The organism is Rhizobium sp. BK650, assembly GCF_014195325.1.
In the GTDB taxonomy this organism is placed as follows: Bacteria; Pseudomonadota; Alphaproteobacteria; order Rhizobiales; family Rhizobiaceae; genus Rhizobium.
The window spans coordinates 168,224-213,688 of record NZ_JACIBK010000011.1 but is presented as its reverse complement, the minus strand read 5'-3'; the positions used below and the strand labels follow the sequence as shown (position 1 = coordinate 213,688).

Annotated in this window: 48 protein-coding genes and 1 pseudogene (1 of these 49 running past the window's edge); 22 read left to right on the top strand and 27 right to left on the bottom strand. The window is 60.9% G+C overall.

What is annotated here, in order from left to right; all coding sequences use genetic code 11:
* Positions 1 to 92 precede the first annotated feature (92 nt).
* Complete coding sequence (locus tag FHX15_RS24130) at positions 93 to 875, bottom strand: polysaccharide deacetylase family protein (protein WP_184400890.1); 783 nt, start codon at positions 873 to 875, stop codon at positions 93 to 95.
* Between the two features lie 176 nt (positions 876 to 1,051).
* Positions 1,052 to 1,444, bottom strand: coding sequence for a DUF930 domain-containing protein (locus tag FHX15_RS24125; protein ID WP_184400903.1), 393 nt, complete (start codon positions 1,442 to 1,444; stop codon positions 1,052 to 1,054).
* A gap of 227 nt (positions 1,445 to 1,671) precedes the next feature.
* On the opposite strand from FHX15_RS24125, the gene FHX15_RS24120 reads away from it, so the two are divergent.
* Positions 1,672 to 3,780 carry a S9 family peptidase gene (locus FHX15_RS24120; RefSeq protein ID WP_184400889.1) on the top strand — a complete coding sequence of 703 codons (2,109 nt, stop codon included), beginning with the start codon at positions 1,672 to 1,674 and terminating at the stop codon, positions 3,778 to 3,780.
* Positions 3,781 to 3,832: 52 nt separating this feature from the next.
* Positions 3,833 to 4,354: a DUF1697 domain-containing protein gene (locus tag FHX15_RS24115; RefSeq protein WP_184400888.1), complete on the top strand. Its 522-nt coding sequence runs from the start codon at positions 3,833 to 3,835 to the stop codon at positions 4,352 to 4,354.
* A 97-nt stretch (positions 4,355 to 4,451) separates the two neighbouring features.
* Here FHX15_RS24115 and FHX15_RS24110 read toward each other — a convergent pair whose 3' ends face one another.
* Positions 4,452 to 5,357, bottom strand: a complete 906-nt coding sequence (locus FHX15_RS24110) for an SDR family oxidoreductase (protein WP_184400887.1) — start codon at positions 5,355 to 5,357, stop codon at positions 4,452 to 4,454.
* Between the two features lie 84 nt (positions 5,358 to 5,441).
* Positions 5,442 to 6,896, bottom strand: a complete 1,455-nt coding sequence (locus FHX15_RS24105) for an MDR family MFS transporter (RefSeq protein WP_184400886.1) — start codon at positions 6,894 to 6,896, stop codon at positions 5,442 to 5,444.
* A 257-nt stretch (positions 6,897 to 7,153) separates the two neighbouring features.
* On the opposite strand from FHX15_RS24105, the gene FHX15_RS24100 reads away from it, so the two are divergent.
* From FHX15_RS24100 to FHX15_RS24085, 4 genes are all read left to right on the top strand, one after another.
* The gene (locus tag FHX15_RS24100) at positions 7,154 to 8,656 is read left to right on the top strand and encodes a protein adenylyltransferase SelO (protein ID WP_184400885.1); all 1,503 of its coding nucleotides are present in this window, start codon (positions 7,154 to 7,156) and stop codon (positions 8,654 to 8,656) included.
* Positions 8,657 to 8,703: 47 nt separating this feature from the next.
* Positions 8,704 to 9,249 carry a glutathione peroxidase gene (locus tag FHX15_RS24095; protein WP_184400884.1) on the top strand — a complete coding sequence of 182 codons (546 nt, stop codon included), beginning with the start codon at positions 8,704 to 8,706 and terminating at the stop codon, positions 9,247 to 9,249.
* A 121-nt stretch (positions 9,250 to 9,370) separates the two neighbouring features.
* Positions 9,371 to 11,710 (top strand): glucose/quinate/shikimate family membrane-bound PQQ-dependent dehydrogenase, encoded by a 2,340-nt coding sequence (locus tag FHX15_RS24090; RefSeq protein ID WP_184400883.1) that lies wholly within the window; start codon positions 9,371 to 9,373, stop codon positions 11,708 to 11,710.
* A gap of 77 nt (positions 11,711 to 11,787) precedes the next feature.
* The gene (locus FHX15_RS24085) at positions 11,788 to 12,288 is read left to right on the top strand and encodes a hypothetical protein (RefSeq protein WP_246779050.1); all 501 of its coding nucleotides are present in this window, start codon (positions 11,788 to 11,790) and stop codon (positions 12,286 to 12,288) included.
* Positions 12,289 to 12,406: 118 nt separating this feature from the next.
* Here FHX15_RS24085 and bla read toward each other — a convergent pair whose 3' ends face one another.
* The 3 genes from bla to dmeR all read right to left on the bottom strand — a co-directional run bounded on the left by bla (position 12,407) and on the right by dmeR (position 14,630).
* A complete protein-coding gene (bla, locus tag FHX15_RS24080; RefSeq protein ID WP_184400882.1) occupies positions 12,407 to 13,291 on the bottom strand; it encodes a class A beta-lactamase in 885 nt (294 codons plus the stop codon).
* Positions 13,292 to 13,362: 71 nt separating this feature from the next.
* Positions 13,363 to 14,328: a CDF family Co(II)/Ni(II) efflux transporter DmeF gene (gene dmeF / locus FHX15_RS24075; RefSeq protein WP_184400881.1), complete on the bottom strand. Its 966-nt coding sequence runs from the start codon at positions 14,326 to 14,328 to the stop codon at positions 13,363 to 13,365.
* A 29-nt stretch (positions 14,329 to 14,357) separates the two neighbouring features.
* Positions 14,358 to 14,630: a Ni(II)/Co(II)-sensing transcriptional repressor DmeR gene (gene dmeR / locus FHX15_RS24070; protein ID WP_184400880.1), complete on the bottom strand. Its 273-nt coding sequence runs from the start codon at positions 14,628 to 14,630 to the stop codon at positions 14,358 to 14,360.
* Between the two features lie 314 nt (positions 14,631 to 14,944).
* Here dmeR and FHX15_RS24065 point away from each other — a divergent pair, with 314 nt between their 5' ends.
* Positions 14,945 to 15,439 (top strand): GNAT family N-acetyltransferase, encoded by a 495-nt coding sequence (locus FHX15_RS24065; RefSeq protein ID WP_184400879.1) that lies wholly within the window; start codon positions 14,945 to 14,947, stop codon positions 15,437 to 15,439.
* A 40-nt stretch (positions 15,440 to 15,479) separates the two neighbouring features.
* Positions 15,480 to 16,058 (top strand): type 1 glutamine amidotransferase family protein, encoded by a 579-nt coding sequence (locus tag FHX15_RS24060; protein ID WP_184400878.1) that lies wholly within the window; start codon positions 15,480 to 15,482, stop codon positions 16,056 to 16,058.
* Here FHX15_RS24060 and FHX15_RS24055 read toward each other — a convergent pair.
* From FHX15_RS24055 to FHX15_RS24035, 5 genes are all read right to left on the bottom strand, one after another.
* Positions 16,040 to 16,726, bottom strand: a complete 687-nt coding sequence (locus FHX15_RS24055; protein ID WP_184400877.1) for an isochorismatase family cysteine hydrolase — start codon at positions 16,724 to 16,726, stop codon at positions 16,040 to 16,042. The genes FHX15_RS24060 and FHX15_RS24055 overlap by 19 nt on opposite strands.
* Before the next feature lie 33 nt (positions 16,727 to 16,759).
* Positions 16,760 to 17,059, bottom strand: a complete 300-nt coding sequence (locus tag FHX15_RS24050; RefSeq protein WP_246779049.1) for a hypothetical protein — start codon at positions 17,057 to 17,059, stop codon at positions 16,760 to 16,762.
* A 34-nt stretch (positions 17,060 to 17,093) separates the two neighbouring features.
* The gene (locus FHX15_RS24045) at positions 17,094 to 18,008 is read right to left on the bottom strand and encodes a cytochrome c (protein WP_184400876.1); all 915 of its coding nucleotides are present in this window, start codon (positions 18,006 to 18,008) and stop codon (positions 17,094 to 17,096) included.
* Between the two features lie 130 nt (positions 18,009 to 18,138).
* The gene (locus FHX15_RS24040; protein ID WP_184400875.1) at positions 18,139 to 18,585 is read right to left on the bottom strand and encodes a cytochrome c; all 447 of its coding nucleotides are present in this window, start codon (positions 18,583 to 18,585) and stop codon (positions 18,139 to 18,141) included.
* Positions 18,586 to 18,720: 135 nt separating this feature from the next.
* Positions 18,721 to 19,356, bottom strand: coding sequence for a LysE family translocator (locus FHX15_RS24035; protein ID WP_184400874.1), 636 nt, complete (start codon positions 19,354 to 19,356; stop codon positions 18,721 to 18,723).
* A 127-nt stretch (positions 19,357 to 19,483) separates the two neighbouring features.
* Here FHX15_RS24035 and FHX15_RS24030 point away from each other — a divergent pair, with 127 nt between their 5' ends.
* Positions 19,484 to 20,185 (top strand): helix-turn-helix transcriptional regulator, encoded by a 702-nt coding sequence (locus tag FHX15_RS24030; protein WP_184400873.1) that lies wholly within the window; start codon positions 19,484 to 19,486, stop codon positions 20,183 to 20,185.
* 9 nt (positions 20,186 to 20,194) lie between these two features.
* On the opposite strand, the gene FHX15_RS24025 is transcribed toward FHX15_RS24030, so the two are convergent.
* Both FHX15_RS24025 and FHX15_RS24020 read right to left on the bottom strand, forming a co-directional pair.
* Positions 20,195 to 21,232 (bottom strand): alpha/beta hydrolase family protein, encoded by a 1,038-nt coding sequence (locus FHX15_RS24025; protein ID WP_184400872.1) that lies wholly within the window; start codon positions 21,230 to 21,232, stop codon positions 20,195 to 20,197.
* Between the two features lie 118 nt (positions 21,233 to 21,350).
* Complete coding sequence (locus tag FHX15_RS24020) at positions 21,351 to 22,121, bottom strand: SDR family NAD(P)-dependent oxidoreductase (RefSeq protein WP_184400871.1); 771 nt, start codon at positions 22,119 to 22,121, stop codon at positions 21,351 to 21,353.
* A 169-nt stretch (positions 22,122 to 22,290) separates the two neighbouring features.
* On the opposite strand from FHX15_RS24020, the gene FHX15_RS24015 reads away from it, so the two are divergent.
* Positions 22,291 to 23,205, top strand: coding sequence for an AraC family transcriptional regulator (locus tag FHX15_RS24015; protein WP_184400870.1), 915 nt, complete (start codon positions 22,291 to 22,293; stop codon positions 23,203 to 23,205).
* Positions 23,206 to 23,286: 81 nt separating this feature from the next.
* Here the strand turns inward: FHX15_RS24015 and FHX15_RS24010 are convergent, their stop codons facing one another.
* From FHX15_RS24010 to FHX15_RS23990, 5 genes are all read right to left on the bottom strand, one after another.
* Positions 23,287 to 24,132, bottom strand: coding sequence for a metallophosphoesterase (locus FHX15_RS24010; protein ID WP_184400869.1), 846 nt, complete (start codon positions 24,130 to 24,132; stop codon positions 23,287 to 23,289).
* Between the two features lie 76 nt (positions 24,133 to 24,208).
* Positions 24,209 to 24,430: a hypothetical protein gene (locus FHX15_RS24005; protein WP_184400868.1), complete on the bottom strand. Its 222-nt coding sequence runs from the start codon at positions 24,428 to 24,430 to the stop codon at positions 24,209 to 24,211.
* Between the two features lie 36 nt (positions 24,431 to 24,466).
* Positions 24,467 to 24,877 (bottom strand): SRPBCC domain-containing protein, encoded by a 411-nt coding sequence (locus tag FHX15_RS24000; RefSeq protein ID WP_184400867.1) that lies wholly within the window; start codon positions 24,875 to 24,877, stop codon positions 24,467 to 24,469.
* Positions 24,874 to 25,197, bottom strand: coding sequence for a helix-turn-helix transcriptional regulator (locus FHX15_RS23995; RefSeq protein ID WP_184400866.1), 324 nt, complete (start codon positions 25,195 to 25,197; stop codon positions 24,874 to 24,876). The genes FHX15_RS24000 and FHX15_RS23995 overlap by 4 nt, the downstream gene beginning before the upstream one ends.
* Before the next feature lie 151 nt (positions 25,198 to 25,348).
* The gene (locus tag FHX15_RS23990; RefSeq protein WP_184400865.1) at positions 25,349 to 25,951 is read right to left on the bottom strand and encodes a superoxide dismutase; all 603 of its coding nucleotides are present in this window, start codon (positions 25,949 to 25,951) and stop codon (positions 25,349 to 25,351) included.
* Positions 25,952 to 26,244: 293 nt separating this feature from the next.
* Here FHX15_RS23990 and FHX15_RS23985 point away from each other — a divergent pair, with 293 nt between their 5' ends.
* On the top strand, positions 26,245 to 26,895 hold the full coding sequence (locus FHX15_RS23985; protein ID WP_184400864.1) for a class I SAM-dependent methyltransferase: 651 nt from the start codon (positions 26,245 to 26,247) through the stop codon (positions 26,893 to 26,895).
* A gap of 162 nt (positions 26,896 to 27,057) precedes the next feature.
* On the top strand, positions 27,058 to 27,789 hold the full coding sequence (locus tag FHX15_RS23980; RefSeq protein ID WP_184400863.1) for a sulfite exporter TauE/SafE family protein: 732 nt from the start codon (positions 27,058 to 27,060) through the stop codon (positions 27,787 to 27,789).
* On the opposite strand, the gene FHX15_RS23975 is transcribed toward FHX15_RS23980, so the two are convergent.
* On the bottom strand, positions 27,786 to 28,133 hold the full coding sequence (locus FHX15_RS23975) for a nuclear transport factor 2 family protein (RefSeq protein ID WP_184400862.1): 348 nt from the start codon (positions 28,131 to 28,133) through the stop codon (positions 27,786 to 27,788). The genes FHX15_RS23980 and FHX15_RS23975 overlap by 4 nt on opposite strands.
* Positions 28,134 to 28,319: 186 nt before the next feature.
* On the opposite strand from FHX15_RS23975, the gene FHX15_RS23970 reads away from it, so the two are divergent.
* Entirely contained in the window at positions 28,320 to 29,549 is a 1,230-nt protein-coding gene (locus FHX15_RS23970) for a multidrug efflux MFS transporter (RefSeq protein WP_184400861.1), read from the top strand.
* Positions 29,550 to 29,553: 4 nt separating this feature from the next.
* Here FHX15_RS23970 and FHX15_RS23965 read toward each other — a convergent pair whose 3' ends face one another.
* A complete protein-coding gene (locus tag FHX15_RS23965) occupies positions 29,554 to 30,162 on the bottom strand; it encodes a TetR/AcrR family transcriptional regulator (protein WP_184400860.1) in 609 nt (202 codons plus the stop codon).
* A gap of 109 nt (positions 30,163 to 30,271) precedes the next feature.
* On the opposite strand from FHX15_RS23965, the gene gstA reads away from it, so the two are divergent.
* The gene (gene gstA, locus FHX15_RS23960) at positions 30,272 to 30,955 is read left to right on the top strand and encodes a glutathione transferase GstA (protein WP_184400859.1); all 684 of its coding nucleotides are present in this window, start codon (positions 30,272 to 30,274) and stop codon (positions 30,953 to 30,955) included.
* Between the two features lie 144 nt (positions 30,956 to 31,099).
* Here gstA and FHX15_RS23955 read toward each other — a convergent pair whose 3' ends face one another.
* Positions 31,100 to 31,987: a branched-chain amino acid aminotransferase gene (locus tag FHX15_RS23955; RefSeq protein WP_184400858.1), complete on the bottom strand. Its 888-nt coding sequence runs from the start codon at positions 31,985 to 31,987 to the stop codon at positions 31,100 to 31,102.
* Positions 31,988 to 32,239: 252 nt separating this feature from the next.
* Here FHX15_RS23955 and FHX15_RS23950 point away from each other — a divergent pair, with 252 nt between their 5' ends.
* Positions 32,240 to 33,280: a zinc-dependent alcohol dehydrogenase family protein gene (locus FHX15_RS23950; protein ID WP_184400857.1), complete on the top strand. Its 1,041-nt coding sequence runs from the start codon at positions 32,240 to 32,242 to the stop codon at positions 33,278 to 33,280.
* Positions 33,281 to 33,386: 106 nt separating this feature from the next.
* Positions 33,387 to 34,313, top strand: a complete 927-nt coding sequence (locus FHX15_RS23945) for an adenylate/guanylate cyclase domain-containing protein (RefSeq protein ID WP_184400856.1) — start codon at positions 33,387 to 33,389, stop codon at positions 34,311 to 34,313.
* Positions 34,314 to 34,316: 3 nt separating this feature from the next.
* On the opposite strand, the gene tetR is transcribed toward FHX15_RS23945, so the two are convergent.
* Positions 34,317 to 34,928, bottom strand: coding sequence for a tetracycline resistance transcriptional repressor TetR (gene tetR, locus FHX15_RS23940; RefSeq protein WP_184400855.1), 612 nt, complete (start codon positions 34,926 to 34,928; stop codon positions 34,317 to 34,319).
* Between the two features lie 77 nt (positions 34,929 to 35,005).
* On the opposite strand from tetR, the gene tet reads away from it, so the two are divergent.
* The gene (tet, locus tag FHX15_RS23935; protein ID WP_184400854.1) at positions 35,006 to 36,184 is read left to right on the top strand and encodes a Tet(A)/Tet(B)/Tet(C) family tetracycline efflux MFS transporter; all 1,179 of its coding nucleotides are present in this window, start codon (positions 35,006 to 35,008) and stop codon (positions 36,182 to 36,184) included.
* A gap of 39 nt (positions 36,185 to 36,223) precedes the next feature.
* Here tet and FHX15_RS23930 read toward each other — a convergent pair.
* Positions 36,224 to 37,041 (bottom strand): annotated as a pseudogene (locus tag FHX15_RS23930) (sugar phosphate isomerase/epimerase family protein).
* A gap of 272 nt (positions 37,042 to 37,313) precedes the next feature.
* On the opposite strand from FHX15_RS23930, the gene FHX15_RS23925 reads away from it, so the two are divergent.
* The 4 genes from FHX15_RS23925 to FHX15_RS23910 all read left to right on the top strand — a co-directional run bounded on the left by FHX15_RS23925 (position 37,314) and on the right by FHX15_RS23910 (position 42,567).
* A complete protein-coding gene (locus FHX15_RS23925) occupies positions 37,314 to 37,778 on the top strand; it encodes a cupin domain-containing protein (protein ID WP_184400853.1) in 465 nt (154 codons plus the stop codon).
* Positions 37,779 to 38,390: 612 nt separating this feature from the next.
* Positions 38,391 to 40,739 (top strand): PBP1A family penicillin-binding protein, encoded by a 2,349-nt coding sequence (locus tag FHX15_RS23920; protein ID WP_184400852.1) that lies wholly within the window; start codon positions 38,391 to 38,393, stop codon positions 40,737 to 40,739.
* A 110-nt stretch (positions 40,740 to 40,849) separates the two neighbouring features.
* Positions 40,850 to 41,620 carry a trans-aconitate 2-methyltransferase gene (gene tam / locus FHX15_RS23915; protein ID WP_184400851.1) on the top strand — a complete coding sequence of 257 codons (771 nt, stop codon included), beginning with the start codon at positions 40,850 to 40,852 and terminating at the stop codon, positions 41,618 to 41,620.
* A gap of 218 nt (positions 41,621 to 41,838) precedes the next feature.
* A complete protein-coding gene (locus tag FHX15_RS23910; RefSeq protein WP_184400850.1) occupies positions 41,839 to 42,567 on the top strand; it encodes a hypothetical protein in 729 nt (242 codons plus the stop codon).
* Positions 42,568 to 42,623: 56 nt separating this feature from the next.
* Here FHX15_RS23910 and FHX15_RS23905 read toward each other — a convergent pair whose 3' ends face one another.
* A complete protein-coding gene (locus tag FHX15_RS23905; RefSeq protein ID WP_184400849.1) occupies positions 42,624 to 43,241 on the bottom strand; it encodes a LysE family translocator in 618 nt (205 codons plus the stop codon).
* Positions 43,242 to 43,390: 149 nt separating this feature from the next.
* Here FHX15_RS23905 and zwf point away from each other — a divergent pair, with 149 nt between their 5' ends.
* Positions 43,391 to 44,899, top strand: a complete 1,509-nt coding sequence (gene zwf / locus FHX15_RS23900) for a glucose-6-phosphate dehydrogenase (RefSeq protein ID WP_184400848.1) — start codon at positions 43,391 to 43,393, stop codon at positions 44,897 to 44,899.
* A 25-nt stretch (positions 44,900 to 44,924) separates the two neighbouring features.
* Here zwf and FHX15_RS23895 read toward each other — a convergent pair whose 3' ends face one another.
* A complete protein-coding gene (locus FHX15_RS23895; RefSeq protein ID WP_184400847.1) occupies positions 44,925 to 45,215 on the bottom strand; it encodes a hypothetical protein in 291 nt (96 codons plus the stop codon).
* A gap of 240 nt (positions 45,216 to 45,455) precedes the next feature.
* Positions 45,456 to 45,465: the 3' portion of a metallophosphoesterase gene (locus tag FHX15_RS23890; RefSeq protein ID WP_184400846.1), read on the bottom strand. Its footprint extends 1,349 nt past the window's final position; only the last 10 of its 1,359 coding nucleotides appear in the window; its start codon lies beyond the right edge, outside the window; the stop codon is at positions 45,456 to 45,458.

The window sequence follows — 45,465 nt, the reverse complement described above, 5'->3', positions numbered from 1 at the left end:
CGCAACACGATATGACAAGCTCATGCTCAACTTCGCCGCAACTTGCTACATCGCCGCCATCGTCATTTGGTGGACTTGATTGAGTCTGGAGCCTAGTCCGTTGTCTTGTCGTCGCCTGTATCGGCGACATCCTGCAGCCGAACAAACTCCGTGCCCTTGGCCTTGAGGTCAACGAGCGCCCTGGCGACGCCCTCGCCGGCCGCATGGGTCGGCTGGTTGATGTGAGAGATCACGACATCGCCGTCCTTGGCCGAGGAAATGCGTTTTTCCGTTACAGCGGCGCCGAGCAGCGAGCCGCCGTCGCCATTCACGGAATAGCCGGCGATGCGATAGCCCATGGCGCGGATCTGGCCGATGGCGGAGAGATCGTATTTGGCGGTCGAGCCGCGAAACCAATGGGGCGCAGGAATGCCAGACGCGACCATGGCCGCAGCCCCACCCTCGACCTCCTCCCGGACGGCATCAGGGGAACCGGCGGATGCGATGCCGTAAACCAGCACGGGCTTGTCGATGGCCGGAATGTGCTTTTCGCCGTGGTTTTCAAGCTCGAAAAGGTCGGGATTCTGCAGGAAGACGGCAAGGGCCTTCGGATTGCGCTTCAGCCAGCGGGCGGTGACGAAGATCGTTGCGGGAATGCGCTCGTTGACCAGGGTCGAGACGATGCGCTCATCGGCCTCGCCCATGCAGGCATCGAAGGTAATCGCGACGCGGGCATGGCCTGCGACGTTCGAGCGAGCGATATGCAAATGCGGCTCGACCAGTTTGGGACCTGCTGTGACGGCCGGTCGAGCAGGCGCAGCAGTGGGAACTTCCGCAGCGAATGCAGACGAGACAGCGGCAAGCAGCAGCGCGGAGCCAAGAAGAAGACGGTTCATGAACAATCAGATTCGGTTGATGCTTCAGCTGATGTTAAAGCAAAGAAATAAAGCGAGCGATGTGGCCTGATGCCGCCGGGCGAATGGCAGCCCGCGTCTCAATCTGCCCGCATTCCTCTGCCTGCATTGCTGTGATTGCCAGAAAAATGCGAAGTATCTGAGGCTCAGCCGAAAGCTCAATCGTAGAGATAATATTTGGTCCACTTATCTTTCGGCACCTTGTCACCGATCTTGTATTTCAGATCGCGCACATTGATGTGCTGCGGACCGGTGATGCAGGTGTAGGAGAGATGGTACCAATCGCCCTTGCTGCGGAAGACGGCGCCCGGCGCTTCCAAGCGATCGTCGCTGGGGATCGGGTCCTTGAACGTATAGGCGATCACCTTGTCCGGCTTGAAGCCGGTGCCGTCCTTGTTGATACGGCTCATGGCCTCCGTATCGCAGCTCTGTTCGAGGCGGGTGGCGGGATCGAGCTTTTCGAGCTGCGTTTTGATGGCAGGATCCACCGCATAGGAGGACGTGGCGGCAAAGCCGATGAGCGACATCAACAGGACCAGACGTTTCGGCACTGCGGAGAAACCTTTACTGTTATGCTTCTTCATATTGCCGCCAGCAGCGTGCCGGGGCTCGATGCGGGGTAATTCGCGCAACGCCAGCGGACATTCTGAAACAATGTGGTGACATCAAGGCAACGCGACGGCCATTTTGTTCCAAAACGGTTCACCCGCTGGTGCTTGATCACGGCCCGCCGTGCCTCTATCTCTTGCCCACCGATACCGCCTTTACGGAGCTTTCCTTGACCGTCTTCAAGAACCTGCCCACCCCGCCCGCCGCTGAAAAAAGGCCTGTGTCTGACACGCGCCACGGCATCACGCGCACGGACGACTACGCCTGGCTGCGGGCTGACAACTGGCAGGCCATGTTCAAGGATCCTTCCATCCTCGACCCCGCGATCCGCGCCCATCTCGAAGCCGAAAACGGTTATATGAACGCAGCGATGGAAGACACCAAGCCGCTGCAGAGGACACTGTTTGCCGAGATGCGCGGTCGCACCAAGGAAGACGACAGTTCCGTTCCGACGAAGGACGGCGCTTATGCCTATGGCACGTCTTACGTGACCGGCGGCGAGCAGCCGCGCTATTTCCGCATCCCGCGCGATGGCGACATGAAGGATGAAGCGATCCGCACCATCCTGCTCGACGGCGACAAGGAAGCCACGGGCAAGGCCTATTTCCGCCTTGCCGGCCTCGACCATTGCACCGACCACAGCCGCGGCATCTGGGGCTATGACGACAAGGGCTCGGAATTCTTCACGCTGCGGGTTCGCGATCTTTCGACGGGTGCGGATCTGCCCGATCTCATCGAGAATACGGGCGGCGGCGGGGTCTGGGCGCCCGATGGCAAGAGCTTCTTCTATTCAGCCCTCGACGAGAACCATCGTCCGTCGAAGGTTTTCCACCACATTCTCGGTACGCCGCAGAGCGAAGACCGGTTGGTTTACGAGGAAGAGGATGCTGGCTTCTTCATGGGCGTTGGGGGCTCGCTGCTCGACGACTTCATCTATATCGACATCCATGACCACGAGACCAGCGAATATAGGCTGCTTTCCACCAAGGACCTGACGGCCGAGCCGAAGCTGGTCGCCGTGCGCGAGGAAGGCATCGAATATTCGCTGACGGAAGGCGGCGATGTCTTCTATATCCTCACCAACGACGGCGGCGCCAAGGATTTCAAGATCATGGAAACGCCAGTTGACAGACCGGGCAAGGAGAACTGGCGCGAAGTGGTGCCGCATAAACCGGGCACGCTCATCATCAGCCACATGGCCTATGCCCGCCACCTGCTGTGGCTGGAGCGCAAGGACGGCCTGCCGCAGATCATGATCCGTGATCGCCGCACCGGCGAAGAACATGCGATCGCCTTCGACGAGGAAGCCTATTCGCTTGGCCTGTCGGGTGCCGCCGAATACGACACCGACGTCATCCGCTTCTCCTATTCGTCGATGACGACGCCCTCGCAGCTCTACGACTACAACATGGTCACGCGCGAGCGCACGCTCCTGAAGACGCAGGAAGTCCCGTCGGGCCACAATCCCGACGACTATATCACCCGCCGCGTCTTCGCTCCCGCCTGGGACGGCGAAAAGGTGCCGGTCACCCTGCTCTATCGCAAGGACACGCCGCTCGACGGGTCCGCACCCTGCCTGCTCTACGGCTACGGCGCCTATGGCATCACCATTCCGGCCGGCTTCAACACCAACTGCCTGTCGCTCGCCGACCGCGGCTTCGTCTATGCCATCGCCCATATCCGCGGCGGCAAGGACAAGGGCTTTGCCTGGTACGAAGACGGCAAGATGGACAAGAAGACCAATACCTTCAAGGACTTCATCGCCGCCGCTGACTATCTGAATCAGGAGAAGTTCACGTCTTACGCAAATATCATCGCAGAGGGCGGATCGGCCGGCGGCATGCTGATGGGTGCGGTTGCCAATATGGCGCCGGAGAAATTCGCCGGGATCATCGCCGCCGTTCCCTTCGTCGATGTGCTGAATACCATGCTCGACGACACGCTGCCGCTCACCCCGCCCGAATGGCCGGAATGGGGCAACCCGATTGAGAGCCGCGAAGAATACGAGCAGATCGCCGCCTATTCACCCTATGACAATGTCAGCCCCAAGGCCTATCCGCCGATCCTGGCGCTCGGCGGCCTGACCGATCCGCGCGTCACCTATTGGGAGCCGGCCAAGTGGGTCGCAAAGCTCCGCGACAAGACGACGGGCGTTGCACCCATCCTGCTGAAGACAAACATGGATGCCGGCCATGGCGGCGCCTCCGGGCGCTTCCAGAGATTGGAAGAGATCGCGTTCGAATATGCGTTCGCGATCAAGGTGGCAGACAAAATGTAAGATTCGACCGGATGTGCCGTCTGCGGACGGCACTCCGTTCAGAGGAGGAGGAATGTCCGTCTATATCGCCCTGCTCCGCGCCGTGAATGTCGGCGGCACAGGCTCCTTGCCAATGGCCGAGCTGAAGACGATGTGTGAAGGTCTCGGCTTTGCGGACGTGAAGACCTACATCCAGAGCGGCAATGTTCTGTTCCGCTCGGACGAGGCCGAAAAAGCCGTCGAGGAAAAACTCGATGCGGCTCTCGGACAGAAGATGGGCAAGCGGCCGGGCGTGATGGTGCGCAGCCGTAAAGAGCTCGACGACATTATAGCCAGTGTACCCTTTGCTGAGGCCAAACCGAACTTTTTGCTCATCTACTTTCTGCCGCAAGCGGCACCCAAAGATGCGCTGGACCAAATGGTGGGGCCTGATGGGGAGGAAGCGAAGCTCGCCGGCCGCGAGATCTACGTCCACTATCCCATCGGCTCCGGCCGCTCGAAGTTGAAGCTGCCGGCGCTAAAAGCCGGCACCTCCCGCAATCTCAATACCGTGCGCAAGTTGGCCGAGATGGCAGCTGAGATGGAAAACAAATAGAGCATTTTCGTTTTCCTTCGAGTCACGCAAATGCTCTATCTCTTTGTTTTCACGCAATTCCGGACGCAAAACCGCGGCGCACTTTGCTGGAACTGCTTTAAGGCTGTCCACTGCCGCCTGCTGCGCCATAGATCTGGCCGTTTGCATAGCTTGCGTCAGCAGCGGCAAGTTGCACATAGATCGACGCAAGTTCGGCCGGTTGGCCGGGTCGTCCAAGCGGCGTGTTGCCGCCGAATTTGACCAGCTTTTCCTGCGTCTGGCCGCCACTGACCTGCAGCGGCGTCCAGATCGGCCCGGGTGCGACGCCATTCACGCGAATGCCCTTCGGCCCCAGTTGCTTGGCCATCGATTTGGTGAAATTCATCATCGCTGCCTTGGTCATGGCGTAATCGACCAGATTGGGCGAGGGATCGTAGGCCTGTTCCGACGTCGTCTGGATGATCGCCGATCCCTCACGCAAGTGAGGCAACGCCGCCTTTGTCAGCCAGAACATCGCATAGATATTGGTCTTCATCGTCGCATCGAAATCCTCGTTGGACATATCGGCGAGCGACTGACGCTGCTGCTGGCGCCCGGCATTGTTGACGAGAATATCGAGTCCGCCGAGCTGGCGCACAGTTTCGGCGACGATCTTCCGGCAATAGTCTTCATCCCTGAGATCGCCGGGAAGTGCGAGGCCGATACGCCCTTCCTTTTTAATCAGCTCGATCACCTCCCGTGCATCGGGCTCCTCGTCCGGAAGATAGCTGATTGCCACGTCGGCCCCTTCGCGGGCATAGGCAATGGCCGCAGCGCGACCCATGCCGGAATCGCCACCGGTGATCAGCGCCTTGCGGCCCTTGAGACGGCCGCTGCCCTGATAACTCGTCTCGCCGTGGTCAGGCTTCGGCTCCATGTCGCGGGCAAGCCCCGGAAATGGCTGGGTCTGCGACGGAAAAGGCGGCTTCGGAAATTTGCCACGCGGATCATGGAGGGTTTTGTCGTTGCTGATGGGGCTGTCCATTGCGTGCTCTCCCTTCGGTTTGCGCTGCGGGGCATAACAGCGCAGGCACCTATCGGTTCCCTGCCAGGAGAGACATGCGGCGCTTTAGCTTCTGGCTGCGGCGCCTTTTGCCTGCTTGCCTTTGTACCCGCTGATCTCCTCGCCGGCAGTCGGCGAGAAGCGCAGATTCCAGAAGGTGGCGCAGATCGAGATCAGCGCGACGACCATGAAGGCGGCCGAGAAATCGCCAAGTTCGGGCGTTTCGACGCCGTTGAGGGCCATGGAACCGTGCAGCGCCAGCGCGCCAATGCAGATGCCGAGCGAAAGCATGAGTTGCTGGAACGTCGTGTAGAAGCTTGTTGCCGAGCTCATGCGCTCCTGACCGATCTCGTCATAGGCGATCGTGTTATAGGCCGTGAACTGGAACGACATGAAGAAGGCGCTCAGCACCAGAGCGATGAAGATCAGCGGCATCGGCCAGTCCGGCCGGAAGGCGGCACAGAGCCCGTAGCCGACCGTGCCGAGGATACCGTTTATGATCAGGCTTTTGCGGAAACCGACGCGGCGGAAGAAGGCTCTAGCCAACGGCTTCATGAACAGCGCGCCGAGCGCCGTGGAAATGACGATCTGGCCCGCTGCGGCAGCCGAAAGCCCGAAGCCGATCTGGAAGAGCAGCGGCAGCAGGAAGGGCTGCGCGCCCTGCGTGATCCGGGTCAGCGAACCGGCAACGACCGATGTGCCGAAGCTCGGCACCTTCATCAGCGAAAAATCCATGATCGGCGCCGGATGCCTGCGGGCATGGCGCAGATAGGCAATGCCGAAAAGCAGGCCTGTCGCGATGAGGAAGATCGACAACGATCCCAGCCCCTCATGGCTCGACAGCTCGAAACCGAAGAGCAGCGAGCCGAGCGAAATGCCCGAGAGGATGAAGCCGATCGTGTCGAAGGGGCCGGTGGCCTTGCCCTTTATCTCGTCGATATAGATCGAGACGAATATCATGCCGATGATACCGATCGGCACGTTGATGTAGAAGATCCAGCGCCAATCAAGATAGGTGACGATGAAACCGCCGAGCGGCGGTCCGACGATCGGGCCGATCAGCGCCGGCACCAGAAGCCAGGACATGGCGCTGACCATATCCTTGCGGTCGACGCTGCGCATCAAAACAAGGCGGCCGACGGGCATCATCATGGCGCCGCCAATACCCTGCAAGAGGCGGGCGAGCACCAGAAACGGCAAGGTCGGCGCGAGGGCGCAAAGGATCGAGCCGACCACGAAGACGGCGATAGCCGAGCGGAAGACCGTGCGGGAACCGAAGCTGTCGGCCATGCGACCGCTGGCCGGAATGAAGATCGCCAGACTGAGCAGGTAAGAGGTCAATGCGATCGACATCGCCGGGGCGCCGACGCCGAAATCGCGCGCCATCGTCGGCAGTGCTGTCGCCAGCACGGTTGCGTCGACGTTTTCCATCAGCATAGCACTCGCGACAATCATCGCGATCACCCGGAAATTGGGTGCCGCGCGCCGAACCATCGGCGCATGATAAATCTGATCCGACATCGTCAGGGATCACTCGCAGTGGCGCGGCTAAGCGCACGGGCGACAGGGCCGCAGGGGATGACATGGCAATGATGCCAAGGGGGGATGACTGGCTATACGCCTGCAATCATGGCAGCGCTATGTCTTTTATGGCAAATCTGCTTTGACGAGAGGTAAAAACAGATCACCATTCCTTGCATTGTCTTGCTCTTCGTGAAGAGACGATTTGGGACCGAAATCGACTTGCGTCGCCTCGCCTGCAGCCCTACCTATTAGCCATGACCTCCGCCCTGCAGAAAAACCGGCCGGACGCGGCCTTTTCATTCGACAACAGCTACGTGCACCTGCCGCAGAATTTCTTTTCCCTGCAGGCGCCGACGCAGGTCGCGGAGCCATGGCTCATCAAGCTCAACGAGCCGCTGGCCGAAGAATTGGGGCTTGATCTCGACATTTTGAAACGTGACGGCGCGGCGATCTTTTCGGGCAATCTCATCCCCGATGGCGCCGAACCGCTGGCGATGGCCTATTCCGGCCACCAGTTCGGTCAGTTCGTGCCGCTGCTCGGCGACGGACGCGCGATCCTCCTCGGGGAGGTGATCGACCGGAACGGAGAGCGTCGCGACATCCAGCTCAAAGGTGCGGGACAGACGCCCTTCTCCCGCCGCGGCGACGGGCGGGCAGCCCTCGGCCCGGTCCTGCGCGAGTATATCGTCAGCGAAGCGATGTTTGCGCTCGGCATTCCGGCGACACGGGCGCTGGCAGCCGTGTTGACCGGCGAAAGTGTCAGGCGTGAGGATATTTTGCCGGGCGCAGTCTTCACGCGCGTGGCGGCAAGCCATATCCGCGTCGGCACCTTCCAGTATCTGGCCGCGACCGGTGACGAGAATGGTATCAAGGCGCTGGCCGACCATGTGATCGAACGGCACTATCCCGCGCTGAAGGCCGCGGAAAATCCCTATCTCGCCCTCTATGAGGCAGTCTGCGACCGACAGGCGGCGCTGATTGCCCGCTGGCTGCAGGTCGGCTTTATCCATGGGGTGATGAATACCGACAATATGACGATATCAGGCGAGACGATCGATTTCGGCCCCTGCGCCTTCATGGACAGCTACGATCCGATGACGGTCTTCTCCTCGATCGACCAGCACGGGCGTTATGCCTATGCCAACCAACCGGGTATCGGGCAATGGAACCTGGCGCGCCTCGGCGAGGCGCTGCTGCCACTGATCGATACCGACAAAGACAAGGCGATCGAGCACGCCAACGCCATCATCAAGGCCTATGGCGAGCGTTTTCACTCCTATTGGCTGCAAGGCATGCGCGGCAAGATCGGTCTTGTTTCTGCCGAAGACGGCGATCTGGAACTCATCCAGGCGCTGCTGGCGCTGATGCAGGCACAGGGTGCGGATTTTACGCTGACGTTCCGGCGCCTGTCGGCTGTTGCAGGCGACGAGGCGGCTGAGGCCGTATTCGCATCGACCTTCCGCGAGCCTGCTGCCACCACCGAATGGCTGACGCGCTGGCGTGACCGGCTTTCGCGCAATCCGCAGACCCCCAGTGATCGGGCTGCCACGATGAAGCAGGCCAACCCGGCCTTCATTCCGCGCAACCACCGCGTCGAGCAGGCAATCGAGGCCGCCGTAGAGGATGGCGATTTCTCGCTGTTCGAGGCGCTGCTATCGGTGCTTTCGAAGCCATTTGAGGAGCAGCCGCCATTCGCGGCCTATATGGATCCGCCGAAGCCCGAGGAGCGGGTGCTCCAGACCTTCTGCGGAACCTGATTTCAGCCAATCCCCTATCAACTGGCCCATACTCATTGGAGATAGTGATGACCGACCTTCTCGACATACCGGTCAAGACCGTTCAGGGTCGCGAGACGACGCTCAACGAATATCGCGGTCAGGTGCTGCTCATCGTCAACGTCGCCTCCAAATGCGGGCTGACGGTTCAGTATGAAGGCCTGGAAAAGCTCTATGCCGACAAGCGCGAGAGAGGCTTCGTCATCGCCGGCTTCCCGGCCAACGACTTCAAGGGTCAGGAGCCGGGCACGGATGCGGAAATCATGGATTTCTGCACCAGCACCTTCGGCGTCGATTTTCCGATGTTCTCCAAGATTTCGGTCAAAGGGCCGGACAAGCACCCGCTCTACAAGAACCTGACGAGCTCCGGCGTGGAAACGACCGGCGAAGGGCCGATGCGCGAGCGGCTGAAGGGCGCCGGCCTTGCCGGCGACGACAACGAAATCCTCTGGAACTTTGAAAAATTCCTCGTCGGCCGCAATGGCAAGGTCGTCGCCCGCTTCGCTCCTGACGTGACGGCGGACGATAGTCGTCTCGTCTCCGCGATCGACCGCGAGCTTGCGAAAACGCACTAGCATGCCAGTTTCAACTGCCGCCAATTGCCACGGTTGAAAGGCACACCTCCCGCTCTATCTGCCTGATCGGCGTATATTTTTCGCCGTCCTCCGATCCGGCTAACCAGCGGGAGATTGCTTTATGGCGATTGTCATTACCTCCATTCTCTTCATCATTTTCGGACTGGCGCTTGGCACCGGCGGGCTTTGGCTCGTCACGCTCGGCGGCAGCGTTTTCTATCTCTTTGCGGGGCTGATGTTCCTGCTGACGGCGGGCCTGCTGCTCCTGCGCAAGGCGGTGGCGCTCTGGGTCTATGCGGCGCTCGTGGTCGCAGCGCTCGTCTGGGCGATCTGGGAGGTGGGGTTCGACTGGTGGCAGCTCGGCCCGCGCGGCGGAGTAATCATCCTCTTTGGGCTCTGGCTGCTGACGCCCTGGATCCGCCGGCCGCTCGGTTTCCGCAGCCCGACCGGCACTTATTACGGCGCCAATCCCTGGCCGCTTGCCATTCCGGTCATCGCCGCCATCATCGTCGCCGTCTATTCGATGACCACGGATCCGCATGACCTCGCCGGCGACCTGCCGACACAGGCATCCGCCGCGACGCCTGCCTTCGGCGGCAATGTGCCTGATGGCGAATGGCACCAATATGGCCGCACGCCTTACGGCCAGCGTTATTCGCCGCTCGATCAGATCAACGTGCAGAATGTTTCGACCCTGAAAGAGGTCTGGCGCTATCAGACCGGTGATGTGAAGCGGCCCGATGACGTCAGCGAGACCACCTATCAGGTAACGCCGCTGAAAGTGGGCAATACGCTTTATCTCTGCACGCCGCACAATTGGGCCATCGCGCTCGATGCCAAGACCGGGCAGCAGAAGTGGAAATATGACGCCAATTCCGGCATGAACCCGAACCGGCAGCACCAGACCTGCCGCGGCGTGACCTATTACAGCGATGCCGCAACACCGGCCGGACAGCCCTGCAAGGAGCGAGTCTACCTGCCGACTTCGGATGCACGGCTGATTGCGCTCGATGCCGCCAACGGACAGGTCTGCACAAGCTTTGCGGAACAGGGGGTGCTGCAGCTGCAGACCGGCATGCAGTATAATCCGGCCGGTTATTATTACTCCACCTCGCCGCCTGTCGCTGTCGCCGGCAAGCTCATCATCGGCGGGGCCGTCAACGACAACTACTCGACACAGGAACAGTCGGGCGTCATCCGCGCCTATGATATCAACAGCGGCGCATTGCTGTGGAACTGGGATTCCGGCAATCCGGACCAGACGACGCCGCTGCCCGAAGGGCAACATTACACGACCAATTCGCCGAACAGCTGGTCGGTCTTCAGCGCCGATGAACAGCTCGGTATGGTCTATATCCCGCTTGGCAACCAGGTGCCGGACCAGCTCGGCATGAACCGCAGCGAGAATGTCGAAAAATTCTCCTCCTCGGTGGTAGCGCTCGATATCAATACGGGCCAGCTGCGCTGGGTGCAGCAATTCGTCCATCACGATCTCTGGGACATGGACGTGCCGGCACAGCCGGTGCTGCTCGACCTGACCAAGCCGGACGGTACGGCGGTTCCGGCGCTGGTAGCACCCACCAAGCAGGGTGATATTTACGTGCTCGACCGGCGCACGGGCCAGCCGATCATTCCCTTCAAGGAGATTCCGGCGCCAGGTGGAGCGATCCCTGAAGATCATACCGCGCCGATGCAGCCGATCTCTGATCTCACCTTCTCGCCGGAGCCCTTGCAAGAAAAGGACATGTGGGGTGTCTCGCTGTTCGACCAGCTTGTCTGCCGCATCGATTTCCACCGCTATAAATATGAAGGCCGCTACACGCCGCCCTCATTGCAGGGGACAATCGTCTATCCCGGCAATTTCGGTACCTTCAACTGGGGATCGATTGCGGTCGACCCTGAACGGCAGGTGATGTTCGGTATGCCAACCTACCTCGCCTTCACCTCGCGCCTGGTGCCGGCGGCCGATATTCCGCCGCGCGGGCAGGACGAGAAGGGCAGCGAACAGGGCCTCAACCGGAATGACGGGGCGCCCTATGGCGTGTTCATGGGCCCCTTCCTCGGACCTCTGAAGATCCCCTGCCAGGCGCCGCCTTGGGGCTATGTCGCCGGCGTGGACCTCCGCACCGGCCGTATCGCCTATATGCACAAGAACGGTACGGTGCATGACATGACGCCGCTGCCCCTGCCCTTCAAGGTCGGCGTGCCAGGCATCGGCGGGCCCATGATGACCAAGGGCGGCGTCGCCTTCCTGGGTGCGGCTGTCGACAACTACCTGCGCGCCTATGACGTGACGAACGGACGGCAGCTCTGGGAAGCCCGGCTTCCGGCCGGCGGTCAGGCGACACCGATGACCTATAAGACCGACGACAACAAACAATATGTCGTCATGGTCGCCGGCGGGCATGGTTCAGTCGGCACCAAGCCCGGCGATTATGTGATCGCCTACACGCTGCCGTAGTGCTGCCTGAGGCGAACACAAGTTCCAGGCAGGTTTGACCGCTCATGTTGCTACCGATTTTTCAGGGGGATTTTTTCATGGAAATCGGTAGCAGCCTTTCAATTTATTCCGGCCTCGGCTCACTTTTCGAGCAGGGGAAATCCAAGAACAAACAAATCGACGAATTCAGCGGCAGCACGCGCAGTCAATCCGGCGCCGGCTTGCAGCCGAGCACGACACCGCCGTCGATCGCCAACACGATGTGGGCGGTGCAGGCCGGCAACGAGGCCTATATCAATCCGCCGTCCAATAAGGAGGCGACGATCAAGGAGGCAAATAAACGCGTGGCTGCTGAATTCAGCAAATGGAGCAGCATGACGCCGGAAGAATTCATCCGCGCGCGTTATCTGGCGGCACACAATCTCACAGAGGACGACCTCAAGGCCATGTCCCCGGACGATCGCGCTGCAGTCGAGAAAGAGATTGCCGAACAGATCAAGCGCGAACTTGCGGGTGTCGAAGATAGCGGAGACGGCAACAAGGGATCTGCCGCTGCGCAATCGGCGGGCACGCAGGCCGCCGGCGAAACAGCCAGCTGATTCCAACGCAAGTTCAAAAGCCGCGGGCAGCTATGCTGCGCCGCGGCTTTTTATCGAACGATATCCAGCTTACTCGATCCGACGGCAGCGAGAGATCCTGGAAAATCAGGCTAGCTCCCTACACCATCTCCGCGATCATCTCACCGATTTCGGCGAAGACCGGGTTGAACTCATCCATCCTCGCAGTCGTTTCCGCCAGATAGACGGCTGCGACGATCGGGCCGCGGTTGGGCGGCCAGATGATGGCAATATCGCCGGCCGCACCGTTATCGCCCGTTCCGGTCTTGTCGCCGATCTTCCAGTCGGACGGCAAGCCTGCTCGCAGGCGCGCGCCGCCTGTCGTATTGCCCACCATCCAGTCGACCAGCTGATTTGCGGAGGTTTCCGAAAGAACCGAGCCGAGAGCGATATTGCCGAGCGTATCGAGCATGGCATCCGGCGTCGTGGTGTCGCGCGCATCCCCTTTTGCCGCCTCGTTCAGCGCAGTTTCCATGCGGTCAAGCCTGGTCGTGCCGTCGCCGATGGACCGGAGCCAATCCGTGAGCGCGGCCGGGCCGCCAAAGCTTTCGAGCATCAGGTTGCCGGCCGTGTTGTCGCTGAGCGTAATGCCGGCCTTGCAGATCTCGGCCATCGTCATACCTTCGCCGCCGGCGTGCTTTTCGGTCTCCGGGGAATAGGTGACGAGCTTTTCCTTGCCGTAAGTGACGCGCCGGTCGAGTTTTTCGTCGCCCTTGTCGACGCGGGCGAGCACCAGGCCGGCGGCGAGGACCTTGAAGGTGCTGCACATGGCGAAGGGCTCGCTGCTGCGATAGCCGAAGGAGATGTTCGTGTCGCTGTCGAGGACGGAGACCCCGAGACGCCCGCCGATGCGCGCTTCCAGCGCCGCAAGCCGCTTGTCGATATCGTCATTCTGCTGCTCAGCGCGCACGCGGCGGGCAAGGCTCAGCGCAGGCAGCAGCAAGGCGGAACCGATAAAGCTGCGGCGGGTGAGGCTGTGATTCATGAAGACCTCCGGGGAATCGGGATCATAGGCGTAAGACCCGATTGCGGCGGCATCTCGGCTTTTGGGCGGGATCAGGCGGCGCGCGTGACTTCCACCGTCACATGCGACAACTCATCCAGGCTCGCGAGCCTCTCCTTGTAGAAGGCCGTGTCGCGCGGCTGCGGCGTCAGTACCGCGACGATCGCCGCGTGATGGCCGGGGCCGACCTGCCAGACATGCAGATCGGTGATGCGATCGCCATCGCCTTCGATCGCGCCGCGGATCTCATCCGGCAGCCTTTCCCCTTCGGAGAGCACGTCGAGCAGCACGGCGCCTGACGATTTCATCAGCCCCCAGGACCATTGCGCAATGATGAGAGCGCCGACGATGCCCATCAGCGGATCGAGCCAGAGCCAGCCATAAAGGCTGCCGAAGGTGAGTGCGGCGATGGCGAGCACCGAGGTCAATGCGTCGGCGATGACATGCATATAGGCGGAGCGGATATTGTTATCCGCGTGGCCATGCTCGTGGCTGTGGTGATGATGGTGATGGTGGTCATGCCCGTGTGCGTGAGTATGTCCATGGCCGTGATGACCGTGGCCGCCGCCGCCGCTCAACAGCCAGGCGCTGACAAGGTTGACGGCAAGACCGATGACGGCCACGGCAATCGCCTGGCTAAAACTGATCGGCACGGGCGACGTGATGCGCAGGAAACTTTCCCAGCCCATCAGCAGCGCGATCATCGCCAGAATGATGGCACTCGCAAAGCCGGCGAGATCGCCGAGCTTGCCGGTGCCGAAGGTGAAACGGGGGTTGCGGGCCTGTTTGCGGGCGAAGAGATAGGCGAGCGCGGAAATGAGCAACGCGCTGGCATGGGTGGACATGTGCCAGCCGTCGGCCACCAGGGCCATCGATCCATAAATCGTACCGGCGGCGATTTCGACCACCATCATGACGGCCGTCAGCGCGATCACCAGCCAGATGCGGCGTTCGTTCCGGGCATGATCCTGCCCAAGGAAGACATGCTCATGTCCGTGTGCATTAGTTCCGGCACCCATTGCCAGCTCCTTATCGAGATCGATCCGGCTCAGCGGATATAGGTTCGCAAGACTTCCGATATTTCCTCGACCGCTTCCGCCCTCGCCTTCTCGTCAGCGGCCTGCAGCACATGTTCGTGCAGATGATCGTCCAGCACCTCGCCTGTCAGCCCTGTCAGCGCGCCGCGCACGGAGGCGAGGAGCTGCAATATCTCGCCGCAAGGACGCTCGGCTTCCAGCGCGCGCTCGACGGCCACGAGCTGGCCGCGGAGGCGGCTGACACGGGCGATGAGCTTCTTCTTCTGGTGGGTCGTGTGGGACATGATCGTCTCTATTTAGGATAGGGGGGTATACTATATTGCTTTGCCGAAAGGCGAAAGTGACAAGGCGACGCATCTCACAGATTTCGAACACTGTCCCGTCCGAACTCATGCCGCCTGATCTGCCATTGACAAACGAACGGTTTCGGAGAATGTATGGCGCATGATCGACAACGCGCACCATAACCGCTCGTATTTTTGGCTGTACCTGTAAAGGGCGGCCAAGACAGATCATAATGTCAACAAGCCGCCGTCAGGCGGCTTTGTTGTATCGGCAGCGTCCTGACGGCATAGACCTCGAAAAGGACGCGAAGACCATGCTTGAAATAGAAGACAGCGAAATATCGCTCATGCGCCCGCCGGTCGTGACGATCCGCGCCGCCAAACCTCGGGACATCGCCGAACTTCACGAGATGATCGGCCTGCTTGCCGCCCATCACGGCGATATTTCCGCCTCGACGCCGGAACAGCTCGAACGCGATCTCTTCGGCCCGACGCCCTGGATTTCGGCTCTTGTCGCCGAAGGCAACGAGGGACTGATCGGCTACGCCATCCTCGTTCCGCTCTACCGGGCGCAGGAAGGCAAGCGCGGCATGGATCTTCATCACCTTTTCGTGCGCGACGGCCATCGCGGCCATGGCACGGGCCAGCTTCTCGTCGACCGCGCCCGCGAAACGGCCCGCATTGCAGGCTGCGATTACCTCTCCGTCAGTGCCGCGACCGGCAATCTCAAGGCGCACCGCTTCTACGAGCAGATGGACTTCACCCCTCGCCCAGTCACCGGCATGCGCTATATGCAGGCTTTGTCGTGAGCGGCGCCAGCCGCTCGGCCATCTTGCAAGGGAGGAAGGCATGACCCGACTGGCGGTGGTTCTGACCGACGGCTTCGCAGACTGGGAAGTGGGGCAGCTTGCTGCCTCCGCCCGCACCCATTTTGGTTTCGACGTGGTGACGGCAAGTCCCGGCGGCGAAGAAGTGCGTTCCATGGGCGGCATGCGGGTGGCCCCCGATACGGTGGCCGAAAACCTTCATGGCGATGCTTTCGATGCGCTCGTCATCTGCGGCGGCACGATCTGGGAAACTGAAAAGGCGCCCGACCTTTCGCCCGTCATCAACGATTTCATCACGCGCGGCAAACTCACCGCAGCGATCTGCGGCGGGACGCTGGCGCTGGCGCGCGCCGGGGTTTTGAACGACATCGCGCATACCAGCAACGCGCCCGATTTCATCGCCAGCGCCAAGGGCTATCGCGGCCAGGCGCACTACCGCGACGGGCCGCACGCCGTGCGCTCGGACATGATCGTGACCGCGCCCGGCTCGGCCCCCATCACCTTTACCGCGGAAATCTTTCGTGCTCTCGGCTTCGGCAGCGAAGAGCTCGATACGTATGTGCAAATTTTCGGCGCGGAGCATCAGCCGAAGGCCGCTTGATCCTCACCGAGCAAACCGATCACCTCGGCCGTCGTGCGCACATCGCCGAAACTGCGATAGACCGAGTAGAGCGCCATATTGTGATCGATATCTCGCCGCGCGGCATTCGCATCGGCCAGCATCACGACCCGAAAGCCGCTGGAGCAGGCATCGCGCGCTGAGGATTCACAACAGATATTGGTCAGTGTGCCCGTTATGAGTGCCGTATCGACGCCGCGCGATTTCAGCATGGCCGCGAGCGGTGCGCTTTCTGGATGAAAGGCGCTGTAGGAGCTTTTCTCGATCAGGAGATCCTGCGGTTCGGGGACGAAGTCCGGTGCGAGCCGGCCGTCGATCGGCCCGTCGCCGCCCGAAGTGCGGTAAAGTTCGGCAATCGTGTCACCAAAGAATTCACGCGCCAGCTCCGGATGGTTGTGCCGCGGTGCCGGCACCACCCAGACAACCACCCCGCCGCACTTGCGCACCGCAGCAACAAGTGCCTGGATGTTCGCGACTATGCCTTCGGCATAGCTGCCCGGCGTGACGAAAAAAGGGATCATGTCGATCACGACGAGCGCGGTCCTTGCGGGCACCAGATGCGTAAACGCAAAACGCCGGCCGCGGCGCTCTTCCTGACGGGCATATTCACGCGCTTCGATCTGCCAGTCGTGCCGTTTCAAGACCGCCATCCGTTCCAAAGAATAGAGATTAGAGATTGAAGTCTAACGTATACCGATTCTGCGTGAAGGCGGCGCCTCTTTCGCTGGACCATCCTTGGCGGCCTCCTCATGCGCCGGTCGGGTCGCCCATTGGTGAAGTGCGGCCTTGACGAAGAGGAAGGCCGCGGCCCGCGCTTGCGCGCGATCGTTGGGATCTTCGAGACGGCTTGCAATCTTTGCCTCCATGATGGCGAGCGTATCGGTAAACCAGCGCGCGAGTACCACGTTGCGCGTGCCGAGGCGCTCCCGCATGCGGGCGATGGCAGTGTCTGTTTCCTCGATCGATGGATGCTTCATGGCCATCAATCTAGCCTTCGGCGCTTGCTTCAGGCAGGCGCTATTTGCTCGGCACCGCTTTCAGATAAGCGGAGATCCCTTCGATGTCAGACTGTGGCAGACGGGCGATATTCTGCTGCACGTCGACCATCTGGCCGCCGGCGGAGTCGAAATCGGGGGTGAAGCCGGTCTGCAGGTAGTTGGTGATATCGGCCTCGCTCCAGGAGCCGACACTCTTCGAGCCGGGCGTGATATCGGGTATGCGGCCTTTGCCTTCCGGGTTCGGGGCGCCGGCAAGCCACTGGTCGCGGACGAAGCCGCCGAGGGAATCGCGTGGGGTATGGCATTCGCCACAATGGCCGAGGCCTTCGGCCAGATACTGGCCGCGCTTCACCTTATCATCGGCGTTGGCGAGCACGACGCGCGGCTGGTCGTTGAAATAGAGAAGCTTCCAGCCGCCGAGCGCCAGCCGAATGTTGAAGGGGAACGGCAATTCGTGCGGCGGGGCGACATTGCTGCTCTTCGGCAGCGTCTTCAGATAGGCAAAGAGATCGTTGACATCCTTGTCAGTCATGCGCGCATAGGAGCCGTAAGGGAAGGATGGATAAAGATGCTGGCCATCGGGACCGACGCCGCGCTTCATCGCGTTGCCGAACTGAGCCAGCGTCCAGCGGCCGATGCCCGCCTGTTCATCCGGGGAAATATTCGGGACATGGAAAGTGCCGAAGGGGCTCTTCAGGGCGAGGCCGCCCGCAAGGGTTAGTTTCGCATCGCCTTGCGCGCCCGGAGCTGCGTGACAGCTGACGCAGCCGCCAGCCCAGAAAACCTTCTCGCCGTTTGCGACATCAGGAACTCCGAGATTGGCCCAGCGGCTTTCTGGCAGCGGATCGGGCGCGGTCACGAAATAGAGGACTGCGCCGCCGACCACGATGACGCCGATGAGACAGAGCACAAAGCGGATGAACCTGCGGACCATGCGCGGCCTCTCCTTGCTGTGAATGTTCAGGGCATTGCCAGGCCCCGCTGCCGGGGGGAGAATAAGGCAATCCGCACTGGCGGCAAGGCCGGTGCGGATCGTGGAATCGACGGGAAGCGCGCTCTATCGCCTAGTCCTTCTTGATGCGATAGAGCTGGTGACAGCCGCCGCAATTGCCGCCGAGGGTGTTGAGGGCAGCGCCGACACCGGCGGCATCTGCCGGAAGCTGGGCGAGAACGGTTTCGGCGTCGGTGGATAGTTTCGCAGCGCGTGCCTTGAAGTCATCCATGTTTTCCCAGATCTTCGGGCTTGCCTCGCTGTCGCCGGTCTCGGTACCCGGCTTGAACTGGTCCGGGAAAGCCTTTGCCGTTTGAGCGATCGTCGTCAGCGCCGCCTTCACGGCCTCGGCATCATAGGGCTTGGTGCCCTTGGCGATGGCGGACAGCGCGCCCGCTGCACCACCGACCTGCTTCATCATTCCAACGCGTGCGTCATGCGTGCCGTTGTCGGCGGCCATGGCCGAACCGATGGCAATGCCGGCGAACGCCGCAGCCACCGCTACCGTTTTCCAGTTCATTCTTCTCTCTCCATTGTTCCGCCGGCAAAGCCGGCCGGGGCAATCTGCACGGCGATCATGACAAAATCCACCTCGCCGCATAGTCACGTTTGGCCGGATCCTCATAAAAACAATGTGATAAGGATCGATGGAATATTATGCGGTCTTCCATCCTTGCCAGAGGCTGATCGCGGAGATGACGACCAGCAGCAAGCCGGCGAGACGGCCGATGACGGCAGTCGTCTTCGGGTTGGAAACCAAGAGATCACGGCTGCGACCGGCGGTCATGGCAAGCGTACCGTAGATGGCGAGCTGCGTGAGCACGGTCATGGCGCCCATGATCAGACCCTGCAGCCAGATTGGCCCATATTCCGGTTTGATGAATTGCGGATAGACTGCCAGCACGAAGATATAGGCCTTGGGATTGACGAGGCAGGTGACCGCGCCCTGCCGGAACGCCTTCCAGGTCGAGCGCGCCGTCCCGGGACCAACCGCTTCTACCTTGATCGAGCTCTTAATCAGCGAGATGCCGATCCAGATCATGTAGGCAACGCCGGCAAAGAGCAGCAGGTTGAAGACGCCAGGCAGCATGGCGACGAGGATGCCCACCCCCGCCGCACCGTAGGCGGAATGCACCGCCCCGCCCAGCATGATGCCGCTGGTGGCGGCGAGCCCCCTTTTGGTGCCGCCGGTCAGCGCGTTGGCGAGCACGAAGAGCATATCCATGCCCGGCACAATGATTATACCGAAGAGAAGGGTAAAATAGAGCCAGAGGCTTTCGTGATAATTCATGTCAGTTGTCCGTCCCGTATTTCCGCGTGCTTTTTCAGGAAGCGTTTTAATTTCAATCTGATAGGTAGATCTATACGGCAGGCCAACTGACAGTGTATTGTCAGGAGCGTGAGATGAAGGACGAGAGATGCGCAAGGCGTCCAGGCTTTTCGAGATCATCCAGATATTGCGGCTGGCGAAGAAGCCGATGACAGCCGCGGTCATGGCCGAGAGGCTGGAAGTGACCGTGCGCTCGATCTACCGCGATATCGCCGCGCTGCAGGCGATGCGGGTGCCGATCGAGGGCGGGCGCGGCATCGGCTACATCATGCGACCGGGCTTCGATCTGCCGCCGCTGATGTTTTCGATTGAGGAAACCGAAGCTATCGTGCTGTCGCTGGCACTGCTGGACCGGACCGGCGACGAGGAGCTGAAGCTCGCTGCCCGACGCGTCAACCAGAAACTTGCCGGCGCCGTGCCGACGCCCCTCCGCCAGGCCATGGAGAACAAGGCGCTGTTTGCCTGGGGCACGATCGCTCCGCCTCCTGCGGGGATGGACCTTGCCGTCGTGCGCCGGGCAATCCGCGACGAACGCAAGCTCACCCTCGACTATCGCGACGAAATGGGCCGTGGGACCGAACGGACGATCCGCCCGATCGCGCTGATCTATTATTCCCAGACCGCCAATATCGTTGCCTGGTGTGAGCTCAGGCAGGCGATCCGCAACTTCCGCAGCGACCGGGTCGAGGCGTGTGCAGAGGCGGACGCCTTTTTTAAGGGTGAAGGCGATCGACTGCGGATACTTTGGACGCAGAGTTGGACGGAAGGGCCGGTTGCGGCGAATGCCTGAATCGCTGCGTTACTCCCTGCGCGCAAAATCGGCGAGGAAGGCGGCCTCGATCATCGCTGCCATCTGCACGTGGATCTCCGCCCGCGTTCTGGGTTTTCCCGGCGCATCCTCGCAGATCGGGTCGGTTTCGCCGATGCTTTTCAAAAAATCGGGCGCTTCAGGACGGCATTCGGCAAGAAAGCTCAAATGTACCGCGCCATCGACGGTCTGATATTCGGCACCTGGTATTTCGGCCGCGATATCGTCAGACCTGACCGCCACGGGAATGGTTTCCGGCCGGCCGATATTGATGATGTGCACAGGGATATCGATGGAGCGGAGGCTCTCGGCCGTGAATGCACGCACGACGGAAGGGTCGATCGCGATTACAGAACGGATGCGCGGATCGCGGTTCGACTGCTCGAACAAGTGCTTGTCCGCGCTGCGCAGGTTGACCGTGCCGCTCGAAAACCAGACGCAATCAGCCATGGTCCTTTCTTCATCGCAATAGCGGGCGTAGGCTTCGCGATCGACACGCACGCCCGCGACTGCCATCACCGTGTGGCCGCCAAGCGAAAAGCCAAGCGCGCCGACATGTTTTCCGTCGATATGGGGCGCCCAGGCGGGATCGGCGGACAGTGCCGTCAGCACGTCGGACAGATCGGCTGCCCGCTGCCATAGCTTCGTTGTGTCGAGCGGTGTGGAATCTCCACGCGTCGTGCCGGGGTGATTGGGACCGGCAACGATGAAGCCGGTCGCAGCAAGCCGCGTCGCGAGCCAGTCCAGATTGGCGATGCTGCCGCCGGACCCGTGCGAAATCAGGATAAGCGGAAAAGAGCCTTCAGCGATCGCGGCACCCTTCAGCGCGGGCGTTTCCTTGAACACCTTGTCCTTGCCGGACGGCACTAGTGTCCCGACGCTCGCGGTCGGATACCAGACCATCACCTGAAGTGTCGCACGGCGCGCAGGCGCGGGAAGTTCGATCGTGCGCGTGCCGACCGGATCTGCGGCAAAAGCGGAACTTGCCGCCAGAAGGCCGGCGGCAACAAGGAAGGAAAGCAATCGCATTTCGGGCCTCACTCTGTGGCTGCACCATCATCGGTGCAACCCCATCTCGCCCCGGAAACGAGGCGAGAGAGACATGAAACGCGATCGGGGCGTTCTCGATCGCGTTCCGGGAAACGACTCAAAGCGCCATGCCGCCGGAGACCTCTATGCGTTGCGCGTTGATCCAGCGGTTGGCCTCCGTCAGCAGCGCGGCGATCATTGGGCCAATATCGTCGGGCACGCCGGCGCGGCCGAGCGCCGTCATGGCGGCGACGCGGCGGTTGATCTCCGGATTATCGCGAACCATGCCGCCGCTGAAATCCGTCTCGATGGCCCCCGGTGCGACCGTATTGACGGCGATGCCGCGAGAACCGAGCTCGGTGGCCATGTAACGGGTCAGCACCTCGACCGCCCCTTTGAGCGAGCCATAGGCCGACGAACCAGGCAGGGCGATGCGCGCAAGGCCGCTCGAGAGATTGACGATGCGGCCGCCGTCGGCAATCAGAGGCAACAGCTTCTGCGTCAGGAAGAAGACGCCTTTGAAATGGACGTTGTAGAGCTTGTCCATTTCCTCCTCGGTCGTTTCCAGGATCGAGGCGTGGTAGCTGGTGCCGGCATTGTTGACGAGGAAGTTGAAGCGCTCGCGGCCCCAGCCCTTCAGTATCGAGCGGACATTTTCGACGAAGGCGTCGAAGGCGGCGACATTGCCGGTATCGAGTTGCAGCGCAGCGGCCTTGCGGCCGAGCGTTTCGACTTCGGCGACGGCCTTGTCGGCTTCGGCGCTGTTGGAGTGATAGGTGAAGATCACGTCGACGCCATCACGGGCGAGGCTGACGATGGTGTTGCGGCCAAGGCCGCGGCTGCCGCCGGTGACGATTGCGATTTTGGAATTTGCGTTCTGATCGGCCATCTCGATTGCTCCTTGTTCGAATTACCGGAATCTAGGTCCTGACACGCTTTTTCCTGAATGCCGAAAGCCTCGAACTTCTTGCCTATTCCTCCAGACAGGTTGTCGTCTTGTGCTCGCGGAGTATGATGGTGGGCAAAGGCGCGGCAGTGTCCGCCACCGGAGAAGAACGATGTCCGACGAGATCAAGAATGCTCTCATCCAATACATGGACAGCCATGGCGGCGGCGACGGGCTCTATGAGACCGCCCTGCCCGGCTTTTACCTGATGCGTTCCTCCACGCTCACCATGCCGAAACCGGCGATCTACCGGCCGGCGCTCTGCATCATCGTCGATGGCGCCAAGCAGATCATGTTCGGGGAGCGTCTCTTCACCTATACGGCCATGCAGGCGCTGGTGGTCAGCGTCGAAATGCCGGCCTTCGGCCAGGTCATCCAGGCAAGCCGCGAGCGACCGATGATCGCGCTCACGCTGGAGCTCGACATCCCCATCCTGCGCGCGGTTCTGGAGGAAATGGAAAGCCCGCCGAAGCCATCGGGCGAAGGCGGTCCCGGTGTTTTCGTGCAGCATTTCGGAGCGGAGCTGCAGGACTGCATCCTGCGGCTGATGCGCATGCTCAACACACCGAAATCTATCCCGATCCTGCGACAGTCGATCCTGCGCGAGATCAGCTTCTGGCTCCTATCCGGTGAGAATGGCAGCGAGGTGTGCAAGCTGGCGCTGCCCGGTAGCCAGACGCGGCGGGTGGCCGATGCCATCTACCTTTTGCGTGACAATTTCACCGCGCCCGTGCGGGTGGAGCAGCTGGCCGCCGTGGCAAAGATGAGCCCCTCCTCCTTCCATCAGCATTTCAAGATGCTGACCTCGATGAGCCCACTGCAATATCAGAAGCAGCTCAGGCTTCTCGAGGCGCGGCGGTTGATGGTGGCCGATGGCATCAATGCTGCCAACGCCGCCTATCAGGTGGGCTATGAAAGCGCCTCGCAGTTCAGCCGCGAATATACGCGCATGTTCGGCGCGCCACCGAAGAAGGACGCGTTGGAGCATAGGGCACAGCCGGCGGCGATCGCGACGGAGCCGGCTTAGAGCCTTTCCTGGTTAGATTGAAGCATTCTGTTGGCTCAAACGGAGTCGGATGGTCGACCGGCCGGCGCGCGTCGTAGCCCCCTAATAGGATAGCGTACGGCTCTCCTCGCGGCCGAAGCCGCGGATCTCCAGCCGGTCGGAATAGACATCGACGATGGCGAAGGTGTTTTCGCTCTCTGTGTCGACCACGCCCTTGAAATTGACGAAGTGGCAGCCGGCGACCTTGCCGTAATTGCCGACATGGTTGTGGCCATTGAGATAGGCGACGACATTGTCCTGCGAAGACAGCAGGGCGACGATGCGCTCACGGTCCCACATGTCATGTTCGCAGGGCGGGTGGACTGGGAAGTGGTTCATTACAATGACCTTCTCGTGCGCGGCCTTCGCCTGTTCGATTTCATCTGCAAGCCAGGCGAGCTGCTCGTCGCTCAGCGATGCATTCCACGCATGCGCGTTCTCGGCGCCGGCGGCCATCAGGGCGGCCAGTCTTTCGCGGCCGAGGGTGCGAAAGGGATGGTTTTCCGGCGGCGCGAAGGTGCTGACCTCGTTGCCGTCGAGCACGATGAAGTGGAAGCCGTGGCGCCGGAAGCGGTAATAGCGTGCCGGCATGCCGACGCGTTCGGCGACCTTTTCCAGATCTTCGGGAGCGACGGCGAAATCGTGGTTCCCAAGCAGGAAGAACGCTTCGTGACGCAGCTTTTCATAGACTGGTAGGATATCATCGAAGCTCTTGAAATCGCGGTCGATAATATCGCCGAGCGTCATGACGAAGCTCAGTTCCTCGCCATTGAAGGTCTCGATTGCGGAAGCGACCTTGGCAAGGCTGTTGGCGTAGTAGCGCCCCATCTCGACCTGCGATTCGATGGCGGCATATTGCGGGTCGGCGATGATGCCGAAGCGGAAAAGGGGAAGATCGGCTGATGACATGCGGCGTGATCTAGAGTCCGCGGATGACAGCGATATGACGGGCTGCCAGCCGCGACTCTTGGCGGAAATCGCTTCCCTACCCTGCCGCCGAGGCCTGCTCGCGGCGGCCGGTGAAATAGGGCAATGCGAACATGTAGAGGCCACTGAACAGCAGCAGGAAAAGCGGCGGCAGCGGCGAATAGACCACCCAGGCCGGCGGCGTGCCGAAGGCCATGGTGGCGAAATTGGCAATGACCGTCAGCGTGAAGATGATCGACAGCCAGCGGTGAAGCTGACGAATAGACTTGTTCCAATTCACTGATATTTCCTCCACAAACAGACCGATGCCTTTGTCTCAGCCTTCGCGTCCCAGAACCTCTTGCAGATTGTCGAAGAAGCGCTGCCAGCCGAACTTCGCACCCTGGTAGGCCTGTTCCTGATCCGGGCGGAAACCTGCCTGTTCCATGTGCAGATGCGTGCCGGAACCGGCAGGCGTCAGGGTCCAGGTGACGGTGCTTTCGAGGCCGTAGGCATCCCATGTGTAGGAAAGCGTCCTGTTCGGCTCGATCTCCAGTACCTTGCAATCGACGGAGCCCCATTCGGCGGTGAACTTGAAGCTGTGATCGCGCACAGGCTTGAAGTCGCTCTTCATCAGCCACTCCTCAATCAGATGCGGTTGCGTCAGCGCACGCCAGATTTTCTCCGGCGGAAAAGCGATCTCCCGCTCGATAATGACGGAGCGGACTTCAGTTGCGGTTTCGTTCATTGATCCATCCTTTTGAGCAAATCTTCCAGAGCGTCGAACCGGCCTTCCCAGAAGCCGGCCATCTCCGTCGTCCAGTCCGCCAGCGGAGCAAGCGCCTTGATCTCGGCGCTGTAATGCGTCTGTCGGCCTTCATGACGGTCGCGCACGAGGCCGGCAGTTTTGAGTACCGCCAGGTGCTTCGAAACGACCGGCTGGGAAACACCGGCGCCGACCGTCAGAACGCCGACCGTCTTCTCGCCTTCACGGCATAAGCGCTCGAAAATGGCGCGCCGGGTCGGATCGGCAAGCGCCTTGAAAAGTGCGTCCTGAACATTCGACATCAGAATTCATACCTGATTGGCTATGGATTTGACTTATAGCCGTACGGGTATGAATGAGTCAAGCGGCTTCGAAGGCATTTGCTTCAGCAGAAATGAAAACACCCGGCGCTTGGCGGCGCCGGGTGCTGAGAAACCAAAGCTTTGGACGTGTTTACTTCGTTGCCGCTTCGTAGCGTTCCAGGACATAGTCCCAGTTGATCAGGCTGTCGATGAAGGCTTCGAGATACTTCGGACGAGCGTTGCGGTAGTCGATGTAATAGGAGTGTTCCCAGACATCGACGCCGAGGATCGGGGTCGCGCCGTGCACGAGCGGGTTTTCGCCGTTCGGCGTCTTGGAAATTTCGAGCTTGCCGTTCTTGACGGAAACCCAGGCCCAGCCGGAGCCGAACTGCGTTGCGCCGGCATTGGCGAAATCGGCCTTGAACTTGTCGTAGCCGCCGAGGTCGGAATTGAAGGCAGCTTCGAGCTTGCCCGGCAGCTTGTTGCCGCCGCCGCCCTTCTTCATCCACTTCCAGAAATGGATGTGGTTGTAGTGCTGGGCAGCGTTGTTGAAAAGCCCGGCATTGGTGCCAAAAGACTTCTTGACGACCTCTTCCACGGAGAGATCGGCGAGGCCAGCTTCAGCTGCAAGCTTGTTGCCGTTGTCGACGTAAGCCTTGTGGTGCTTGTCGTGGTGGAACTCCAGCGTCTCCTTCGACATGAAGGGAGCAAGCGCTTCGTAGTCATAGGGAAGTTCAGGCAATTCAAAAGCCATATCAGATCTCCTCTTGGCAATAGATTGCGTCATCGGCAGGTGAGGCGGAACATAGGAGGGGAAGCACGGAGTGGCAACCGGCGAATTATCAAAAAACAACGACTTCGAGGAAAAATTACCTCTCGCGGCAGGCTCTCTCCAAAAGCGCAAATCACAGGCTGTGCCCCACTGCCACCCCTCAAGCAGCGGCGGAAAAATGAGCGGTGCTCGCCTCGGCTGACAGACCCTTGCCGCTCAGCCGGAACCCAGGCCTGCCCTTCGGAGTTGAAGGCAAGGGTTGAAGGAGGCGCCGCATGGGACAGGTTCAAAATCGGGCTGAGGATCAGCAGAAAATCTATCAGCGATGGGCGCCGGTTTATGACCGGGTCTATCGAGGCATCCTGCGCGACGGGCACCGCACGCTGGCGCGGCTTGCGGCGGGCGCCGGCACAGACATCCTGGAAATCGGCGTCGGTACCGGGCTGATGCTTTCCTACTATCCGCGCCGCAGCCGTGTAACCGGTATCGACATTTCCGAGCACATGATAGCCAAGGCGCGGGAGAAAGTTGCCAGACACAAGCTTTTTCATGTTCGGCAATTGCAGGTCATGGACGCGCATGCGCTCGCCTTCGAGGATCGGTCCTTCGATGTCGTCTGCCTGCCCTTCGTCATCACCCTCATTCCTGAACCGGAGCGGGCGCTCGACGAATGCGCCCGCGTGCTGCGGCCGGGCGGCGAGATCATTCTTGCCAGTAAGCTCAGCGACGGCGCCGGTCTGCAGGGCGCAATTGAGGAGGCCGTAGCGCCGCTTGTGCGGCGGGTCGGCTGGAGCTCTTCTTTCCGGATCAGGCGGATTACGGATTGGGCGGAAAGAAACGGTTTCGATGCCGTTCAAATATTGCCGGTTTTCCCGAACGGCTTCTTCAAAGTCATGCGCCTCAAACGGCGCGCTCCAGATGCTTGAGGCGGAACTTTTCCATTCTGAACGTATTTGCAGCTAGAGCAACTCCAGCAAAAGTGTGCAGCGGCTTTGCGTCCGGAATTGCGTAAAAACAAAGAGATAGAGCTTGCTCGTGATTAGACGAAACAGGGAAATGCTCTAGGCTTTTGCACTTTAGGGACTTTTATGATCTGGGATTTCTTCCTCTTCGTCGTCGTCGGTTTCTGCGCGCAGATCGTCGATGGCGCCCTCGGTATGGCCTTTGGTGTGCTGTCCACAACCAGCCTGCTGACGCTCGGCGTGCCGGCTGCCAATGCCAGCGCCATGACGCATGTGACTGAGCTGTTTACGACCGCAGCATCAGGCCTTTCCCATGCTTGGCACCGCAATGTCGACTGGAAGCTCGTGGCACGGCTCGCACCCGCCGGCATGATCGGCGGGGCAGTCGGCGCTTTTCTGCTCGCCAGTATCGACGGCAAGATAATCGAACCCTTCGTCTCCGCCTATCTGATCGCTATCGGGCTCCTCATTCTCTGGAAGGCTTTCCATGCGACGCGCAAGCGCGATGTCAGCGACTGGATGGTGCCGCCGGTCGGGCTTTGCGGTGGCGTGCTGGATGCCATCGGCGGCGGCGGATGGGGACCGATCGTCACCAGTTCGCTTGTCGGCCGAGGTCATGACCCGAAGCGCGTGATCGGCTCCACCAACTTCACCGAATTCACGGTGACGCTGATCATTTCCATCACCTTCGTGCTCACGCTGGGCTGGTCCGAGCTCGGCTCGGCAATGGGCTTGATTATCGGTGGCGTCATCGCTGCGCCCTTCGGGGCCATTCTCGTCAAGCGGCTGCCGGTGAAACCACTGATGATTGCGGTTTCCATCGTCATCATTGCGACTTCCGCGCTGAGGTTCTTCTAACTCGTGTTGCGGCCGAAATAGACATCGACGGACGCTATTCTGTCGCCGGCGAAACGGAAGCTCTCCATATTTCGGAAGGCCCTGCCATTTGTCATTTCGGCGCGGTAACGCACGACGCCCTCATCACCTTCGATCGACAGGAATTCGATATTGAAGCCTTTCAGCGCCGGCTCATTTGGCCAGCAGCGCTCGAAATAGCTCGCGCGGTCGATGTAATCGTCCTGCGGACTGGAAAAGGTGAAATCCTCCGTCAGCATAGCGCCGACGATATCCTTGCGGCGATCGATATAGGCCGCGTAGAGATCGCGCAGCATCTGGGCGCGATGTTCATTCCCGTTGCTCATGCCCGTTCCTCCGTAACCGCTTGCATGTTGCAATCAGATAGAGCCGAGAGCGTGCTTTTCAAGCCGCTTTTTCGTTCGCCGCAGGTCCGATTGGGCAGAATCCGTCCTTGGCATCCCTCGGGGCGATGCGTAAAGTGAGGATTGCCTCATCTTGGCCGCGGCCAAAAATACCAAAGAAGATCCGCAATGACCGATACGCAATGGGACGCCGCAAAGGTGGAGCCCGGCTCCGCCTACTGGAAACGCAATCTCGTCATCTCCCTCATCGGCTCGTTCACGACCATCGTGGCGATGACGCTGCTTCTTCCATTCCTTCCGCTTTATGTGGAGGAACTCGGCGTGAGCGACCATGCGGCGATCGTGCAGTGGTCGGGCATCGCCTATGGCGCGACCTTTTTTGCCGCCGCCTGCGTGGCGCCGCTCTGGGGCCGGCTGGGCGATATTTATGGACGCAAGCTGATGCTGGTTCGCGCGAGCCTCGGCATGACCATCGCCATTTCGCTGATGGGCATGGCCGGCAACGTCTGGCAGCTCGCGGCACTGCGCCTCTTCGTCGGCCTGGCCGGTGGTTATGCCTCGGGCTCGATGGTGCTGGTGGCGACACAGACGCCGAAGGACCGATCGGCCTGGGCACTCGGCGTTCTTTCATCGGGCATCATGGCCGGCAATCTGGTCGGCCCGCTGATCGGCGGGGCGCTGCCGCCCATCATCGGCATCCGAGGCACGTTTCTCGCCGCAGGCGGCATGATCTTCCTCGCTTTCCTCGCCACCACCTTCCTCATCAAGGAGGAGAAATCGGCGGCACGCAAACAGGCGGCCAGGGCGTCCGGCGGATGGAAATCCGTTCCCGACAAGGGACCTGTTATCGCGATGCTCGCGACCGGCCTGCTCTTGATGCTCGCCAACATGTCGATCGAGCCGATCATCACCGTTTATGTGGCGCAGCTCGTGCCCGATCAGGGACAGGTGACGATGGTGGCCGGCATCGTCATGTCGGCGGCGGCACTCGGCAGCATTCTCTCGGCCTCGCGGCTCGGCAGGCTGGCCGACCGGATCGGCCATTGGCCACTCATTGCCGGAGCGCTGGCCGTTGCCGGCCTGTTGCTTATCCCGCAGGCTTTCGTGACCGATTCCTGGCAGCTCATCGCCCTGCGCTTCCTGATGGGTATGGCGCTCGGCGGGCTCTTGCCCTGCATCGCCGCCGTGATCCGGCACAATGTGCCCGATAGTGCGGCGGGCGGCATTCTTGGCCTTTCCACCTCTTCGCAATTCGTGGGCCAGGTCGTCGGGCCTGTTCTCGGCGGCTTTGTCGGCGGCCATATCGGCATGCGCGCGGTCTTTCTCGGCACCTGCGTTTTGCTGTTTGCAGGCGCGGCCTTTGCATGGCTGGTCCGGCCGAAGGAAGCGGACGCCTGATCCGTCAGGCTTTGCCGCAGATCATGTCGATGCCGGATTTTGCCAGCGCTTCCAGCGTCCTTCGGCTGTCGCCGGCCCGGGCGCGCACGGCAAGCGAATGCATGACGGCCGAGGCGAGCCTCGCAAGCATGTGGACATCGCTGCCCTCAGGCAGTTCGCCGCGTTCGACGGCGAGCGCCATGCGCTGTTCGATCGCATCGTCAAAATCTGCAAGACTGCGCCTCAGGAGGTCGCGAACGCGCTCGTGCTGGATCGCTTCGGCCGTTGCGGTGCTGATGAGGAAACAGCCGCGGGCGGCGGTATCGCCATGAAGATAAATCTTTAGAGCACTCTTATAGACATTTGCGAGATTGTCGCGCAGCGGCAGTGACGGATCGAGTGCATCGGCCAGCACATCCATGCTTTCGGCCCGATAGGCCTCCATGACATCGAGATAGAGAGCTTCCTTGTCGCCGAAGGCGCCGTAGAGGCTCGGACGATTGAGCTGGGTGGCAGCGCTCAGCGTATCCAGCGACGTGCCGGCAAAACCGCGATCCCAGAACACTTCCCTCGCCTTTTCCAGCGTCACCTTAGCATCGAAGGCTCTCGGGCGGCCACGCTTCTTTTCGCTCATTTTGTACCGTTTCGCATAAAATAATTGACCAAGGGAATTTTATGCGAAATAGTACAAATGTCCAACGGATTGATGCGGCCGGTCTCGAACCGCCGCAGGAGGAGAAGCCATGAAGCTTTATATGCATGCAGCCGCCTGTTCGCTGTCGCCGCACATTATCTGCCGCGAACTCGATATCGATATCGAGCTCATCACGGTCGATCGAAAGACGCACAGGACGAGTGAGGGAGACGACTATTTTTCGATCAACGGCAACGGCTATGTGCCGGCGCTGGTGCTTGACGATGGTAAGGTGCTGACGGAGGGACCGGCGATCGCGCAATTTCTCGCCGACAGTTCCCCTGATGGACGAAAGATGCTGCCGGAATTCGGCAACTTTGCCCGCAATCAGGTGCAGTCTCTGCTGAACTTTATCACGTCGGAACTGCATAAGCCGATGGCGATGCTTTTCAACGCCGACTATGCCACGGCCCATGACGCCATGCGGGAGGTCGTCCACAAGCGTCTCGACTGGATCAATGGGAGGCTTGCCGGCCCCTATCTCACCGGCGAGGATTTCACGGTCGCGGATGCCTATCTTTTCGTCTGCCTCAACTGGTCGCCGTGGATCAAAATCGATCTCGACCGCTTTCCCGCACTTCCCGCTTTCATGAAACGTGTCGCGTCGCGGCCGGCGGTGCTGACGGCGCTCAGCGAGGAAGGGCTGATGGCCTTCGATGCCAGCGGGAATTTCTTTGCACCGATCGCCTATATCCAGTCCGCCGGTTATGTCGGCTCGCCGGTGCGGCCGTGATAGAGTGCCGGTCCGGCGGTAGCGGCGTCGATTATCGGGCTGGCCAAGCGGCGTCTGGCCCTTTGCATGGCTCAGGGCGTTCGACCCAGCAATCGATCCACTGGATCGATTGCTGCCGCTGCGCGGCGCTGGGTCCCACCACCACTATTCATCGCTCGCAGAGCGGCCGTAGGCCCAGTCCATGTAGAGTTCCAGCGCCTTGCGCGTGACCGGGCCTTCCTGGAAATTGCGACTGTCGAGCCTGTTGACGCCGACTACCTTGGAATAGTTGCCGGTCGTGAAGACCTCGTCGGCGCCCATGAAATCCTCGACCGACAGGGTCGCCTCGCGCACGTCGAAGCCGGCCTTGCGCAAGAGGCCGATGACGCGCAGCCGCGTGATGCCGGCGAGGAAGGTGCGGTTGGCGATCGGCGTGAAGACCACGCCGTCCTTGACCATGAAGACGTTCGAGGAGGCGGTTTCGGCCACGTTGCCGTTCATGTCGCGCATCAGGGCATTGTCGAAGCCGCGGCTTCTTGCTTCGGCGATGGCGCGGCCACTGTTCGGATAGAGCGAACCTGCCTTGGCATCCGTCATCGCCGTTTCCGGCGTCGGGCGGCGATAGGGGGAAACGGTGAGCGAGGAGCCGCCGTGTCCGCCCATGGCCGCCTCGAACAGGCAGAGCGCAAACCGGGTGGATTCGCCGTCGACGCTCACGACGCTGCCCGCCGAACCATGCTCACCCCAATACATCGGCTTGATATAGATCGGCGTCTTGGCGTCGAACTTCTTCACGCCTTCCCAGGCAAGCGCCTCGATCTCCTCGGCGGTCTTGATCGGCTTCAGGCCCATGGCAACGGCAGAACGGTTGATGCGCTGGCAATGCAGTTCGAGATCGGGCGCGACGCCGTCGAACCAGCGGGCCCCGTCGAAGACAGTGGAGCCGAGCCACATGGCATGTGAGGTCGGCCCGATCAGCGGCGGGTTTCCGGCAATCCACTCTCCGTCGACATAGGTCCAGGTGGTCGTGCGAGGTGATGTATCGACGGGCATTTTGGGCTCTCCTTCTGAAGTCGGCAAAGCAAAATCCTCCATCTCCGGACCGGTCAAGCGCAAATTGGCAGTTGAAACATCGAAGCAAGAAAATGCCGGAGACCGCGTTGCGATTGAAATATTGATGCGCGTTCGATGGTGCTAAAACGATGGGTCCATAAAGGAAAATGATCGAAAGCCGACTGGATGCATGCCACAACCGCGTGCCATCATGGCGGCCGGAAAATGCGGGCCAGGCCAGGAGATGAACGGATGAAAGCCATGTATTACGAAGCCTTCGAACAGGCGCCTGAGATCCGCACCGTGCCGGACCCGACACCTTCGGAAGATGGCGTGGTCATCAAGATCGGCGCAACAGGGCTTTGCCGCAGCGACTGGCATGGCTGGATGGGGCATGACCCGGATATCCGCCTGCCGCATGTGCCGGGACACGAACTTGCTGGCCAGATCGTGGCAGCCGGCAAGGGCATGGTGCGCTTCAAGGTCGGCGACCGGGTGACAGTGCCCTTCGTCTCCGGTTGCGGCCATTGCGCCGAATGCCATTCCGGCAACCAGCAGGTCTGCCCCAACCAGTTCCAGCCGGGCTTTACCCATTGGGGCTCGTTTGCCGAATATGTCGCCATCGATTATGCCGACACCAATCTGGTGCATCTGCCGGAGAGCGTGGACGATGCTACGGCGGCAAGCCTCGGCTGCCGCTTCGCGACTTCCTTTCGTGCCGTTGCCGATCAGGCGCGCACCGGCCCCGGTGAATGGATCGCCGTGCATGGCTGCGGTGGCGTCGGACTTTCGGCGATCATGATCGCGACTGCGCTTGGGGCGAATGCTATCGCTGTCGACATTTCCGAGGAGAAACTTGCCTTTGCGCGGGAATGCGGGGCGGTGGCAACGATCAATGCTTCCACCGTCGCCGACGTGGCGGAAGCCGTGCGCGAAATCACCAAGGGCGGCGCCCACGTGTCGATCGACGCGCTCGGCCATCCCGTTACCTGCTTCAACTCAATCAAGAACCTGCGCCGGCGCGGCCGCCATGTCCAGGTGGGTCTGATGCTCGGCGATTATTCGACACCGCAGATCCCGATGGCGCAGGTGATCGGCCATGAACTCGAAATCTACGGCAGCCACGGCATGCAGGCATGGCGCTACGACGCCATGCTTTCCATGCTCGCCACCGGAAAGATCGCGCCGCAAAAGCTGATCGGCCGACGCATCAGCCTTGAAGAAGCGGTCCCGGCGCTGATGGGGCTCGACAAGGCCGAGGGAACGGGTATCAGCGTGATCACGCAATTCTAGTTGATCGCAGAAGTAGTTCGCGCCGGAGTGGACTACCAGGCGAATGGTTGCGATCCCACCTATAGGGTTATGAACCACGGGGCCGCCGGAGGCGATGGGGGATTTCATGAGCGAGACACACCGTAAGCTGACGACGATCTTTGCAGCCGACGTGCAGGACTATACGCGTTTGATGGGCGAGGATGAGGAAGGCACGCTCGCGATGCTGAAGCATTACCGCGATGCCATGTCGCGGCTCATCACTTCGCACGGCGGACGGGTGGTCAATACCTGGGGCGATGGGCTGCTTGCCGATTTTCCGAGCGTGGTCGAAGCAGTGCGGGCCGCAATCGACGTGCAGAACGAGCTTGCCGGCAAGAATGCTGCGCGGCCGACGGACGGGCGCATGTTTTTCCGCATCGGCATCAATCTCGGCGACGTCATTGTCGAAGGCGACGATATCTATGGCGACGGCGTCAATATCGCCGCGCGGCTGCAAGCCTCAGCGCCGGCCGGCGGGATCGTCATCTCGAACACCGTCTACGATCAGGTGCGCAACAAGGTCGCGGTCGCCTTCGATTTTCTAGGCCCCCTGGAGATGAAGAATGTCGCAGACGCCGTGCCAAGCTATGCCGTGCGGGTCGGCGATATCGGCACTGAACCGCAGAAGCCGGCAGCCGCTGCCACTCGGCCTGTCGAAGCGACGGCGCCAAGACCGGCGCCAGCCTCGCCTCTGCCCCCGCTCCCGCGTGGCCGGCTGCGCAAACTCGGCGGCATCCTGGCCGTCATCGGCGCCATGCTCGTCGTCATCAATCTTGCTAGCTGGGAGGGCGAGTTCTGGGCGGCATGGCCGCTGCTTGCCTTCGCCTTCGTGGCGGCCATGGCATGGGTGCGCTTGCAGGCTCAGTTCGACCAGCGCATTGCAGCGCTTGCCGTCATCGGGATTGGCATTGTCATCATCAACATGCTGACATGGCATGGGATTTTTTGGGCAATATGGCCGCTCCTTGGACTTTCGGTGGCTGCCGGCATTCGCTGGGCGATGCGCGACTGAGGCTCACGTGTGCCGGGCCAGCCGTTGTGCGGCACCGTCGATCATCATCTGCAGCCCGGCTTCGAAAAAGGCTTCGTGGCCGCGATCCCGATAATGGGCAATAGCCCGGCGCGTCAGCGGGAAATCGACGGCGGCGGCGTCGAGCTTTTCCTGCTCCGGCGGCGGCTCGGCCTGTTCTTCGATAACGCAGCCGACAGTGTAGCGGGCGATGGCGACGAGCAGTTCCATGGCGAATTCCGCTTCGATGCCCGCTTTGACGAGAACGGCGATATGTGCCTCGACATTGGGAAGATCCTGCGGGCTGGTTTCGCTGCCGGCGTGGACGCGGCCGCCATCGCGATAGCTCAAGAGCGTGCGACGGAAATCACGGGCGTTTTCGAGCATGAAGTTCCGCCAATTCTCGGGCACGACCGACCAGTCGTGGGTGTGACCTCGCGCCATGATCTCCTCGGCCATGGCCTCCACCAGCGCTCGTTTGCTCTTGAAATGCCAGTAAAGGGCCGGCTGACGCACATTCAGTCGCTCGGCGAGCATTCGTGTGGAGAGCGCATCGATGCCCACCTCATTCAAGAGCTTCAGCGCTTCGTCGAGGATCTGCGCGCGGTCTACCTTCATCCGTGTTCCATTCCCTGTTGCCATTTCAACTTATCAGCGATAAGGAGCTTATCAGTGATAAATTTTCAGGCGATCTAATGAAAAAAGCGCTGACAGTCGTCTACGCCACCGTGATCCTCGATGCCGCCGGCATCGGTCTGACCTTGCCGATCTTTCCGCGGCTGCTGCAGGACGTGGGCCATAGTGACGATCTCGGATGGCGGTTTGGTGCCTTTCTGGCACTCTATGCGCTGATGCAATTCATCTTCTCCCCGGTGCTGGGTTCACTGTCGGACCGGTTCGGCCGCAAACCGGTATTGATGGTGTCACTTGCCGGCGCCGCGGTCGACTATGTCTTCATGGCCGCCGCACCATCGCTGTGGCTGCTCTTCATCGGCAGGGCGATCGCCGGGATTACCGGCGCCAGCAACGCGGTGGCGGCAGCCTGCGTGACCGACCTCACCGAGGATGCCGAGCGCACCCGCCGCTTCGGCCAGCTCAGCGCCTGCTTCGGCATCGGCTTCATTGCCGGCCCGGCGGTCGGCGGCGTTCTGGGTGAATTCTCCGTGAGGCTGCCTTTCATTGCTGCTGCCACACTCAATGCCGCCAATCTGCTGATGGCGCTCTTCATGCTGCCGGAGACGCGCATGACCGGCGCGGAAGCCAAGAAACAGGAGTTTTCACCGCTCGCGCATTTCCGCTGGCTGATGGGGTACCGGCTGCTGCTACCGCTTGCCGGCGCCTATTTCATCCTTGCCCTTGTCGGCGAGGTTGGCGGCACGATCTGGGTTCTCTACGGTCAGGACAAATTCTCCTGGTCGCCGATGATGGTCGGCCTCTCGCTTGCCGCCTTCGGCTTTTTCCATGCGGTCGTGCAGGCCTTCATTGCCGGGCCGATCAGCGAACGATGGGGAGAGCACCGGACTCTGCTGATCGGCATCGTCGCCGACAGCGCGGCCTATATCACAATCGCACTGGTGACTGAGGGCTGGATGGCCTTCCTGCTCATGCCGCTCTTCTGCCTCGGCGGCATCGGGGCGCCGGCTCTGCAGTCTCTGGTGACAGGGCGCGTCGATGGCGATCATCAGGGACGCGCACAGGGGCTGCTCGCGAGCATGACGAGCCTTGCCTCGATCATCGGGCCGCTAGCGATCAGCACGGTCTATTTCGCCTCACGCGATGTCTTTCCGGGACTTGTCTGGGTGCTGGGCGCAGGCCTGTATGTGCTCTGCCTGCCGGTCGCCTTCACGCGGCGGCCGCGGGATGCCGCGGCCTGAAGGGTGACGGCGAGATATCACCTCGCTGTCAATCGCCATTTACTGTGCAACGCCGATCGAGGCCAAGTATTCGGCCGAAGCGATGATCTTCGATTTGTCCTTGATCTCGATGATCAGGCGCGGATTGCTTTCGACCTTGGCAAGAGCTGCAAAGACCGCGCGCCAGTTGATCGTGCCTTGGCCGAGCGGCCAGTGGCGATCGGCATAACCGTCCGCGTCCTGCAGGTGAACATGGCCGAGGCGATTGCCCGCGGCATGGACGTAGTAATCGACCGGCGGGGCACCGGTGGAACCGTGAGCGTAGTGTGCATGACCGGTGTCGATAGAGACGGCGACTGCCGGCGAATTGAAGCTCTCAGCCAGCGCCACACGAATATGCGGATCCTTGTCCTCGATGTTCTCGATGACGAGAGTGCAGCCGGTTTCCTCGGCGCGCTTCACGGCTTCCCGCATCGTCTGATGGCAATAATCGATGATGCTTTCGCGCTCGCCGGGATTGTTGTCGAGGTTGTTATAGCCCCAGGTCGTATAGGGGCTGTGGATGACCATGTGCGTGCCGCCGATCGCGGCGCAACATCGAGGCCCTGCAGCATGCGGCGGGAGACGACGGCGCGGATATCCGGATCCTGCGAGGCGATGACAAAGCCCCAGAACGGCCCATGGATGCCGACGCGGCCCTTGAAGCCGTCGAGAAGTTTCCTCGCGCGATCGGCGCGCGGCGTCCAGTCACCGTTCAGAACGTCGGCATCGATGAAGCTCTGCAGTTCGAGATCGCGGGACTTTTCGAAGAGCCAGTTACGATGGTTTTCGAGTTCGTCGATCGTCATGGCGGCGCCGACTACGGGAAGAGAAGACATGGGGTTGCTCCGCTGATGGTATGCCGGATTGGCGGGGAAGGATCGGCGCGTTCTATGCGCCTCTTCTATGTCGCCGATATTACAGGAATGGCGGTGGCCAACCTGTCGCACTTGCGAAGAGAAGAAGCCGTACCGATATGATCACGGTCGGTTTCAGGGCCTGAAAGCACGCAAAAGCGGCATGCCTTCTGCCCCTCCCCGATTTTGTGGCGGTTGCCAAAATGGCCGCGAAGGTCTATCGGACCGCCCCGCAAGAACAAGAAAGAGACATCATGTCCAACTCATTTGTGAAAACAGATCCCCGGACGGAGGCGAAAAGCTTCTTCGTGCTGGGCGACAAGGTGGAGCGACGGGCTCGCCTGACAGGCAACTGGCTCAACGTCTTCGATGTGACGGTCGAACCCGGCGGCAGGACGCCGCGGCATACGCATGCGAGCCCGGAAGTCTTCCGGATCATCGAAGGTACTCTGACGATCTGGCGGCTGACCGATACCGGGCCAGAAGAGATTCAGGCGAGCGCCGGCGACATCGTCAGCATCGCGCCCTTCATGGTGCACGGCTATTCCAACAACGGAACCGTGCCTGCCGTCTTTTCGGCCATCGTCGACCGCGACATGGCCGAATTCATAGAGACGGAGGGCGTGGCCGAGCGACCGCAGGGCAAGCCGTCGCCGGAAACGGTGGCCCGGCTGCGGGCGGCGGCAAACGCGCATGGGATCACGATCCTGGCGGCGTAGGTCGTGCTCGCCCGATAGTGACATCGGGCAACGCTTAAAAGGCAACCGACTCTACGCGCCGCGATTTGCAGACCGTGGCAGCGGCCCAACATAGTCTAGTCGCAGACGGTCCTGTATCGTACAACGCGGTGGTGGTGTTTATATCCGTAGTATCTCTGCGTCCAGCACCGGTCGCCATGCCGATATCTCGGGCCGCCATAGTAGTCGTCGTAGGCGTAGCGTGGCGGGTAACGATAGTAGCGTGGCTCTGGGCGGTCGTAATAGCGAGGGCCGGTCCCATACTCGAAGTAGATCTGAGAGAATGCGGGCGACGCTGTTAACGCCGTCGCTAAGGCCAACGCTGCGATAATTAACTTCTTCATGTCCTCTTCCGATTCCGGTTTACGCGCACTCCATCGCAAGGCAATCTCCCCACGCCTTGAATCTTAATATGTCATCGGCATCGTCTCTGGACACTGGACCTAAGTCCTGTTTGAACAAGGACTTAGGTCCGATGACATAAAGCGGGGATCCTCGGCGGGCGCTCTTCATGATCGTTTTGCGATGGATCATTTGGCATTGCCGCGTTATAAGCGCGCGCTATTTTCGGGAAGAGCCTTTTAGCGGTAACCGATGCCAAGTCCTCCCAAAACCTCGACGCAAAGTGCCGGTGATTCAAGCACAGGTGTCAATCAACCGGCAAATGTAGAGCTTCCAACTCAGGATGCTGAGGCGCAGACGCCCGCCACGGACACATTGGTGGGAACCAGTTCATCCCCCCAGGCCGACCAACCGCAACAGCCCCGCAAATCCTTCGGCCAAAGCAGGCAGGCAGCGCACGACTTACTGCATGCCCTGGCTCACGATTTGCGGGTGAGTTCAACCTGGGCCAAGGCCAAGATAGCCGCAGCCGCTTCCCATATGAGGACGGAGTTCAGGGGATCAAATCGACCAGAAACCAGAGCAACGATCGGCAATCTTGGCAAGTGGCTCGCGGCTGCTCTGGTGAAGGCAGGGGGTGGTCTTCGTGTTCTCTATGCGATGTCCTCCAAAAATCGCCGACGCGGGTCGCTTCATGTGGAACGGTGGAAAATCGCTCTGGGATCGGCCTTTCTCCTCTGCCTCCTCCTGGCGGGAAGTGTTTTGGTGTGGGCGCTGAAGGACGTCCCCTGGGGCGAGATCCGGGACGGGACCTTGAAGCCTGTCGTGGTGCTGGAAACCGCTGACGGTGCACCGTTGGTCAGACAGGGGCCGTATCAAGGAGCCTATGCGCAATACAACCAGTTCCCGCCACATCTGATTGATGCCGTCCTCTCAATCGAGGACCGGCGGTTCATGCATCACTTTGGCGTCGACGTCAGAGGGATCGGGAGAGCGCTCCTGCGGAACTTCGAGGCTGGCTCGGTGGTAGAGGGCGGCAGCACGATCACCCAGCAGCTTATCAAGCTGCAGTATCTCGACAGCGATCGGACAATAAAACGAAAGATACAGGAGGTCGTCATCGCCCTTTGGCTGGAGTGGAAACTCGGCAAACAGGAAATCCTGACGCGCTATCTCAACAGCGCCTATCTCGGCGCCGGTGCGACCGGCATGCCTGCGGCCGCGCGGATCTACTTCAACAAGGATATCGGCGCCCTCGACCTGCCGGAATCGGCAATGCTGGCGGGATTGCTGCGGGCGCCGAGCCAGTGGAATCCGATCGACAATTTCGAGGGCGCCCGGCAGCGCACCGCCGTTGTGCTTGACGCGATGGTGGCCAATGGCACGATCGCCGAGCCGGAGGCGGAGGAGGCCAAGGCGAGTTTCGCCAAGCTGCATCCGACGACGCCGACACCGCGCTCCGGAAGCTGGTTTGCTGACTGGATTTCGCCGCAGGCAAGCGAGATCGCCGGCGCCTCGCCAGGGTCGACGACAGTGCGCACAACCCTCGTGCCGCATCTGCAGCAGATCGCTGAAAGCGTCGTCAAAAGAGCCTTGGACAAGGAAGGAAAGGCCGCGGGAGCATCGCAGGCCGCGTTGGTTGCAATGACACCGGAGGGCGCGGTCGTTGCCATGGTCGGCGGGCGCGACTACAAGGCAAGCCAGTTCAACCGCGCCGTCACGGCGATGCGGCAGCCGGGCTCCACCTTTAAGCTCTTTGTCTATTACGCGGCCTTGAAGGCCGGGCTGACCTTGTCTGATTGGGTTCTCGACGCGCCGATTGACATCGACGGCTGGTCACCGGAAAATTCAGGCGGCCGCTACTACGGCTGGGTAACACTCGCCGAAGCCTTCGCCCGGTCACTCAATGCCGCGACGGTCAGGCTTGCAAATCAGGTCGGACTCGACAATGTGATTGCCGCCGCACGAGAGCTCGGCATCGATGCGCCACTTGCCAACACACCGTCTCTGGCGCTCGGCACATCCGAAGTAAACCTGCTTGACCTGACCAGCGCCTACGCGTCTGTCCTTCTCGGCAAGGCGCCCGTCACGCCCTGGGGTATCATCGAATTTCAGGCGGCGGGGCAGCCGAAGGCGTTTCGGGTTGGTTCACAAGCTGGGCCGAATCTCGACCTTTCGCCCTACCAATCCGATCTTCTCGGGCTCTTGCAATTGGTTGTCGAGCGCGGCACTGGACGGGGAGCCGACCCAGGGGCGTTTGCGGCCGGCAAGACGGGCACCAGCCAGAACAATCGCGATGCCTGGTTCGTCGGCTTCACGAAACCGCTGGTCGCCGGCGTCTGGGTCGGCAATGACGACGATGCGCCGATGAAGGGCGTCACAGGCGGCGCCTTGCCGGCCCGTATCTGGCGGGATTTCATGCAGGAGGCGATGAGCGAGCCTGCTCCGAATGAGGCGAGGTCGACAGAAACAATGATTGACGGCCAAGGCGCACCGCAGTCCTGCAACATCGCGGCCTGCTCCCGCAGCTATCGCTCCTTCCGCCCGTCCGACTGTACTTACCAACCCTACTCTGGCGAGCGGCGGCTTTGCGAAAAGTGATCTTCGCCTCGATCCAAAGCCTTACCGGACGGCCCGTTCGGACCGGCGGCAATACAGACAAGGTTTGCATCCGCCGCGTCGAGGACGTGGCCTGACATCAGGAGAAGACGATGGCATGGTCGGCCAGCCAATATGTGAAATTCGAGGATGAGCGCACCCGCCCGGCGCGTGACCTGCTGGCACGGGTGCCGCTGACGGAACTTCGCCACGCGGTCGATCTCGGCTGCGGGCCGGGCAATTCGACAGAGCTGATCATCGACCGCTATGGCGCTGCCAATGTGTCCGGTCTCGACAGCGATCTCAACATGCTGGAGGCCGCCCGCAAGCGCCTTCCGGGCACGGCCTTCGTGGAGGCCGATCTTTCCACTTGGCAGCCCTCCGAGCCGGCTGACCTGCTCTTTGCCAACGCCGTCTTCCAATGGCTGCCCGACCATCTCGACATTTTCGACCGCCTGATGGACGGGTTGGCGCCGGGCGGGGTGCTCGCGGTGCAAATGCCCGACAATCTCGGCGAACCGAGCCATCTGATGATGGAGGAAACGGCGCATGCCGGCCCATGGAAGACAGCCTTCGAGACGAAGAGCATCCGCCGCCCCATGTTGCCGCCTCCGTCAACCTATTACAGCCGGCTGATTTCCAAATCTTCCCGCGTCGACATCTGGCACACGATCTACTATCACCCGATGGACAATGCGGCAGCGATCGTCGAATGGGTCAAGGGAACGGGCCTGCGCCCCTATCTCGACCATGCCGGCGAAGAGCACCGCGAGGCATTCCTGGCCGACTATCTCGCGCGTGTCGACTGGGTCTATCCGAAGGCTTCCGACGGTAAGGTCCTGCTCAAATTCCCGCGGCTCTTCATGGTTGCCGTGAAGGTCTGACCGGAAAATTCTGATTTCTCTGATGCCGGGAGCGGTCGGCACGATCGCTGCCGGTGGCATTAGTCGCCTTTCGCAAGCCACACGCAAAGTTTGAGGCGTAGCGGTCCACTCTGGGATTTCTCAATCCAGACGTGCTTTCGCGACGCGGTCAGCGTCGATCGCTATCCATTAAACGCCTTTGCGCTATCCCGTGCGAGGCCCGACAAAGAGATTTTGAAATGGTTTCTTCTGTTTCCAGCTTAAGGCTGCACACGGCGCAGATTGCCTTGCAGGTCCTCAAGGACAGCTCCTCGGAGAGCAGCTCCAGCAGCAGCGGCACAACCAATCACGACTATTCCAGCCTCCCCTCCCAGACTCGCTCGGCGCTGTCGGTGATGCTCGACAAGATCGATGCCGGCAAGGCCGGATCGACGGATGCCTCCGGCAATACCGTCGCCAGCACCGACATCACCACTGCCTCCTTCATGGCACTGCTGCGCCAGAACATGACGGCAGCGGCAGAGGCCAAGGGCGACGGCAGCCAGGAAGCTGCCATGCTGGCCGCCTTCAAGAAGGGCCAGCTGACGGTCACCGATCCGACCCAGGGCATTGAGATCAAGGCCTGGGATGTGACCGATCCCAAGGAAGCCGATGTCGACCAAAAGAAGGGCACAGCGATCGAGACCAGCGACTGGAACAATTTCCTGCGCGACCATCTGCAGCGCGATTCCCATGGGCGACTCCTCAGAAGCGAGAATGGCAGCTTCATCGAGAAGGGCACTGGCAACGAAGTCTATTTCGGCCAGGTCGGCACGCAGAATTACTACATCACCTGGCCGGTGAAGACCGAAACGAAGCCGGCCGCTGGCACAGCCGACAAACCGGCAACCGACAAGCCTGCGAGCGATGCCGGCGCATCGAAGCCGACCACCGGTACCACAACGGACAAGTCCTCGTCTAAAGCGTAAGGTGTTCATCATCCAAGACGGCCATTCCGGAAAACCCTCCGCAACGGCTTGTCGGTTTAGGAGCCGACAAGCTCGATCAGGGACAGTACAGCGGTCGCGAGAATGATGAGGCCAAAGCATATGTTGAGCGCCCGCTCGCTCGATGGCTCGAGCTTCACCTTGCCCAAAACGACACCCAGCCACAGCCAGAAAACATCGACGACGATCATGACGAGGACGCAGAGCGCCCATTTGGCCTTCATGTCCAGCGCGCCATCCTGCGAAAGCCGGTAAGCGGCAAAAAGCGAGGCGAAAGCGATATAGGCCTTAGGATTGGTGAGACCCAGCACGACACCGCCGGCGATGGTCGGCGAGGCTTGCCGCCGGGCGGCCGAGAGATCGGCACCGACTGGCGCCAATGCGATCTTCCAGGACAACCAGACGAGATAGACTGTGGCGGCGACCGTCATCACCATCATCGCCAGCGGAATGGCTTCGAGTAGCGACAGCAGGCCGGCTGCCGCCGCGGCGGCCGCAATTGCCAAGCCGATCTGCAGGCCGACATAAAAACGCAGGCCCGTCGCCATACCGTGCAAGCGGCCAATTGCCAAGAGAGCAGCGATGGCGGGACCGGGCGAGCCGAGAAGGGCGAGAGAGGCCACGAGGAAGAAGCCAGCGCTGACAAGATCGATCATGCGTCACCCGATGACATAACGATATCTTTATGTCTTTATATTATTTTAACGCGATGTCAAACGCTTGTTATCCTTGAGCTGCAAGGTGCTTGCGGCGAAACCGGAGCGCTTTATATTCGGCCGGAAGATTTAAGCTGGAGATGACACGCATGGACGCCCACCCCACCCCGCCCGTCACTCTCGTCATCTTCGGCGCCACCGGCGACCTGACACGGCGATTGCTGGTTCCCGCCATTATCAATCTTACGCGCAGCGGCCTCGTCGGAGGGGACCTGCATATTCTTGGCGTCGGCATCGAGCCCGGCGACGACGAATTCCTGCGTGAACGGCTGGATGATTTCCTCAGCCACATCAGCGGCAAGGAAGAAACGATGAAGGACGGCGCCTGGGAGAACCTGCGCTCGCGCATCTCCTACCTGCAGGGCGACTTTACCAAGGACGATATCTTCCTCGAAATCGGCCAGCGCCTCGGCACGACCTGCAATGCAGCCTTCTATCTCGCCGTGCCGCCGAGCTTCTTCGGCCCGATCGTCGAGAAGCTTGCCGATCTCGGGCTGATGGATGAAAGCGGTGGCTGTTTCCGCCGCGTGGCAATCGAAAAGCCCTTCGGCACCGATCTCGAGTCTGCGAAGGCTCTCAATGCGCGCATCCTTGCCCGCGTGAAGGAGAGCCAAGTCTACCGGCTGGACCACTTCCTCGGCAAGGAAACGGTGCAGAACCTGATGACGGCGCGTTTTGCCAATATGATGATCGAGTCGCTGTGGAACAGCCGCTATATCGATCATGTGCAGATCACGGCCTCCGAGACCGTCGATGTCGGCACGCGCGGCAAGTTCTACGATGCGACGGGTGCGCTGCGCGACATGATCCCCAACCATCTCTTCCAGCTTCTGGCGATGATCGCCATGGAGCCGCCGAACAGCTTCGACGCGGAGGCGATCCGCAACGAGAAGAGCAAGGTGCTGAAGGCGCTGCGTATCTATACGGCGGAGGAAGCCAAAGCGAATGGCGTGCGCGGCGCCTATAGCGCCGGTACGCTCAATGGCACCGACCTGCCTGCCTATCGCGATACGAAGGATGTTTCCCCCACCAGCAAAACAGAGACCTTTGTGGCGCTGAAGCTCTATGCCGATACCTGGCGGTGGGCGGGCGTTCCCTTCTATCTGCGCACCGGGAAGGCGATGACGGCGCGCGATACGGAAATCGTCATCACCTTCCAGCCGGTGCCCTTTGCGCAGTTCCGCGAAACTGGAGCCAACCGCCGCTTGCCACCGAACAAGCTGGTCATCCAGGTGCAGCCCGATGAGGGCATGAGCATGGAGATTTCCATCAAGTCGCCGGGACAATCCGTCGATACCGTGCCGGTCGCGCTGGATTTCCGCTATGCCGACAAGTTCGATATCAGCAAGACGACCGGTTACGAATCGCTGCTCTATGATCTCTTCATCGGCGACCAGACGCTCTTCCAGCGCGCCGACGGCATCGAGGCTGGCTGGGAAGCGGTGCAGCCTTTCCTGGACGAATGGGCAAAGGATGACCGGATACCGGATCCTTATGCTCCAGGCACAATGGGACCGGCCTGCGCCGACGAGCTGATCCAGCGCGACGGCCGCCAATGGCACGAACTGGGCGTGCTTCTACGCAGGAGCGGCAAATAGCCGTTCCTGTTTACTAATCAGATAGTCAGCGGCAGGCGGCTGGCAGCGTGTGGTCACGCACGGCCGTGCGATATGCGCGTGTGCCATGCTTTGGGCAGGGAGTCCGTTCGGGTGGAACGACGACGGTGACATTTTCGGTTTCGCCCGTGTCGAGCGGAATGGAGATACCGCCGCCGCTTGCGTTGGCGTCGGGCACCGTGCCGGGCGGCATGCCGCCGAAACGGCCGGTATAATCCATATCACCGAGGGTCTGGGCAAAGACCGGAGCGGCGAAACCGAGGAGAATGATCGAGGCTGCTGCAACGACCCTGGGCATGACCATATTCCTTCTTATCTGGCCGATATGAAACGAGATTTCGGAGCGCATAGTTCCAGCCGATCCGGCCGTCGGTGAAAAAATCCGGCACCATCTAATCTAGGGAAGGTCGGTACGGATTTCCATCCGGCGACGGGTGCAACCGGATGGATTGATCAGCGCTCAGAAAGCGATCGAGGCCCAGGACCACCATCATTATCGACCCGAGCGGGCGAAAATGCTCTCGGAACTGCCCAGTTTTCAGCCTGCA

Coding starts and splice junctions, on each gene's coding strand:
- FHX15_RS24130 (WP_184400890.1), bottom strand. CDS start 875: ATGAACCGTCTTCTTCTTGGCTCCGCGCTGCTGCTTGCCGCTGTCTCG.
- FHX15_RS24115 (WP_184400888.1), top strand. CDS start 3,833: ATGTCCGTCTATATCGCCCTGCTCCGCGCCGTGAATGTCGGCGGCACA.
- FHX15_RS24110 (WP_184400887.1), bottom strand. CDS start 5,357: ATGGACAGCCCCATCAGCAACGACAAAACCCTCCATGATCCGCGTGGC.
- FHX15_RS24105 (WP_184400886.1), bottom strand. CDS start 6,896: ATGTCGGATCAGATTTATCATGCGCCGATGGTTCGGCGCGCGGCACCC.
- FHX15_RS24100 (WP_184400885.1), top strand. CDS start 7,154: ATGACCTCCGCCCTGCAGAAAAACCGGCCGGACGCGGCCTTTTCATTC.
- FHX15_RS24095 (WP_184400884.1), top strand. CDS start 8,704: ATGACCGACCTTCTCGACATACCGGTCAAGACCGTTCAGGGTCGCGAG.
- FHX15_RS24090 (WP_184400883.1), top strand. CDS start 9,371: ATGGCGATTGTCATTACCTCCATTCTCTTCATCATTTTCGGACTGGCG.
- FHX15_RS24085 (WP_246779050.1), top strand. CDS start 11,788: ATGGAAATCGGTAGCAGCCTTTCAATTTATTCCGGCCTCGGCTCACTT.
- bla (WP_184400882.1), bottom strand. CDS start 13,291: ATGAATCACAGCCTCACCCGCCGCAGCTTTATCGGTTCCGCCTTGCTG.
- dmeF (WP_184400881.1), bottom strand. CDS start 14,328: ATGGGTGCCGGAACTAATGCACACGGACATGAGCATGTCTTCCTTGGG.
- dmeR (WP_184400880.1), bottom strand. CDS start 14,630: ATGTCCCACACGACCCACCAGAAGAAGAAGCTCATCGCCCGTGTCAGC.
- FHX15_RS24065 (WP_184400879.1), top strand. CDS start 14,945: ATGCTTGAAATAGAAGACAGCGAAATATCGCTCATGCGCCCGCCGGTC.
- FHX15_RS24060 (WP_184400878.1), top strand. CDS start 15,480: ATGACCCGACTGGCGGTGGTTCTGACCGACGGCTTCGCAGACTGGGAA.
- FHX15_RS24055 (WP_184400877.1), bottom strand. CDS start 16,726: ATGGCGGTCTTGAAACGGCACGACTGGCAGATCGAAGCGCGTGAATAT.
- FHX15_RS24050 (WP_246779049.1), bottom strand. CDS start 17,059: ATGGCCATGAAGCATCCATCGATCGAGGAAACAGACACTGCCATCGCC.
- FHX15_RS24045 (WP_184400876.1), bottom strand. CDS start 18,008: ATGGTCCGCAGGTTCATCCGCTTTGTGCTCTGTCTCATCGGCGTCATC.
- FHX15_RS24040 (WP_184400875.1), bottom strand. CDS start 18,585: ATGAACTGGAAAACGGTAGCGGTGGCTGCGGCGTTCGCCGGCATTGCC.
- FHX15_RS24035 (WP_184400874.1), bottom strand. CDS start 19,356: ATGAATTATCACGAAAGCCTCTGGCTCTATTTTACCCTTCTCTTCGGT.
- FHX15_RS24030 (WP_184400873.1), top strand. CDS start 19,484: ATGCGCAAGGCGTCCAGGCTTTTCGAGATCATCCAGATATTGCGGCTG.
- FHX15_RS24025 (WP_184400872.1), bottom strand. CDS start 21,232: ATGCGATTGCTTTCCTTCCTTGTTGCCGCCGGCCTTCTGGCGGCAAGT.
- FHX15_RS24020 (WP_184400871.1), bottom strand. CDS start 22,121: ATGGCCGATCAGAACGCAAATTCCAAAATCGCAATCGTCACCGGCGGC.
- FHX15_RS24015 (WP_184400870.1), top strand. CDS start 22,291: ATGTCCGACGAGATCAAGAATGCTCTCATCCAATACATGGACAGCCAT.
- FHX15_RS24010 (WP_184400869.1), bottom strand. CDS start 24,132: ATGTCATCAGCCGATCTTCCCCTTTTCCGCTTCGGCATCATCGCCGAC.
- FHX15_RS24000 (WP_184400867.1), bottom strand. CDS start 24,877: ATGAACGAAACCGCAACTGAAGTCCGCTCCGTCATTATCGAGCGGGAG.
- FHX15_RS23995 (WP_184400866.1), bottom strand. CDS start 25,197: ATGTCGAATGTTCAGGACGCACTTTTCAAGGCGCTTGCCGATCCGACC.
- FHX15_RS23990 (WP_184400865.1), bottom strand. CDS start 25,951: ATGGCTTTTGAATTGCCTGAACTTCCCTATGACTACGAAGCGCTTGCT.
- FHX15_RS23985 (WP_184400864.1), top strand. CDS start 26,245: ATGGGACAGGTTCAAAATCGGGCTGAGGATCAGCAGAAAATCTATCAG.
- FHX15_RS23980 (WP_184400863.1), top strand. CDS start 27,058: ATGATCTGGGATTTCTTCCTCTTCGTCGTCGTCGGTTTCTGCGCGCAG.
- FHX15_RS23975 (WP_184400862.1), bottom strand. CDS start 28,133: ATGAGCAACGGGAATGAACATCGCGCCCAGATGCTGCGCGATCTCTAC.
- FHX15_RS23970 (WP_184400861.1), top strand. CDS start 28,320: ATGACCGATACGCAATGGGACGCCGCAAAGGTGGAGCCCGGCTCCGCC.
- FHX15_RS23965 (WP_184400860.1), bottom strand. CDS start 30,162: ATGAGCGAAAAGAAGCGTGGCCGCCCGAGAGCCTTCGATGCTAAGGTG.
- gstA (WP_184400859.1), top strand. CDS start 30,272: ATGAAGCTTTATATGCATGCAGCCGCCTGTTCGCTGTCGCCGCACATT.
- FHX15_RS23955 (WP_184400858.1), bottom strand. CDS start 31,987: ATGCCCGTCGATACATCACCTCGCACGACCACCTGGACCTATGTCGAC.
- FHX15_RS23950 (WP_184400857.1), top strand. CDS start 32,240: ATGAAAGCCATGTATTACGAAGCCTTCGAACAGGCGCCTGAGATCCGC.
- FHX15_RS23945 (WP_184400856.1), top strand. CDS start 33,387: ATGAGCGAGACACACCGTAAGCTGACGACGATCTTTGCAGCCGACGTG.
- tetR (WP_184400855.1), bottom strand. CDS start 34,928: ATGAAGGTAGACCGCGCGCAGATCCTCGACGAAGCGCTGAAGCTCTTG.
- tet (WP_184400854.1), top strand. CDS start 35,006: ATGAAAAAAGCGCTGACAGTCGTCTACGCCACCGTGATCCTCGATGCC.
- FHX15_RS23925 (WP_184400853.1), top strand. CDS start 37,314: ATGTCCAACTCATTTGTGAAAACAGATCCCCGGACGGAGGCGAAAAGC.
- FHX15_RS23920 (WP_184400852.1), top strand. CDS start 38,391: ATGCCAAGTCCTCCCAAAACCTCGACGCAAAGTGCCGGTGATTCAAGC.
- tam (WP_184400851.1), top strand. CDS start 40,850: ATGGCATGGTCGGCCAGCCAATATGTGAAATTCGAGGATGAGCGCACC.
- FHX15_RS23910 (WP_184400850.1), top strand. CDS start 41,839: ATGGTTTCTTCTGTTTCCAGCTTAAGGCTGCACACGGCGCAGATTGCC.
- FHX15_RS23905 (WP_184400849.1), bottom strand. CDS start 43,241: ATGATCGATCTTGTCAGCGCTGGCTTCTTCCTCGTGGCCTCTCTCGCC.
- zwf (WP_184400848.1), top strand. CDS start 43,391: ATGGACGCCCACCCCACCCCGCCCGTCACTCTCGTCATCTTCGGCGCC.
- FHX15_RS23895 (WP_184400847.1), bottom strand. CDS start 45,215: ATGCCCAGGGTCGTTGCAGCAGCCTCGATCATTCTCCTCGGTTTCGCC.